Below are 56,378 nucleotides of genomic sequence, written 5' to 3' on the forward strand. Positions count from 1 at the left end.
GGCCGATGTAGCCGAGGCCGCTCCGTGGCCGCTCATCGCCTCCGGCGGCGTGGGCTCGATGGCCGACCTTCGCGCGCTCGAGGACCGCGGCGTGGCTGCCGTCGTGCTCGGGATGGCGCTCTACACCGACGCGCTCGATGCGCGTCTCGTGGCCGAGGAGTTCTCAGAATGAAGTCCCAATCCGCTCCGGTAGTCGTGGAACGCCGCACGAAGGAAACGCAGATCCGCGTCGAGGCAAGGCTGGGCGATGGCACGGCCACCGTCGACACGACGGTGCCGTTCCTCGACCATATGATGGTGGCCCTGGCGAAGTACAGCGGCGTGGACCTGCAAATCACGGCCCGCGGCGACTTGCGGCACCACATCATTGAAGACGTCGCGCTCACTGTTGGACCGGCAATCGCCGGCGCCATTCCGGCAACGGCAGCACGCTACGGCGAACGTACCGTCCCGATGGACGAGGCGCTCGTGCAGGCCGTGCTCGACGTCGGCGGGCGCCCGTACTATGAAGGACCGATCCCCAGCTCGCTGTATGAGCACTGGATGCGCTCGTTCTGTGACGCGGCGCGCTTCACGCTGCACCTGCGCGTGCTGCGCGGCGAAGACCGGCACCACATCGTGGAGGCGGCGTTCAAGGCGCTCGGCTTCGCGATCCGCGAGGCCGCGCGCGAGAGCGGTGCGGTGTTCAGCACCAAGGGCGCCATCGCGCTGGAGGTCGAGTGATGCTGACGCGACGGCTGATCGTATGCCTCGACGTCGATCGCGGGCGGGTCGTGAAGGGCACGCGCTTCGTGGACCTGCGCGATGTCGGAGACCCGGTCGCGCTCGCCGAGCGCTATGAGGCCGAAGGGGCGGACGAAATCGTCTTCCTCGACATCTCGGCGACGCACGAGGCACGCAGCACCACGCTCGACCTGGCGCGCCGAACGGCCGAGCGGCTGTTCATCCCGCTGACGATAGGTGGTGGCATCGATTCCGCCGACGCGATGGCGGCGGCGCTCCGCGCCGGCGCCGACAAGGTCGCGGTCAACAGCGCGGCCGTGCGGCGTCCGGCGCTGATCACCGAGGGCGCCGAACGCTTCGGCTCGCAGTGCGTGGTGGCGAGCATCGATGCCGCGCGGGACGGCGACGCGTGGAAGGTCTTCGTCGCCGGCGGGCGCGTGCCCACGGGGCTCGATGCCGTCGCCTGGGCCGCCGAATGCGCCCGGCGCGGCGCCGGGGAGATTCTCCTCACGAGCATCGACCGCGACGGCGCGCGCGATGGCTACGACCTGGCGCTCACGCGTGCCGTCGCCGCCGCAGTGACCGTGCCGGTCATTGCATCGGGGGGCGCGGGAAGTGCCGCGCACGTACGCGCCGCCTTGACCGACGGCGGTGCCGATGCGGCTTTGGTGGCGGGCATCCTGCACGACGGCAGCACGACGGTCCGCGCGCTGAAGGACGCGATGCGCGAGGCGGCGTTGCCCGTGCGTGGAGTGGCGGCGTGAGCAAAGAACTGCTGACCGCCGCCGAGGCCTTGGCCCGCCACATCGGCGCCGTGGCGCTCGGGCACTACCGCTCGCTGCTCAAGGTCGAGACCAAGCCGGACGGTTCTCCGGTCACGATTGCCGATCGCGAGGCCGAGACGGCTGCGCGCGAATGGCTTGCGCAGCACTATCCGGATGACGGCATCCTCGGCGAGGAGCTCGGCGCGCTCGAGGGCAGCAGCGGTCGCACGTGGGTGATCGATCCGATTGACGGCACCAAGACCTTCGTGCGCGGCGTCCCGCTCTGGGGGTCCTTGGTCGCGTTGGTGCGGGGCGAGGATGTGCTGGCCGGAGCGGCGTTCTTTCCGGCGGTCGACGAGCTGGTCGTCGCGGCGCCGGCGCAGGGCTGTTGGTGGAACGGCCAGCGCGCGCGTGTCAGCAACTGCGCAACGCTCGCCGGTGCCACCGTGCTAATCACCGACGAACGCAGCTTCCACACGGCCGCCAAGCGCGACGGCTGGCGCACGCTGACCGGCGAGGCCTCGCTCGCCCGGACCTGGGGCGACTGCTACGGCTACTTGCTGGTGGCCACCGGACGCGCCGAAGCGATGGTGGATCCGATCGTGAACCCGTGGGACGCCGCGTGCTTCCAACCGATCATCACCGAGGCCGGCGGGGTGTTCACCGACCTTGCGGGACGCGCGACCGCGTTCTCGGGATCGGCGATAGCGACCAACGCCGCGTTAGCGGCTTCGATTCGAGACTACTTCGATGATTGACCTCGACCAGTTGGACTTCCGCAAGGGCGGTGGCTTGGTCCCCGTCGTGGCGCAGGACGTGCGCAGCGGCGCCGTGCTGATGGTGGCCTACGCGGACCGCGAGGCCCTCGAGCGCACGCAGGCGAGCGGCGAACTCCACCTGCGGAGCCGGGCGCGCGGCGCGTGGCACAAAGGCGCGACGAGCGGCAATGTGCTGCGCGTCCGCGCGCTCGTCGCCGATTGCGATGCGGACACAGTCCTCGCACGCGTCGAGCCCGCCGGACCGGCCTGCCACACCGGAAGCACGAGCTGCTTTGGCGCGACGCCACCCGGGGACGCGCTCTCGGCGCTCGATGCGACGATCAGTCAGCGAATGGAGGAGGCCGCGCCGACCGGCGCCGGCTACACGCAGCGCTTGCTCGGGGACCGCAATCTGCGGCTCAAGAAGATCGGCGAGGAAGCCAGCGAGCTCGTCACGGCTTGCGCCGACGGCGACGCCGCGCGCGCAACCGAGGAAGCGGCTGACCTGATCTACCACACGCTGGTCGCGCTGCGGGCGGCGGGCGGTTCGCTGGATGCCGTGCGCGCCGTGCTGGACGCCCGCGCGCACGGCGCGCGCTAGAAGCCCATCAGCCGAAAGCGATTGACCTGCTGCGGATTCCCGATGTACGCGAAGCGGACGTTGCGCATATAGGTGCGCGCGACGCGCTGCACGTCCTCACCGGTCACCGCACGCAGGTCCGAGACGAAGCGCTCGGCGGCGCGGAAGTCGCCGCGGTAGAGTTCGGCGCGGGCGAGAAAGTCCGCTTGTGCGCCTGACGTTTCGTTGTCCACGAAGTACTCCGTCAGGAACTGCTGGATGAGCGGCCGCAGGTTCTCCGTCGGAATGACGAACTGTTGCAGCGCGCGGATCTCGGCGCGCATCAGCCCGAGCGTGGTGTCGGGCCGCGTGGTCGTGACGTAGAGTCCGCCCGAGGTCAGGGCTTCATCGCGGAAGCGCGCCTCGACGGCGTAGGTGAGGTTGCGACGCGAGCGGATCTCGGCGAAGAGCCGTCCTGAGAGAATCGCCGACGCGACGCGCAGGGCCGGGACGTCGGGATGGCCGGCTGGTGGTCCCTCGAACCACCCGAGGACATAGTTGGTCGGGAGGCGCCGCGGCTCGATATGCACCGCCGATCCCGGTCGCGCTGCGCCGGCTGGCGGAGCGGTCCAGGTGTAGTCGCCGCGCGGCAAGGTGCCGAGCGTCGAGGCCACCATCGCCTGCAACTTGGCACGCGGGATGTTGCCGACGATGACCAGCAACATCCGCGAGGTCACCATCTGTTCGCGATGGAACGCGAGCAGGTCGTCTCGCGAGATGCCGCGAATCGACCTTGAGGTGCCGACGGGTGACAGCCCGTACGGATGTCCGGCGAATGCGACGCTGTCGGCCAAGTAGGAGAGCAGGGCGTCCGGCGAATCGCTGCGTTGGTCGAGGATCGCGACACGGTTCTCGCGCACGAACTCGACGTCCGCCGCCGTCAGCGTGGGCCGGAGCAGGCGGTCCGTATAGATGCTCCACGTCGAGTCGAGCCGATCGGTGGTCGTGCGCATCCCGAAGATCGTCCAGTCGTTCTGCGCTCCCACGCCGATCTCACTGCCCGTGCGGGCCATCGCGCGGCGCAGCTGGTCGCCGGGATAGCGCTGCGTTCCGCGCCCCGTGACCTCAAGCAGCATCGGTTCGATGCCGGCGGTACGGGCGCTCACCAGCTGCGTGCCACCGAGCAGGTACAGGTTGGCGACGACGAGGTTGTTGTTTGTCTGGCGGTGAATGATGCGGACGCCAGCGACCTCGAAGCGGATGGTCCCCGTGTCCGGCAGCGCTTGCGCGACGACGACGCTCGGGGCGACCGCAAGCAGCAACAGGGCGAGTGCGCGGCGCATCATCGGCGGGCTCCGAGGTCGGCGAGGTCGGCCTCGCTGAGATTCAGCGCGCGCCGCGCACCCCGCGGCAGCATCACGCCGGTGATGTGCGGGCGGTCCACGATGTAGGTGCGGGCGTAGCGCTGGAGGTCGGCCTCCGTCTGCCGCGCCATCTCGTCGATGTACCGCAGGTGATAGTCGAGCCCGATGACGCTCCACCAGAACCCGATCGTGTGCGAGTTCTCGGTGCTCCGCTCCTGGCCGAAGGCGGTGGTGACGGCGCGATTGGCCTTCACCGCCTCGAGCTCTTCAGCGGCGAAGTACCCAGGCTCGAGCGTCGCGCGAAGTTCGGCGTGCAGTGCGACCAGCGCCTCGCGGAGGCGTTCCGGCGAGGTCTGCCCGCTGACCGTGATGGGCCCGACGTGATTCAGCGTGTAGTAGTTGACGACCACGCCCTGCCAGAGACCGCTCTCCACGAGACGCTCCTGGAATCGTGACGACGGTTGGTTGAGCACATCCGAGTACACGTCGGCGGCGAAGGTGGCCGCTTCATCCTTGGAGGCGCTCGGCCCGTGCCACTGGATCTGCACGGTGACGGCGTTCACGTCTTCCTCGACGATGAGGCCCTGGTTTGCACGAAGCGGGGGCACCGGCGGGATGGGCGCGCGCGCGAAGGGATCCTCGCCGCGCGGCCAGTCCCCGAAGACGCGCTCGGCCAGCGCAAACATCGCGTCGGCCCGTACGTCACCGGAAATGATGACCGCCGAGTTGTTCGGCACGTAGTAGAGATCGCGGATCGTGCGCATTTGCTGCGGCGTGACGTTCTGGATGACGCTGCGGTCGCCGATGGTGTTCTTGCGGCTCCAGAAGTCGCCCCAGAGCTGGCGGCCCATCGCCTCGTCGAGCCGGAACCACGGAGACGACTCGGCGCGGTCGTACTCCCCGAGCACCACCTGCTTCTCACGGTTCAGCTCGTCGGCGCGGAACTGCGCCCCGCGTAGCGCGGCATTGAGGAAGCGCATTCCGCCTTCGACCGAATCAGAGACGACGGTCACGTAGTAGTTGACGAGCTCCTCTCGCGTGGTGGCGTTGAAGAGCGCGCCGAGGTCGGCCGCGCGGTCGAGGAAGGCGTCCGGTTCCGGATAGGTATCGTTGGCCTTGAAGAACATATGCTCGAACAGATGCGCGAGGCCGGCGTACTCGGGCGGCTGCGTGAAGGCGCCGTTCTTGACGACCAACTCGATGGTGGCGAGCGGGACGCCACCGTTCGGCACGACGATGACCTCGAGTCCGTTGGCCAGCACGCAACGCTGGATGGTGCGCTCGAGTTCGGCCCGCTGCGCGGCGACGGGTTCGGCCGAAGCCGCCAACGTCCCCAACAATGCCAGCGTCATCGCGATGGCACGCCATCCACGGCTGGCGGCTCGCCTCGCGCCCGCGTTGATTTCCCGCATCCTATGCATCATACCCCTTCGAGTGGTCGTTCGCAGTCGTCAGCCGAGCTCGCGGCGGCCTTGGCGCCGGCACTCGGCGTCGACCGGCTCCGGCGGGATGTCCCGCTCGCTCCGTACACCACGTTCCGCATCGGCGGTCCCGCCGACGTGCTGTACGATGCCACGACGGCGGAGGAACTCGCCACTGCCGTGACGGCGGCGCGCCGCGCCGGCATCCCGGTCTTCGTCCTCGGACTCGGGGCGAACATCCTCGTCGGCGACCTCGGCGTGCGTGGCCTGGTCGTGCGGAACCGCGCCGACGCCGTGCACATTGGCGTCGACGGACGCGTGTATGCCGAGAGCGGGGCAATCATCGCCGACGTCATCAAGGCGACCGTTGCCGCCGGCTGGTCCGGGCTCGAGCACTATGTCGGCATCCCGAGCTCGGTCGGCGGTGCGGTCTGGCAGAACCTGCACTTCCTGTCGCCGGCGCCTGAGCGCGCGCGCACGATGTTCATCGCCGAGGTCGTCGCCGCAGTCGACTTGCTGTTGCCGACCGGCGAGCGGCAGCGCGTGCGTGGGGATGAGATGCAGTTCGGCTACGACGTCTCTCGCCTGCACGGCAGCGGCGAGATCGCGCTCGGCGTGGAGTTCCAGCTGGCGGCGGGCGATGCCGCCGAGATGCACCGCATCCAGCAGGAGAACCTGGCCTGGCGCGGGGCCCGCCATCCGTGGCTCGAGGTGCACCCCAGCGCGGGCAGCATCTTCAAGAAGATCGAAGGCGTCGGTGCCGGGCGGCTCATCGACCAGTGCGGGCTCAAGGGGTTCCGCATCGGCGACGCGCAGATCTCGCACATCCACGCCAACATTATGGTAAACCTGGGTCAGGCCACGGCGGCGGACGTCCGCAGGCTCATCGTGCACGCGCAGGAGGCCGTGCGCGCCAAGTGCAGTCAGTCGCTGGAACCCGAGATCGGATTCATCGGCGAGTTCAGCGCGACGTAGGGTCGGTGGAATCGGTGGCGGGCAGGCAGGGCACCAGCATCAGCTGCCGTCCGAGGCCGCGCATTGCCCGCGGCACGGGCCCGCCACGCGGGATCTCGCCGCGCTCGACGCGGCGCGAGAGCCCCTGCCGCGTTTCCGTCCACCACGTGGACGTCGTGCGGTCGCGCTCGCCGTCCCAGATGAGCCCGCGCTGGCCGCGCGCAGGGACGCGGCGGATGTACTCCACACGGCTCAGCGCGCCCGTGGCCGGCTGGGCGACGGCGTAGAGCACCGCCGAGGAGCCATCACCGAAGCGGAAGCTGATGCGCCGGCGCGTCGTACCGATCGACGCGGGTTCGAGCACGCGGCAGCGCGTGGAATCCGGCGGCGTCGCCCGCGCCTCGATGAGCGCATCGCGCACGTCGAGGAACTCGCGCAGCGGGTCAGGAAGCGCGCTGAAGGCCGCCGAGTCTGCGGCGGCGGAGTCGGCGAGTTGCTGCTCGTATGGCGTGAGCGCGGCCTCGACCTGCCGTGGACCTTCGCAGGCGACGGCGGCGGCCAGTGCGGCGCCTAGAGCCGCTGCCCGAGTTCGAAGACCCATCGCCATTCTGCAGGATAGTCCAAGGGGCGCGCGACGCCCAGCCCCACCGCCTGGCCGAAGAACCGAAGCGTCAAGGATGCCGAGGATCGCACGCGCCCGGTGGTCTCGGAGCCGAGGAGCTGCACGGTGTTCAGTGCCGTCGGCGTGCTGGCGCGCGTATAGCCCGCCTGCAGCGAGAGCGCGATGCCTGGCGAGATCGGCGGCAGCCAGAGACGAGGCGTGATGCGGGTGGGCATTCCGAGGATGCCGAATCCTCGGAAGACCTGCCCGCGCAGGATGGCCGCCTGATCACCCGCGAACTGCTTGTAGTCGTATCCGGGCAGGTTCTGGTTGCGGCCGAGTTCGAAGAACTGCTGCGGCGGCGCGCCTGGCGTCGTCGCGCCGACGTCCAGTCGCGCCCCCAGGGCAAGCTTGCCGCGATTGACGCGTGCCGTGAACCGCCCTTCGACGCGCTGATACCGCAGCTGACCGTCGCCACGTTCATAGATGAGCCGCGTGCCAAGACCAGGGCGCAGGAACTCCAGCGCCACGTCGGGTCGCCACTCGAAGGTCAGGACGTTGCGGGCATAGCTCCCGTTGCGCACCGGGCGATTCGGACGGAAAGGCCTGCCGAGCCCGACGGGACTCTCGAGATAGTTCTCGACCACGCCGCGGTCCTCGGCGACGCCCGTCTCAAGCCGCACTTGCCCTTCCTGATACCGGCCGAGGAAGCGTTGAACCAGCAGCATCGCCGAGCGGCGATCTACATAGTCGTAGTCGTCGCGCCCGAAGAAGGCGCCCGTCGTCGTACCCGAGTCGTACGGATTGCGAAAGTCGTTCGTGATGTCGAGGGAGCGTCCAGCGCGTAGTTGCGCGATGGTGCGCCCACGACGCTTCTCGACGACCGCCCGTCCGCGCAGGGTCTGCTCGCCCCAGGAATATCCCACGGCGCCGCGGAGTGCGAGTCCCGGCGAGCGATCGCGAAACCGGTACACGGCACCGATGCCCGTGAACACGCCCTGCACCTTGTCCATCCGGATCACATCGAGAAAGCGTTCGGTCTCGATGGAGAAGCGCGGCGGGCCCGTCGCACTCCACTGGTCCGGCGCGATGTCGTTGAAGTCGTCAGCGGACACGATCGCGTTGGCGGTCCCGAGGTCACTGCGCCACTCGGAGTAGGCCGCGAGCGAGTCGGTCGCCTCGACAATGAGGCGGAAGGGCTGCACCCGGAGCGTGTCCTCCGGCGCGCCGACAGCGACGCCCTCGGGTATCGGCAGCAGCGTGCGGTCCCGGTAGCGCGTGAGGATGCGGAAGACCGCGCGGCTCTCGCCGACGGTGTTGGAGGTGGCGTGGGCCTCGAAGCGCTGGTAGGCTGGCAGCCAGAACTCGCCATTCACCTCGGCATTCTCCGCTTCAACGAACGCGATTCCTTGCAGCCGGGCCTCGCGCAGGAGGTCGAAGCGCGGCTTCGGTCCGCCCACGGTGGCGAAGTAGCCGCGAATCCGCACCAGCTGCTTGCGTGTGGCATCGAGGTCCAGCTCGCCGACGAAGACGACGCTGCGATTCGGCACGTCGTCGCGCAAGCCGACTTCAACCCGTACGATGGGAATCTCCCGACCATCCACGCGCATCGTGACGAGGGTGTCGCCGCCCGAGAAGCGATAGTAGGTATCGCGGTCGTCGGCGAGCGGATGGACGGCGTAGAGTGGATCGCCGCCACGGCGATCTCGCCGCCGGCGACTCGCCTCCGACGTATCGCGCCCGAACAGCAGCGCCAGGCGGTTACCGTACAACGAGGGAATTGCCCATCCGACGCGGAAGAAGCCCAGCGTGGCCGGGCTCGTCCCCAGCGACTGCGAGCGATACCCGACGACGCGCTGTTCGTAGCGGCCGGTACGGTCCCATCGGAGCGTGCTCGCGATCTGCTCCAGCTGGACCGACATCTCCATCCGCTCGGAACGGCGGTTGCCGATCGATATTTCCGACTCCAGCCGGGCGTGATAGCCGCCAAGCGCGTCGGGGACGCGGCGATTGATGTCGGCTGCTTGAGCCACGAGGACTCGCAGCGCTTCAGACGCATAGCACGCGGTATCACACGACAGCGCCTGGGCCGGCGCCTGGGCAACCACGACGAACAGCGCGAGAAGGGAGAGCAGGTATCGATGCACGGGTGACTGCAAGTGTAACGCGGGAGCCCAGCGCGCGGATTCACGCGGGCCGCTTGTTTCTACCCCGTCAGGGCCGCATTCTTGCCGCCGTGCCTCCCACTCCGTCGCCAACGCCAGCCAAGTTGCGCCCGATTCCGCTGGCGCTCGGCCCGCTTGTCTTCCTGCTCCTCCGCCTCTGGGCTCCCGGCGGCCTCGACGGTCCCCAGGCGACCGTGCTCGGGGCGGCGGCCTGGATGGCCACCTGGTGGATCAGCGAATGCCTGCCGTTGGCCGTGACCGCGCTGCTGCCCATCGCGCTGTTCCCGATGCTCGGGGCGACGACATCGCGGGAAGCGACCGCACCATTCGCGAACGAGGTCGTCTTCTTGTATTTGGGCGGATTCCTGCTGGCTGAGGCGCTGCAGCACTGGCGCGCCCACGAGCGCATCGCTTTTGGCGTCATCCTGCGGGTGGGTACCGATTCTCGGCGGCTTGTCTTCGGCGTGATGCTGGCCACTGCGTTCATCTCGATGTGGATCTCCAATACCGCGACGGCGGCGATGATGTATCCCATCGCGCTGGCCATCGGCGCGCGTTTCGGAGACGGACCGTCGGCACGCAGCCAGCAGGTGGCGCTGTTGCTCGGCGTCGCGTTTGCCGCGAGCATCGGGGGAATGGCGACGCTCATCGGCACGCCGCCAAACCTGATTCTCGCGGGAGCGGCACGTGAGCTCATCGGGGTGTCGCTGGACTTCTTCACGTTCCTGAAGTTCGGCCTGCCGATTGCCATCATCCTGTTGCCGGTATGCTGGGCGCTGCTGGTCTTCGTGTTTCACCGCGATCGGCTCGTGCTCGGCGCGGAGGGCGTCGAGTCCCTGAAGGCGCAGCGCGACGCGCTTGGATCGATGACCCTGGGAGAGCGCCGGGTCGTCACGATTTTCGTCTGTATGGCGTTGGCCTGGTTCTTCCGCGAACCGAAGGTCATCGGCCCGGTGACCGTGTTCGGACTCACGACGCTGCTGCCGGGACTCACGGACGCTGGCATCGCGATTATTGGCGGTATCTCGCTGTTTCTCACCCCAGGGCGTGATGGCGCCGGGGGGGCGGCGCGACCGCTTCTTACGTGGCGCGAAGCGCGTGGCCTGCCGTGGGACGTGCTCCTGTTGTTCGGCGGCGGCCTCTCGCTCGCCGGGGCGATGGACTCGACGGGGCTCGCCACTCGCATCGGGCTTTGGATGAGCGGCCTTGAAGGCTATCCGCTCCCGGTCGTGCTGATCGGTGTGGCGGTTGTCACGGTGATCATTTCCGAGTTGGCGTCCAACGCCGCCACGGCCTCGATGGGAATGCCCGTGGCGGTGGCGCTCGCCGCGGCGCTTGGCCAACCACCGCTGCTGCTGATGCTCACGATTGGCCTCTCGGCCAGCGCCGGGTACTCGTTGCCGATGGCGACACCCCCGAACGCCATCGTGTTCGGCAGTGGCGCACTCACCGTTCGCGATATGGCGCGGGCAGGCCTCGCATTGGACTTCGTGGCGATCCTCACCGTGGTCGGCACGCTCCTGATATTGTTCTAGCGTGCTCCGCAGCTACTCCTTCATCGCCGACACCGACTCGCTCGAAGCATTGCGCCGCCTGCGCCGTGGGTGGGCGGGCTGGGAAATTGCTGAGGGTGAGTTTCGCGTTCGGTTGCGCGACGGCGGTACGGTACGCGCTCACGTGGACCGAGCTGAGATTGAGCCAGGCTTTGAGGTGTCCTGTCTCGTCGCCGACTTCCTTCCGGAGCAGGGAGAACTCCCGGCGCGCGACTCCGCATTTTCGTCGCACGGCAACGACGTCGTGCTCTTTCGCGGTGTGACCTGGCTCGAGCGCCGCCCCGATATGGGACCGGATCACACGATTCAGTTCAGCGGAATTCCTGGTATCGAGATTCCGGCGACCGCGGAGGCGCGCTGCGACTTCACCGACGCGTTCGCGGTGGCGACAGACGGAGGAGCCGTCGTCGTGCGCCTAGCGCTGCGACCGGGCTGGCTCGAGCTCGTGGAGGACCCTGAGGAAGTATCGAAGTTTTTCGCGCTGCGAGGCTACACTTGAGTGTGATCTTGGTTATGGCGCTATGAAGCGTTGTTGGTGGTGCGGTGATGATGCCTTGTACGTGCGCTATCACGACGTTGAGTGGGGCGTACCGGTCACCGAGGACATCGTTCTGTTTGAAAAGCTCGCGCTTGAGGGTTTTCAAGCAGGGCTCTCGTGGATCACGATTCTCCGCAAGAGAGAGCGTTTTCGTGAGGTCTTTCAGGGATTCTCGCCCGATCGAGTGGCCGCCTTCCGCGAGCGCGACCTCCAGCGCCTGCTGCGCGATCCGGGAATCATTCGGCACCGCGGGAAGATCGAGGCAGTGATTGGCAACGCGCGCGCGTATCGCGAGCTCGTCGCGCGCGAGGGGTCACTCGCGCGTTTCGCCTGGTCCTTCGCTCCGGCGTTGCCGCGTGTTCCGCGTGCTCGCGGCGACATCCCAGCGCAGACGGTGGAGTCCGAGGCGTTTTCCAAAGAGCTGAAGCGCCGGGGATGGCGATTTGTCGGCCCCACAACGGCGTACGCGTTCTTTCAGGCGATGGGACTCGTGAACGACCATCTCGCGGACTGTCACCGCCAATCTGCGGTCGCTACGTTGCGCGCGAGGGTCCTGGCGTCTGGCGTGCGCTAGTGGGTAATCCTAGCTGGTGCCGCCCAGCTGGCGTTCTCCGGTAATCGCCTCGAGAGCGCTGCGCGCGTGGGCGCGCAGTCGCACCTCGCCGAGTCGTAGGGCATCGAGGACCGTCAGAACGCGGTACGTCTCTGGCGCGTGATCTCGTAACTGTGCGGCGCGCGGATGCAGCGGCGTCAGGCTGAAACCGCGCACGGCGCCGTGGGTGTTCGCGGCCGGCCACACCACCACATCCGGCGCATCGACCAGTTCGCTTAGCGGCCCGGCGGAATAGGCGGTCGGCACGCCATTCGCGAGTGGCCCGCGGAGCACGGGAAACGAATATCGAAGACCCCCGAGCGCGAAATCCACGAAGGCCCGCGCGTTGGTCCGGCGCTGCTCCGGTCGCAACAGGCCCGCGATCTCGAGGCGCCCCAGTGCGACGTGCACCTGACTGGCCGAAGCGGCCAGTTCGTCGGCGATTTCGGCCAGCGTGCCGGCCGGCGATAGCAGACGCGCAGCGACAACGACATCAAACGGCCTGGTTTGGATTGGCTTTCGCACGCAGTATTCTATTTTCCAGAATAACGAAAGTCAATGAATGAGAAGCGCTAAGCAGCGCGCCTCTGATCACCTCGATCCGCAGCCCAACTGGCAATCCCGCCCCCAATAAGGACAGCGAAGATGATGCCCAGGAGCCAGAAGTTCGTGTCGTCACCAAGCCACTCCTTAATCCACTTCATCCCGAGCATCTTTACTCCGACAATCCCGAGAACCAAAGCCAGCGAGACCTTCAGGTAGCGGAACTTCTCAATCAGCCCAGCGAGGCCAAAGTACAGGCTGCGCAGGCAAAGAATCGCAAAAACGTTCGACGTGAACACCAGGAACGGGTCGGCCGTGATTGCGAAGATGGCCGGAATCGAGTCCACCGCGAAGATCAGGTCCGTCGTCTCCACCAGAACGAGCGCCACCGCCAACGGCGTCAGGAACTTGCGGCCGTTCATCTCCACCACGAAGTGCTGCTCGTGGTAGCGCTCGGTCACCGGAAAATGGCGTCGCAACCAGCGCACCACGATGCTCTCGACCTCGGCCTCGTGCTCCTCCTCCTTGCGCCAGAGCATTCGCACGGCGGTGATGACAAGGAAGGCGCCGAAGAAGTAGAGGATCCAGTGGTAGCGCGCGACGAGCTGCGCGCCGATGCCGATCATCGCGCCGCGCATCGCCAGCGCGCCGAGGATGCCCCAGAACAGCACCCGATGCTGGTACATCGCCGGGACCTTCAAGTGCTGAAAGATCAGCGCGATGACGAACACGTTGTCCATGCTGAGCGACAACTCGACCACGTACCCGGTCAAGAACTTCACCGCGGCGAGGCGGCCGTCGTTCACTTGCTGGCCCACGGGGTCCACGGCGTTGCCGAGCCCAAGCCAGTGTCCGTCGTACGCGAAGTACACGAACACGGTGAAGCCCAGCGCCATCACGATGGTGCCGGCCGTAAAGAGGAGCGCCTCCCGCAGCGACGGGGCGTGCGGCGTGCGATTGAAGACGCCGAGGTCGAGGGCGAGGACGATGCCGACGAAGAGCAGGAAACCGACCCAGATCCAGATCACGCGCTGCGCTCCGAGGCCACCCAGGCCTTCCAGTCGTCTTCCGCCACGCCGATGCTGAGCTTCCCGCCCCAGCGCGTCAGTGGCTGGGCCAGCACCAAGGGTTCATCGACCAGCAGTTGCAGCCAGCGGTCATCGGAATATCGCGACGCGCCGAGGCCAAGGGCGGCATAGCGCTTGGAGGCTTTGTCGATCAGCGCCGTGACGCCGAACTTCTGCGCGAAGCGCTGCAGCTCACCGCGGCTTGCCGCGCGTTCCGACAGGTCCACGAAGTGCACCTTCACGCGGCGTTCGCTCCAGAAACGGAGCGCGCGGCGCGTGTCTTGGCTCTTGTTGGTCCCGAAGACCTGCACTTCCACAGACACTTCCCCCGATATTCCAAGCGCGGACCACCCGGGTCCGCGCACGCTTGTCGGTGGTAATCTATCCGTTCCCGAGTGCCCGACCAATCGTCGTTTCAACCCGCGTGGTGGCTCCCCGGGCCGCACTTGCCGACGATCTTCGGCAAGCTGGTGCGCCACATCCCACCCGCGCACGACCGCATAGAACGCTGGGCCACCCCCGACGGCGATGACGTGTCGGTCGCCGTGATGGACGCGGCCCGTCCCGGTGCGCCTGTCCTCGCGATCCTCCACGGCCTCGAAGGCGGCGTGCACTCCACCTATGCGCAGGGCCTGATGCACCAGGCGCGCGCGCGTGGCTGGGGGGCCGCGCTGCTCGTCTGGCGATCCTGCGACGGACGCATCCCGCGCGCCCCGCGGATGTACCACTCCGGCGAGACCTCCGATGCGGACGTCTTCCTGCGCCGACTGGCGGCCGAGCGGCCCGGATCCCCTTTGGTGGCCACGGGCGTCTCGCTGGGCGGAAACGTCCTCCTCAAGTGGCTGGGTGAGCAGGGTGACCGCGTCCCGTCCGCGCTCCGCGCGGCGGCGGCCGTTTCGACGCCCTTCGACCTCGGCGCGGGCGCGCGGCACCTAGAGCGGGGATTCTCGCGTGCGTACACGCGGCACTTCGTGCGCAGCCTCAAGCGCAAGGCCGTCGCGGCACTCGACGTGCATCCCCAACTCCCCGTGGACCGCGGCCGACTCGTCGAGGCGAGCACGTTCTTCGAATTCGATGACGCGTTCACGGCACCGGTGCACGGCTTTGCCGGCGCCGACGACTACTACACCAAGGCCAGCTCCCTGCGGTTCCTCAATCGCGTGACCACGCCCTCCCTGCTGCTCTCGGCGATCAACGACCCGTTCTTGCCGGCGCGGGTCCTGGACGAGGTCCGCACGGAGGCGGCGGCGAACCGGGCGCTGACTCCGGAGTTCACGCCCGCAGGCGGTCACGTCGGCTGGGTCAGCGGCAGCCCCTTCGAGCCCGTATACCATATGGAAGCGCGCGTCACGGAGTGGCTTGCTCGCTTTACCTGACCCCGGTCGCCTCGCGCGGCGACTAGCTTTCGCAACACCCGTTCACCCTGCACGAGACGCCGCTTGAGCCACGCCGCCGAGTATCACGACGACATCATCTATCCGAACACGATCGCCTTCATCCTGGTGCACCTGGCACCGTTGGCGGCGTTCTGGAGCGGCGTCACGACGACCTCCGTGATTCTGGCCATCACGCTGTACGTCGTGCGGATGTTCGGCATCACGGCGGGCTACCACCGCTACTTCTCGCACCGGTCCTTCAAGACGTCGCGGCTCGGGCAGTTCCTGTTCGCCCTGCTCGCGATGAGCTCAACGCAGAAGTCGGTGCTGTGGTGGGCCGCACTGCATCGGCACCACCACCGGCATTCTGACGAAGAAGATGACGTGCACTCGCCGCTGCACCGCGGCTTCTTCTACTCGCACGTCGGCTGGATCTTCGACAAGAAGCACGATGCCACGCGCGTCGAGGAGGTCCCCGACCTCGCCAAGTATCCGGAGCTGCGCTTCCTGGACCGGCACCAGCTGCTGCCGGCCATTGGGCTGGCCATCCTGTGCTTCGCCATCGATGGATGGTCGGGCCTGTTCATCGGGTTCTTCGCCAGCACGGCCGTGCTCTATCACGGCACGTTCTTCATCAACTCGCTGGCGCACGTGCACGGCTCGCAGCGCTACGTCACCGGCGACACCTCGCGCAACAACTGGTGGCTCGCGGTCATCACGCTGGGCGAGGGTTGGCACAACAACCACCACGCCTACCAGCGTTCGACGCGACAGGGCTTCCGCTGGTACGAGTTCGATCCCACCTACTACGCCCTCAAGGTGATGTCCTGGCTGGGGCTGGTGTGGGATCTCGGCGAACCGCCGGCAGAGGTGGTGCGCAACGAACGGCGCCTCGGCGCCGCCGTGCTCGAGCGCGTCTCACGCCAGTTGGCGGAGCAGTACGCGCAGACGCGAGCCGAGGCAGTCACGGCCCTGCAGCACGCACGCGACCACTTCCACGCGCATCCCAAGGTGATCGAGCTGCGCGCTCGGCTCGCGGCGGGGCAGGCACGGGCCGAGGAGAGCTGGCACGAGCTCCAGTCGCACTTGCCGCACCTGCCCGCGCTGCCGTCGCTGGCCGAAGTCCGGGCGCGTGTCCTGCAGGCCTACGCCGACTCGCCGTCCACTGACGAGATTGCGGCGCGCGTACGCCAGTTGCTGGCCGAGCGCTGGAGCGCTGAGGTGTTTCCGGAGCTCGGGGTCGCTCCGGCCTGAGCGGGCGCGAACGCTCTGGCGCGGTGGTACGTTGAGCGGGGGGCGGCCTGAGCCGCCCCCCGCTTTCGTTCCGACTTCCCGGAGAACCCAATGCGATTCCGTCCGCTCACGCTCGCCCTCCTCCCGCTCGCGGCTAGCCTCGCCGCGTGCTCCGTCCAGTCCGGCTCGGCTGCCGAACAGCAGGGCGCTGCGATTCCCGCAGGCGCGGCGAATGTGGCCGAGCGCCTGCAGAACAGCCCGCGCCACGCTGAATGGGCGATGATTCCCTCAGCGCCGGGCGCGCGCGATTCCATCGCCGCGTGGATTGTCTACCCCGAGCGGCGCGACAACGCGCCCGTGGTCGTCGTCATCCACGAGATCTTCGGCCTCTCCTCGTGGGTAAAGGGCGTGGCCGACCAGCTGGCGGCGGACGGCTTCATCGCCATCGCGCCGGACCTTCTGTCCCTCGAGCGCGGTGGCGGTACCAGCGACTCGATGCCCTACGATGCCGCGCGGGCGATGATCCAGCGCGTGACGCCGGACAAGATGAACGCGATGGTGGCGGCGGTCGGGCAGTATGGGATGAACCTGCCGGCGGCACGAAAGGTCTACGGGGTGGTGGGCTACTGCTGGGGCGGGTCGGCCTCGTTCAACCACGCCGTGTTCAACGCCCCGGGACTGAAGGCGGCCGTGGTGTACTATGGCTCGTCGCCGAGCGCCGAGGACATCGCCAAGGTGCGGATCCCGGTGCTCGGCCTCTACGGCGAGAACGACCAGCGCGTGAACGCGACCATTGCGCGCGCCGACTCCACGATGAAGGCGACAGGTGCCACCTTCGAGCAGCGCACGTACGAAGGGGCGGGTCACGGATTCCTGCGGGCGCAGGATCAGGCGGCGAACCTCGCGGCGACGCGCCGGGCCTGGCCTGAGACGCTGGCCTGGTTCCGCCGGCACCTCAACTGAGCGGGCGCGGCTAGCTGCGCGGCGCCATCACCAACAGCCCGACCCACTCCGGCCAGTTGCCGCTGAGCTCAAAGACGTCGTCGTAATACGCCAGGCCCTTGTCTTCCAGCGCGGAGACGAGGGCCTGGAGTGCTTCGACGTCGTACACCGGCCCAATCACGACCAAGCCTCCCTCCACGCGAAACTCCTCCGGGGTGAGGTTCAGCCACTGGTCGATGGCGCTGCGGGTGAGCTGCGCTCCCTCGAAGGCCTGCTGCCGGATGAGGAGGGTCGAGGCGTTGTGCGCGAGTGGGATGGGCATAGGCGTGCGTGGGTGACGGGACTGGGGCCTCCTGTAGATTAGAGGGATGGCCACAGCGGTGCACGACGTCGACGTGTGTGTGATTGGTGGCGGGCACGCCGGGGCGGAGGCCGCCACGGCCGCGGCGCGCCGCGGCGCACGCACCGTCCTGCTCACGACGTCGCTCGACACCATCGGCCAGCTCTCCTGCAATCCCGCGATGGGCGGCATCGCCAAGGGGACGGTCATCCGTGAGATCGACGCCCTCGGCGGCGTGATGGGCCGTGCGACTGACCTCGCGACGATCCAGTTCCGGATGCTGAACCGCAGCAAGGGGCCCGCCGTGTGGGCACCGCGCGCGCAGGCAGACCGCGGATTGTACCGGCGCGCGGTCCGGCAGCTGCTCGAGGCGCAGTCAGACCTGCTCTTGGTGCAGGGCAACGCTGAGCGGCTGGTCCTGGGGGCGGATGGTACCGTCGCCGGCGTGCTGACGACCGATGGGCGGCTCATCGCGGCGCGCGCCGTGGTCATCACGACCGGAACGTTCCTGCGCGGGCGGATCCACATCGGGACGGGCGCTGCGGTCTCCGGCGGCCGAGCCGGCGAGGCAGCGACGGTGGCACTCGCCGAACAGTTCGCCGAGCTCGGCGTCCAGACAGAGCGATTCAAGACCGGCACGCCACCGCGCATTGACGGCCGCTCCGTGGACCTGCACCGGATGGAACCGCAGGAGAGCGAGATCGAGGCCTTCGACTACTCGTGGTCGGCGTACTGGGACCGCCCGCGGCGTGAGGGTAGCCTTACGCGGCATCCGGACCAGGTGCGCTGCTTCATCACGTACGTGGAGGACGCGGCCAAGACGGTGGTGCAGGAACGACTGCACGAATCCGCGATGTACGGCGGCGCTATCGGCACGCGCGGGCCCCGGTACTGCCCAAGCATCGAAGACAAGATCGTGCGCTTCCCCGACGCCGAACGGCACCAGCTCTTTCTGGAACCGGAGGGGCTCGACACGCACGAGATGTACGTCAACGGGCTGTCGACCTCGTTGCCGGTGGATGCCCAGCTCGCGTTGCTGCACGCGGTACCCGGAATGGAGCGCGCGGTGATGACGCGTCCGGGCTATGCGATCGAGTACGACTACGTACCGCCGACGCAGCTGCGGCCGACGCTGGAGCTGCGAGCGCTGCCGGGGCTCTTCCTCGCCGGGCAGATCAACGGCACCACCGGGTACGAGGAAGCCGGCGGGCAGGGCGTCGTCGCGGGCTTGAACGCAGCCGCGCACGCGCGTTCCCTCGAGCCGGTGACGATCGGGCGCGACCGCGCCTACATCGGGGTGCTCGTGGACGATCTCGTCACTCGCGGCGTCGACGAACCCTACCGGCTGTTCACCTCGCGATCTGAGTTCCGCCTCACCGTACGCCAGGACAACGCCATTCCGCGGCTGTATCCGCTGGCGGAGCGGCTCGGCCTGCTCGACGCGCGCGAACGCCGTTGCGCAGAGCGTCGGCTGGCGGACGAGACGACGGCCGCGCAGCTGGCAGAGTCGACTCGGGTGACACCCGAGGCCGCGGAGTCCGTGCTGCTGGCCGTGGGCGAGCGTGCACTCAGCCACGCGGTACCGATCGTCGAGGTCGCGAGGCGTCAAAAAGTAGCGCTCCTCGACTTATTCGCTGCGGCCGGCGTCGGTCGGGACCTCGCGCCGGATGCCGTCACCACCGCTGACCTCGAGATCAAGTACGCTGGCTACCTGGCACGCGAGCACGCTGCGGCTGCACGGCTGCAGCGAATGGCGGAGTTGCCGCTCGCCGAGGATCTGTCGTACGAGGCGTTCATCACGGTGAGCGTCGAGGCGCGGCAGAAGCTCTCGCGGCGGCGGCCGGCCACGGTGGCGGAGGCCGCGAGCATTCCGGGGGTGAGCCCGGCGGATCTGCAGAACCTGCTATTCGAGCTCGGGAAGTGGTGACGCGCCTCGCCGCGGCGCTGCTGCTGGCCGGATCGCTGTTGCCGCTCGCCAATTGGATTCCGAGCGGGGAGCGCGATGCGGACTACCTGCCGCGGCTGGGTGACTGGGCACTGGGTTCCGCGCTGTGTGCGATGGTCGGCGTGCTCGTGTGGTTCCTGGTGCGGCGGCGGGGCGCGGACGTCGTGGCGCCGAGTGTGCCGAGGGAGATCGCGAACGAGCAACTGGCGCTGCTGTGGCTGTGCGCAGGGGCGGCGGCGCTGTATGGGGCGGTCGCGCTGCTGGTGTTCTCGGGGCGGCCGCTGCTGATCGACGAGGTGATCTACGTCCTGCAGGCACAGGACCTCGCGGCCGGGCGGCTCACACACGAGATCCCGGGACCGAAGCCGTTCTTCTCGGTGATGCACGAGGTGGACCTCGGCGACCGGGCCTACGGGCAGTATCCGTTCGGTGGCCCTGCGATGCTGGTGCCGGGCGTGCTGCTCGGCGCGACGTGGGTCGTGGGTCCGGTCTTTGGCGCGGTTGCCGCGTGGGCGTTCGGGACCCTGCTGCGCGTGCTCGAGCCCACGGCGACAGCGCGGTGGCGCCTTGCCACGACCGCCCTGTTCGTGGTGGCGCCGTTCGGGGCGTTTATGTTCGGCTCGCATATGAACCACGCGACGACACTGGCGTGGTTGCTGCTCGCGGCCGTGGCCTTGTCGCGCGCGGTGCGCGACGGCGCGAATCCGTGGTGGGGCTTGGCGACCGGCCTCGGGCTCGGCATTGCCGCAACGATCCGTCCGCTGGACGCGGCCGCCTATGCGCTTCCCGCGGCGGCCTGGCTGGCGTGGCGGGCGCGGCGTGGTGGGCGCCCCCTCGCGCTTTTGTTGCTCTCTGGCGTTGGCGTCGCGGCGCCGATGGCGCTGGCGTTCTGGGCCAACGCGGAGACGACGGGGCATCCGTTGCGGTTTGGCTATGACGTGCTGTGGGGCGCCAACCAGAGTCTCGGGTTCCACGACACTCCTTGGGGCGACGCGCACACACCGCAGCGAGGTCTCGAGCTGCTTGGGCTCTACCTGACGCGGCTGAATACATACCTCTTTGAGCTGCCGTTCCCGTCGTTGCTGCTGCCAGCCATCGGACTGTGGCTGCTGCCGCAGCTCCGGGCGATGGATCGGTACCTCGCGGCGGCGGCGGCGCTGGTCGGGGCGGGGTACTGGGCGTACTGGCACGACGGCTTCTATCCCGGCCCGCGCTTCTTGTTCGCGTGGCTCCCGGTGCTGGTGCTCTGGAGCGCGCGCGGCTGTTCGGAGTTGTCCCGCCGCTGCGCGGCGCGTCCGGCGGTGTGGACCGGCGTTCGTGCAAGTCTGTGGACGGCCCTTGCGCTCGCCGTCGTCTCGGTGGCCGTGATTCGGTGGCCGACGTATCGCAACGGAATGGCTTCTATGCGCGTGTCACCACGTGCTGCGTCCGAGGCTGGTGTGGACAGCGCGCTGGTGTTGGTGCAAGAGAGCTGGGGCTCGCAGTTGATGGTGCGCCTGTGGGACCGCGGCATCACCCGGCCAGAGACGGAGTATCTCTACCGCTCGGTGGACTCGTGTGTGCTGGAGGAATCGTTGTCGGCGCTCGAGCAATCCGGGACGCGCGGCGACGAGGCGCGCGCGCTGCTGCTACCACTCGCGGCAGACTCGGCGCGCCTGATCAAGAGTACATTGACGCCGGATCCGAGTGAACGGCAGCTCCCCGGCCTGCCCTACACGGAGGCCTGTGTGCGTCGCATCGCCGAGGCACGGCGCGGCTATTTGCTGTACGCGCCCTGGCGCATCGTGCGGGACGGCAACGTGTATGCCCGATGGCTGCCGGGGCGAGAAGCGGAGATTGCAGCGCACTTCCCGGGCCGGCCGGTGTATTTGCTCCGGCGTGGCGGCATCTCCGTGGAGGCACCGCTCGTCTGGGAGCGCCTTGACGTGCTCGGGCCCGCCGTGACCGCGACGGATCCGCTGACGCCGTAGGCCGTGCGGCGCGTTAAGTGCCGCCGGTGTGGGTGCGCATTAGTATCACTATGTTACTTATTTCATCGGAGGGATGATGTCACGGGTATTCGGGTTGGTTCGCGCGACGGCGCTGCTGGCGGTCGCGGGCGCGGGCGGCGCGCTGCCACTCTCGGCGCAGGTGGTCGGCGCAGGCGCCCCTGCAACGGGACCGGCGTTGATGGTGAGTGCAGAGGCGGAGGTGATGGTCGCACCGGATCGGGCACACGTGGGGATTTCCGTCGAGACGCGTGGGCGGACACCTCAGCTCGCCGGAAGCGAGAACGCCCGGATCCAGGCGGCTGTGATCGATGCAATTCGGCGCCACGGCGTGGCGAGTGCACAGATCCAGACACGCGCGCTGCAGGTGAACCCAGAGCAACAGTATCCGAGGGAAGGCGGACGGCCGACCGTGATTGGGTACATTGCCCGCAATTACGTGAGCGTGGAGATTCGCGACCTGGCAAAGATTGGCGCGATTGTGGACGCGGCGCTCTCGCAGGGTGCCACCAACGTCTCGGGACCGAACTTCGCCCTTGCCAACCCAGATTCGGCGCGGCGCGAGGCCCTCGACGCGGCCGTGCGCAAGGCGCTGGCCGATGCGCAGGTTATGGCTCGGGCGGCAGGGGTGCGCCTCGGGCCGATTCTCGAACTCTCCACCGCGGGTGCGGACGTCCAACCGATTGCCGGAATGCGGATGGAGCGAATGCTGGCGAGTCCGAACGCAGTTTCCAGCGAGACCCAGGTGGAGTCCGGGCTTATCCCCGTCAGCGCGAGCGTCCGGATCAAAGTGGCAATATTGCCGTAGAGGTCGCGGCAGTCCGGCCGTGTTTCACGTGAAACACGGCCCTGACGCTTGCCGTTGGTGTTCCACGTGAAACATCGTGACTAGTATGGACAGGGGTGCGTCGGTATATTCGCCGACTCACCCCGTTTCACTATTTAGACCACACGTGGCAAGAATCATCGCAATCGCGAACCAGAAGGGTGGCGTCGGAAAGACGACGACCGCCGTGAATCTCGCCGCCTCCCTGGCAGCCGCCGAGCAGCGCACGCTCTTGGTTGACGGAGACCCACAGGGCAACGCCTCGAGCGGCATCGGCCTCCCTCGCGACGAGATTCGCGAGACGGTCTATGACGCGCTACTCGACCCGAGTCGAGTCGGCGAAGCGACGCATCGCGCGGTGCAGTTCAAGCATCTCGATGTGCTGCCGGCGACTCCAGACTTAGCGGGAGCGGAGATCGAGCTCGTCGGCGAGGATGAGCGCGAGCTCGCAATGCGCCGAGCGCTCGAGCCCATACGCGATCAGTACGACTACATCCTCATCGACTGTCCGCCGTCCCTTGGGCTCATCACGATCAATATGCTGGCGGCTGCGGACTCGCTGCTGATTCCGCTACAGTGCGAGTACTACGCGCTCGAAGGGCTCTCGCAGTTGCTCAACACGGTGCACCTCGTACAGCAGGGAGTGAATCCGTCCCTGGGAATCGATGGTGTGCTGCTGACGATGTACGACGCGCGACTCAACTTGTCGCGCCAAGTGGCCGCGGACGCCCGAGAGTACTTCGGGTCGAAGGTGTTTCAGTCGGTCATTCCGCGAAACGTTCGCTTGGCCGAGGCGCCGTCGTTCGGCAAGCCAATCATCCTTTACGACGTGGCGTCCGTCGGCGCGCAAGCGTATATGGGAGTCGCACGCGAACTGATTGACAGAAATTCGTAACATCTTGATACACAATGAGTTAGCGCTGTATGTGGCAGGCGTCGCAGAATCAATTGGCCGCTAACTCATCATACACCAAGTACTTAGATAATAATTCACTCTCGCAGGAATTAATGACCACAGACAAGGGACGCCGTTTAGGGCGAGGACTTGAGGCGCTGATTGCTCGAGCGCCCACGCGGGCGCCGGGTGAGAGCGACGCGACGCGCGCGCCAAGCTCGGCGACAGCAGCAACGGCCAGCGCAGTCGGCTCGCCGTATCAGCTGCTTCCGATGACGAAGATTCGTCCCAACCCGCTCCAGCCGCGCAAGGAGTTTCGCGAGCAGGATCTCGCCGACCTCGAGGCATCGCTACGTGTGAGCGGATTGCTGCAACCGATTACCGTACGACCCGCGCCGACGGGGTCTGGCTACGAGCTCATCGCAGGCGAGCGACGTTTCCGCGCCGCGCAACGCCTCAACTGGAAAGAGATTCCCGCTGTGGTGCGCGACGTCGACGATCGCCTGCTGCTTTCGCTGGCGATGGTCGAGAACCTACAGCGCGCCGACCTCAACCCGATCGAAGAGGCCGAAGGCTACGAGCAGTTGATTCGCGACTTCTCGCTGACGCAGCAGGAAGTCGCCGACATCGTCGGTAAGGATCGCTCCACCGTGGCGAACACCTTACGCCTGCTAGCGCTCCCGGCATCAGTGCGCCGCCTCGTCTGGGATGGCGCCTTGAGCGTTGGTCACGCGAGGGCGCTCCTTGGTCTCGGCGATGCGACGCGGATGGCCGATCTCGCGCGCACTGCCGTTGCCGATGGCTTGTCGGTGCGTGATGTCGAGCAACTGGTGCGCGCGGCGGTCCCGGGGAAGCCAGGCAAGAAGTCGGCCGCACCGGCGGATTCGCGCAGTGCAGAGGTACGGCATATCGAGGACCGCCTGCGTCGGCGTCTCGGGACGGACGTTCGTATCGTGCAGGCGGGCAAGAAGTCGAAGGGGGAGTTGCGCATCGCCTTCTACAATGACGAGGATTTTGAACGCCTAATGGAACTGATCCTCGGTCCGGAGTCGAACGAATGAGCCGCACCCTCACGCCCCGGCAGGTCAAGGCGACCGGCGCGCGTGACGCGCACGGCCGCATCTTGGACGCCGACGGCGGGTCATTGTATGTGCATTTGCATCGCGAGTCCGGGCTGGCGCACCGGCACTACGTACTCCGGCCCTGGCAGGTCCGTGCGCTCGCATTCTTCACGTCACGCGTGATGCTGCTGCTCTACGTCGCGGCGATCGTGAGCTGGAGTTGGATGGCCGGCCAGGCTGCGCGTGTGCCTCTGCTCACGAGCGAGATCGCACAGCTGCACGCGGACGCCACGCGACTCGACACGCTCACCGCCACGCTGGCCGAGCTGCAGGCGCGCTACGAGCGCGTGCAGCGAATGCTGAGCGCCGCGACAGCCCAACAGGCGCTGGCGGCAGGTCGCGACACGACGACCGGCCCGCGCCCGACGACCCCGCCTGGACTGGGCGGGCGCTGAGCACGCGCCCCGACCCGACCCCTCTTTGGAGACCGCAGTGGCCATCTTTGCAAAGGACGACAGCACCGCGCGCAGCTCGAGTCGCGCGGGCAACGAAACGACCCTCTCGATCATCTCAGCAGGCACGACGATCAGCGGCGACATCGAATGCGGTGGCGTCCTCAAGGTCGAGGGCCGCATCGACGGGAGCGTGCGCCAGGCGAAGCAGGTGATGCTCGCCAAAGATGGCGCCATCAACGGCGACGTCACCGCGCACGAGATCGTCGTGGGCGGCGTGATTGACGGGAACGTGTCGTCGGGCGACCGTCTTGAGCTGCAGCCGACGGCGGTGGTCAACGGCGACATCACGACGAAGTCGATCATCGTGATGGAAGGCGCGCGCATCAACGGCTCGGTGCGGATGACCGAGCTCGCCCTCGTCAGTCGCGGGGCGGAGGGTCGCGAGCCGCGCGACGCACGGGCAGGCCGTTAGGTACACAGCAACGGCGCAGTATACGGCCAGTTCGCAGCACTGCCTCGCTTGTTCTCCACATAAATTGTGGGTTGTGAACGTCTGAGTGCAGTGCTTATATAAGCCTATAATTCACAGCGAGTTACGTGTGCAGTTAATACGCCACATCGCTTGGACTGTCGTCTTTATCCACAGCCTCGCTCTCCCCATTCTTGGCTGCGGGGGCGCTGCCTCGGATGTCCAAGAAAATCAAGGCTTTCGGGTCGCTTTGCTGACGCCGGGACCGGTCTCCGATCAATCCTGGAACGCCGCGGCCTACGACGGCCTGATGCGCATCCGCGACTCCCTCGGAGCGACCGTCCGTCAGGTGCAGACGCGCACTCCAGCCGAGTTCGAGGAGAACTACCGGCAGTACGGCGCCAGCGGCTATTCGCTCGTGATTGGCCACGGTTTCGAGTTCCAGGAAGCCGCCCAGCGCGTCGCGCCGGCATATCCGCAGTCGATCTTCGCCACGACCGGCGGCACGGGCGTTGGCCCGAATATCGCCGCGATGAGCTTCGCCTTCGACGAACCGTCCTATCTCGCCGGGATGGCGGCCGCGGGCGTCTCGAAGTCCAAGATTCTTGCGGTCATCGGAGGCACGGAGCTCCCGCCGGTGCGGGCGAGCTTCGATGCCTTCGTGGCGGGCGCAAAGGCGATCGATCCGAGCATCCGCGTTCGCACGGCCTTCCTCGGCAACTGGGACGACGCCGGTGCGGGCAAGGAGCAGGCCTTGGCGCTCATCGCGCGCGGGGCCGACGTGATCTTCCAGAACGCCGACGCCGCAGGCCAGGGCATCTTCCAAGCCGTGCGCGAGTCGCGCGGCGTCTGGATCATCGGATCGAACGCAGACCAGAACGCACTGGCGCCGGACGTGACGCTGGGCTCCGTCGTCATCGATATCCCGCACGCGTTCCTGTTGCTCGCCGATGAGGTGAAATCCGGTCGCTTCGCACCGCGGGTCGTGCGCTTCGCGACCGCCTCGGACGTCGTGCGTTGGGTTCCCAACCCGGCGGTCTCCGCGATTCCCCCGTCGCTCGCGTCGCGCATCGACAGCACTCGCGCAGCGTTTGCCGCCGACCGAGGCCCCACGCTGGCAGCACCGCAATGACAGTCTCGCTCAGCGATCTCGCGGCCTACCTCGAGCCGCTACTCCAGATCTCCACGACGCCGGACTATCCGCCGGCGCTCAACGGCGTGCAGGTCGGGCATCGCGGGCCTGTGCGGAAACTGGCGGCGGCGGTTGACGCGTCACAGCGCACGATTGCGATGGCAGCCGCCGCCAATGCCAACGTGCTCCTCGTGCACCACGGCCTGTTCTGGGGTGGCAACCGTCCCCTGACCGGCGCGCACGAAGCGCGCGTGCGCGCCCTCTTCGAGCACGACATCGCGCTGTACTCGGCGCACTTGCCGCTCGATGCGCACACCACGTTCGGCAACTCGCGCCTGTTAGCGTCAACGCTCGGCCTTACGCCGACCGGCGGCTTCGCGGCATACCAGCACATTCACTGCGGCGTTCGTGGCGAGGCAGACCTCGACACTGCGGCGCTGGCCGCGCGCATTCGCGGGTGGGCCGCGCCCCTGGGCCATCACGCCGTCGTGTCCCCCATTCCGGCCGGCCATCGCACCCGGCGCTGGGCCATTTGCTCGGGCTCCGGCGCGCAGCAGGAGACTCTGCGCGAAGCGTATGCCACAGGAGTGGACACGCTCATCGTTGGCGAAGGTCCGCACTGGAGCGCGGTGGAGGCGGAGGAGTCCGGGCTCGTGATCGTCTACGCTGGTCACTATGCGACCGAGACGCTGGGGGTCCGCGCGCTCACCGAACACCTGGGCGCGCACTTCGACCTGCCGTGGGAGTTCGTGCACGCGCCGACCGGGCTGTGAGCGCAGCGGCGCTCGCCCTCCACGACATCCACAAGCGCTTCGGCGAGACGCAGGCGCTGGCCGGTGCGTCGTGCGTGGTGCGCGCCGGCACGGTGCACGCCCTGCTCGGCGAGAACGGCGCAGGCAAGACCACGCTGATGCGCATCGCGTTCGGAATGCTCGCGCCTGATGCCGGACAAGTCGCGTGCGCCGACCGGCGCGGGCCCTTTGTGTCGGAGCGCGAGGCGATTGCGGCGGGCATCGGGATGGTGCACCAGCACTTTATGCTCGTGCCCGCGCTGAGCGTCGCGGAAAACGTTGCGCTCGGCGGCCGCGGCCCCCTCCGCCCTGATTCCGTGGCGGAGCGCGTGCGCACGGTGAGCGAACGAATGGGCCTGCACATCGACCCCGCGGCGACCGTGCGCGACCTTCCGGTAGGTGCGCAGCAGCGCGCTGAGTTGGTACGCGCGCTGGCGCGCGATGCGCGCGTGGTCATCCTCGACGAACCCACCGCCGTGTTGACGCCGAGCGAGAGCGATGAGCTCTATCGGTGGATGCGTCGCTTCGCCGCGGACGGGGGGAGCGTGGTGCTGGTCACGCACAAGGTGCGCGAAGCCTTGGCCGTGGCCGATGACGTCACGGTGCTGCGGCGCGGGCGCACCGTGCTGACCGGTACCGCTGCTGCGCTTGGCGAGGCTGACGTGCTCGAGGCGATCGTCGGTACGGCGATCGCGACGACGGACGAGACGCCCCTGCCGAGTTCAAGTGGCGAGGTCGTGTTCGCGCTGGAAGCGGCGACGGTGGCGGACGACACCGGCGTCGTGCGGTTGCACCCGACCACGCTGACTGTCCGACGCGGTGAAATCCTCGGAGTGCTCGGCGTCGAGGGTGCGGGGCAGCGCGAGCTCCTGCGGCTGCTCGCCGGACGGCTCGCGCCGAGCAGCGGTCGGGTGCACGCGCCGGCGCGCGTGGGCTTCGTGCCTGAAGACCGGCTGCACGACGCCGTCATCCCGGAGTTCACGCTCACCGAGAACCGCGCGCTCGCTGGCGCGGGTGCGCGCCGCGGCTGGTTGGATTGGCACGCGGAGCGCGAGGCAGCGCGGGCCATCATCGATGACTTCGGTGTCCGCACGGCTGGAGAGGGTGCCGCGATGCGCACGCTGTCCGGCGGTAACCAGCAGCGGTTCGTCGTCGGGCGCGAGCGGCAGATTGCTCCCGACGCGCTGGTCGCCGAGAACCCGACGCGCGGGCTCGACGTCCGCGCAACGGCGCAGGTGCTGGCAACGATCCGCGCCGTGGCCCGCGAACAGAACGGCGCCGCCGTCGTGCACTCCAGCGATCTCGACGAGATCGTGTCGTTGACGCAGCGCGTCGTGGTCTGCTTCGGCGGCACGGTGCGCGAGGTCGCGCCTCCCGCGCAACCCGGTGACCGCGAGCCGTACGCGCGCGCGTTGGTGGGAGCGCTGGCGTGACCGAGGCGCTGCTGGCCTTCTGGGACGGCGCCTTCGGCTCGGCTTTCGCCTTCTGGTCGGCGACGCTCGTGCGCGCCACGCCGTTGCTCCTCGTGGGCGTGGCACTGGCGCTGGCCTTTCGCGCGGGCGTGCTCAACATCGGCGCCGAGGGACAGCTGGTCGTCGGTGCGGTCGCGGCGGCCGTGGTCGCGCTCGCGGGCGCGTCGCTGCCAAGCGTGCTGCTTATCCCGGCAATGGTGCTGGCCGGCGCGCTCGGCGGGGCGGTGTGGGCGGGCATCGCCGCGTGGCTGCGGCAGCGCTATGGCGTGCTCGAAGTGATCAGCACGATCATGCTGAATTTCGTCGCGGCGGCGCTCATCAGTTGGGTGGTGCGCGGCCCGTTGCAGGAGCCGACCAAGGTGTACCCGATGTCGCTGACGTTCGCGGAGGCGGCACGCTGGCCGTTCCTGCTGAGCGGACAGCGCCTGCACCTTGGATTCTTGCTCGGCGTGCTCGTTGCGATGCTCGCCTGGTACGTGCTGACGCACGCAGCGGCTGGGTTTCGGGTGCGGGCGGCGGGGGCGGGTCCACGCGCCGCCGAGAGCGCCGGGGGCATCGGCGTGCGGGGCCTCACCTCGCGCGTGTTCGTCCTCAGCGGCGCGATCGCTGGTGTGGCGGGTGCCAGCGAGGTCGGTGGCGTGACGTGGGCGCTGTACGAAGGCATCTCGCCGGGATACGGCTATACCGGCATCGCCGTCGCCTTGCTCGCGCGCCTCGATCCGCGGTGGGTGGTGGTGACGGCGGTGTTTTTCGGCGCGCTCGAGGCTGGCGGCGCGTCGATGCAACGCATCGCCGGAGTGCCGGCCGTCTCCGTCCAGATCGTCACGGCCTGTACGCTGCTGGGCGTGCTGGCCCTCGGCCGCTGGCAGCGCACGCGTCGGTCCGCGGCGAGCGCGTGATGCTCGAACTCGCGCTCGTGCCCTTTCTCGAAGCGGCGGTGCGCACCGCCACGCCGCTGGCCTTCGCCGCGCTCGGCGAGCTCGTCGTGGAGCGTTCCGGCACCATCAATTTGGGGTTGGAGGGAATGATCATCGCCGGTTGCGTCGGCGGAGCGGCGGCGGCGACGTGGGGTGGGGCAGGCGCCGGCTATCTCGGCGCCGCGGCCGCCGGGTTGGCGATGGCGCTGCTCTTCGCGCTGTTCGTGGTGCGCCTCGGCACCGACCAGATCATCACCGGCACGGCGCTGACGGTGCTCGGGCTTGGCGTTTCGGGGACCTGGTTCCACCTCGCACCTGCGTCGCTCGGAGCAGGCACGGCATTTCCGACGACCGGTGCCGTTGCGCTCCCGCTGCTGTCGGAGCTTCCGCTCGTCGGGCGCGTGCTCTTCACGCAGGCCGTGCCGACCTACGCACTGCTCGTCGCCGTGCCCGTGCTCGCGTGGTGGATGGCGCGTACACACGCGGGCTTGGCGTTGCGGGCAGTGGGCGAGTCGCCTGAGGCCACCGCAGCGGCGGGGCTCGCGCCGTCGCGGATTCGCACCGTGGCTATCTGCTTTGGCGGCGTGATGGGCGGACTGTGCGGCGGCACGCTTGTGCTTGCGCAGGTGGGCGCGTTCAACGAGGGAATGAGCGCCGGCCGTGGCTTCATCGCGATCGCGATCGTCGTGCTGGGGCGTTGGACGCCGTGGGGAACGGCCGGCGCCGCGCTGGTGTTCGGTGCGGCCTTCGCGCTGCAGTATCTCGTGCAGTCCCTCGGGCTCGACCTCCCGTATCAGCTGTTTCTCGCGACGCCCTACGTGCTCACGCTGCTCTTGCTGGCGTCGCTGCGCGGGCGGGCGCGGGCCCCCGCGCATCTCGGACGCGCCGACGCAGCCTAGCGCGACGGCGGAAGGTAGGGGCCGCCGAGGTCCCAGTGCCACGCCTCGCGGCGCTCTCCGCTCCGCGGGTCCTTGAGCGGGTGGTACTGCAGGCGTTCCGCGGGAATTCCGACGCGCGCGCCCCACGCGAGGAGTCGCTCGCGATCCGTCGACACCAAGTGCGCCATCGGACGGCCTTTCCAGACGTGCCGGTGCAGCCACAGGCCGCCGTCCATCGCGTGGATCATCCCGTCGCGGCGCTTGGCGAACTCGGTCCACTCCGTGAGCAGGGCGCGGGGGTCCTTGGGCGGCGGAATCTGCGGGGCACGAAACGGCCCGGCGCCGCTCAGCGACAGCTGACGACTCCCTCGGGATCTCCGGGATACGGCGGGGACGGCACGGTGCCCGAGTAGACCGCGCAGGTCAGCGGAAACGACTGCGGGTGGGTCACCTTGGCCGACCATCCCATGTTGTTGGCCGAAATGATCGTGAGCACCACGCCTTTGCTCGTGCTGTACTTCAGCAGGGAGGCGTCGTTCGTGTACGCGGAGTGCTCGTGGAAATAGGCTTCCTGGGCGCTCGCCAGATTGCGGAGGTCGGCGCGCAGCGCGGCGGCGTTTGCCTTCCCCTTCGTGTTCTGGAACTTCGGGACGGCGATGGCCGCGATGATCCCGATGATCACCACGACAATCAGTAGCTCGATGAGCGTGAAGCCGCGTCGAAGTCGTGCTGCGGTCAAGTGAATCTCGAGAGAGGGGAATGGCACATTCGAGCGAACGTCTTAGTGACGCCCGTCACGCTCGAACGTGACGGCCACACCATAATCGATAGGTATCGGCGAATATTGGCAAGGCCCGCGCCGCTACGGGGGGTGTTTGCGCAACCTGTTCAGCTTCAACGCTTTGGGGGTCACCGGGCGGCATCGAGCCGGTAGCGCCTCGCACCGGAGATGTCGACGATTGCCGCATCCTGCAACGGCGTCGCGGTACGCGACACCGCTCTCTCACGCCTTGGCGACCAACCAATTCTCGCCGGCGCCGATGTCCACGACCAGCGGCACCCGGAGCTTGACCGCTGCCGTCATCTCGCGATTGACCAACGCGCGCAGGCGGGGCTCTTCCTCCGGCGGGCACTCGAACACCAGCTCGTCGTGCACCTGCAGCAGCATCCGCGATGCAAGTCGCTCCGCCTCGAGAGCCGCCTGGATGCGAATCATCGCCACCTTGATGAGATCGGCCGCGGATCCTTGGATCGGGGAGTTCTGCGCGAGCCGCTCGCCGAAGGCGCGGGTGTTGAAGTTGCGGTCCTTGATCTCCGGGATGTAGCGCCGCCGTTTGAACAGCGTCTCGACGTACCCGCGCTCCCGGGCATCGGCCACCGAGCCATCGAGCCACTGGCGCACGCCGGCGAAGCGCTCGAAGTACGTCTCGATGAAGGCCTTGGCCTCGGCGTGTTCGATCTTGAGCTGCCGCGAGAGCGCGTGGGCGCCCTGGCCGTAGATCGTGGCGAAGTTGATGGTCTTGGCGCGCGAGCGCATCTCGGAGGTCACGGCCTCGAGGGGCACGCCGAAGATGACACTCGCCGTCTGGCGGTGGATGTCGCCGCCGGCCTCAAACGCCGCGACGAACGCCGGGTCGCCGCTCAGGTGCGCGAGCAGGCGCAGTTCAATCTGGGAGTAGTCAGCCGCCAGCAGCATCCACCCCGCGCGCGGAATGAAGCCGCGCCGGATGTCCTTTCCAAGCTCGCGGCGAATCGGGATGTTCTGGAGATTCGGGTCGTGGGAGGCGAGGCGGCCGGTGCTCGCGACCGTCTGTGCATACGACGTGTGCAGGCGCCCGGTGCGCGGGTTCACCAAGCCCGGCAGCGTGTCGAGGTACGTGCTCTCGAGCTTGGCCAGCTCGCGGTGCTCCATCAGGAGCTGCGGCAGCACGTGCCCTTCGTCGGCGAGCTCTTGTAGCACACTCGCGTCGGTACTCGGCCCCGTCGCCGTCTTCTTCTTGATGGGCAGACCGAGCTTCTCGAAGAGAATCGTCCGCAGCTGCGGGTTGCTGTTGACGTTGAACGTCTCGCCCGCCTCGGCGTGGATCTGCTTCTCGAGCTCAAGGCGCGCCGTCTCAAAGCGCGTCTTGAGCGAGCGGAACCACGGAACATCGATGGTGATGCCGGTCCACTCCATCTCGGCCAGCACGTCAACGAGCGGGAGCTCCACCTCCCGGAGCAACGCCATCGCGTCCTGCTCGGCGAGCCGCGGCAGGAACAGCTCGCGCAAGCGCAGGGCGACGTCGCTGTCGGCGCAGGAGTAGTCGCGCGCCGCGACGATCGGTACCTCGTCGTACGGCATCTGCTGCTTGCCCTTGCCGCAGAGCTCGTCGTAGCCGGTCATCGCGACGCCGAGAAACTCCACGGCGAGCGCATCGATGGCGTGCGAACGACGGCTCGGGTCGAGTACGTAGCTGGCGAGCATCGAGTCGAAGTCCACGCCGCGCAGCGTGATGCCAGCGCGTCGCAGCACCAGCAGGTCGTACTTCACGTTGTGCGCGGTCTTCTTGACCGACGCGTCCTCGAGCAGCGCGCGCAACGGCGCCATCGCGTCGCTGTCCAGGGACGGGAGGTTCACGACCGGCTGCGGCCCCTCGGCAAGCAGGCGCGCGGCGATGCTGGCCGGGGCCGCGCCGGCCTTCGCCTTCACCGGTGCCGGCGCGTCACCGAGCGCGAGGCCGCCCTGCGCAGAGCCCGGCGCACGGTGCGCGAAGGGCAGGTACCAGGCCTTGCCGGGCGCCGTGCCGACGGAGATCGCCACGAGGTTCGCGCGCATCGGGGTGATGATCGGCGGCGCGCCATCGTCGAGCACCGTCTCGGTGTCCACCGCGATGACACCTGCGGCGCGTGCTTCTGCGATTACCGCGGCGACGAGCTCCGGCGTGTCCGCGACGCGGTAATCCAGCGCTACCGGATCCGGCGTTCCCGGCACGGCGGCACGGGCGTTGCGCGCGCTCACCATATGGCCTTCGACGTCCGCCGCCGACTCGGCGGAGCGCTCGAGCGCGGCGCTCGGCGCGGCGCCCGCAGCCTCGGCGTTGACCGCCGCCGCGCGGGCCGCGCTATTGAACTCCAGTTCCACGAAGAGGTCGCGCAGCGCGGCCCAGTCCGGAGTGTCGAGCGTGAGGCTCGTGAGATCCAGCGTGACGGCGAGGTCGCGCTGCAGCGTCACGAGCTGCTTGGAGAGCCGCGCCTCGGCTTCGTGGTTCTTGAGGGCGTTGCGTGCGCGCGTCGGTTCGATCTCCTCCACGTGCGCGAGCATATTCTCGACCGTGCCCCACTTCTCGATCAGGGCGAGCGCGCCTTTGTCGCCGATGCCCTTCACGCCGGGAACGTTGTCGGCAGTGTCGCCGACGAGCGCCAGGTAGTCGATCACGCGCTCTGCGGGGACGCCGAGTCGCTCGTGCGCGTTCTCGACGCCATACCACTTCTCGGTGGTACGTCCTGGCGGACCGTGCCAGGGGTTCAGCACCCACACGCCTGGCTCGACGAGCTGTAGCAAGTCCTTGTCGCCGGAGACGACACAGACCTCGAGGCCCGCCGCCACGCCCTGCGGCGCGAGCGTGGCGATGACGTCGTCCGCCTCGAAGCCGTCGAGTTCGAGCGTCGGGATCCGATAGGCTTCGAGCAGTTGCTGCACGCGCTCGACGCCGGTGTCGAAGTCCTGCTGCTCTTCATCCGGCAGCGCGACGCGGTTGGCCTTGTAGGCCTCAAGCAGTTCCTCGCGCCCGGAGGAACCGGCGTCGCTGACCCAGCCGAGGTAGTCGGGTTTGTGCTTCTCGATCAATCGACGCAGGAACTCGCTGACGCCCTTGGCCATCCCGGTGTTTTCGCCGCGGGCGTTGCGCAGCGGCGCGCCGCCGCCCAGCGCGTGGAACGAGCGGTAGATCAGCGCGTAGCCGTCGATGAGATAGAGTCGCGGGCGTCCGGGAGTACTCATACGCCCAAAACTAGCGCAGGCCGGGCAGGGTCGCGGCGACGGCGACGGCGAGTGTGATGCGCAGGTTGTCGTCGCCAGGGCGGGCGGGCCACTCCGCCGCTGCCGCGACGACGCCAAGTGCCGCCGCGACCCCCGGCGTGACCGCGAGGAGCCAGCGCGCGCCGAGTGCGGTGGCCAGCGCGCAGGCCACCGCACCGGCGATCGTCTTGCCGGTCGCCGGTCGGCGTCGCAGCGCGCGGACCGCGCGTCCCGCGAGCGCGGCCGCGGCATCCCCGACGGCGGCGGCCCAGAGTGCCGCGATCGCTGCGCGTTCCGGGGCCAGCCACGCGACTGACGCCATTCCGAGTGCAAGCCAGGTGGCACCGGTGAGCGCGTGCTCCTCGCGCGCGCGGAGCAGTGGTCCGACCGCCGCGAGAAAGCGGGATTGCACGGATGGGGCGTTTCGCCGCAGGAGCTCAACAATCACGGCGATGGCGACGGCGGCGGACAGTGCGGCTCGTACCTGCTCCGCGGTCAGCGCTCCGTAGGCCCACGCGATCGGCAACGCCGCCGTGGCCGCGTGCAGTGCCTTGCGCGCCACTTCCGCGCGGAGCGTGAGCGCGGCCGGCGCGCTCACCGGAGCTGGCGGCGGAGCTCCACCTCGAAGCGCGCGTCGCTCGTCTGCGTCAGCCGCCAGCGCCCTGCGCCCGTCTGGTCAAAGAACTGCAGCTGCAGGGCGCGATCGCGATACTCCCACAGCTGCTGCCGCGCGCGGCCGAAGTCCGTGACCGTGGGTTCGAAGATCTGGTCCGGTTCGCCGAGCACGATGAAGACCTTCCCGCGGTCGGACATCCATCCGGCGACGCCGTCCTCGCGGAACCGGGCGTTGGCGCGCAGCAGCCGCCCGAAGTACGCGCGGAGGTCTTCGTGCACGGGCGTCGTGGGGATGGAATCCGTCTCGCGCATAAACGCCAGCCACGCCGCGGGGCGCTGCTCCTCTGGCGCTTCGCGCAGGGCCTGCAGGCGTGCGGGGCGCGCGAAGTACCGCAGGAACTGCAGCATATCCTCGAAGCGCGCAATCGGCAGGTCGTCACCGAAGCCCACGTACACGAAGGTGCTCGCGGTGTCGCGACCGCCGCTGCCGATGAACGACAGCTGCGAGACGCCGATGCCGAGGCGCGTCACCGGCACCTGGATCACGCCCGTGGCGATGCCCTCGTGCGGACGGAGCCCGGCGAGCTCGGTCCACATCACCCGCCCACCCTCGGTCCGGGCCACGAGTTCGAGCAGCGTGTCGCCGGGAGACAGGCTTTCGAGATACAGAGGTAGCACGGAATCCTGGCCCAGAGACGCCATGGCCCGCGGGCGCGCAAGGATGAACGGCAGGGAATCGCGCGTCTCGCGCGCGATCACCTTGTTGACCGGCACCGGCGTCGAGAGCGCGCGCTGCTGGAAGTCGGGCACCTGCAACGTCAGCTGCTCGGTCACGCCGCGCTGGCTGCTGACGTCGCGCAGGACCAGCGTCAGGCGATACTCCCCGGGCCGCAGGTCAAAGATTTCCTGGAAGACCACGCTCTCGTCGCCTCGTTCCGTCTCGCGGAAGGAGCCGACGACGACCGTCTCCGTGGTCTCGGTCGTGAAGGCCAGTTGCCCGTCGCGCTCGACCGTGATGCCCACGCTGTAGTTGGCGCGGAAGCGGTTGTCCGTCTCCCGGTTGAAGCGCAGCGCGTTGGGCGAGAAGCCCACGACGAGCGCGACGTGCGTCGTGTCCGGGCTCGCGGCCGGCACGTAGGCTACGCGGCCCACGACCGGAAACGGCACGCCGCGCGCGATGAGTCCCATCTGCCGGTAGATCGGCGTAGGGTCGAAGGAAATGACGCGCTGGTCGCGCTGGACGCCCGGGGCCGAGCTTCCCGCGGCACCGGACGCGCCGCCGCAGGCTGCAATCACGAGGCAGAGGCCGAGCGCCGAGAGGCGTCGCACGGAGGCGGGGTAGTGAGAGGTCATCGCAGGGCGTGGTGTTCCGATAATCTACACCGCGCCCCCGCGCCAAGATCGTGGCATCGGTGCCCGCGGGGCCGTCTTGCACGGACCTGCGCGGATACGTAGCTTCGGCGCCGTGACACGCGATGCCCTCGTCGGATCGACATTGGCCGGGTACACCCTCCTCGACCGAGTCGGCGAAGGGGGGACTGCGACCGTCTACCGCGCCACGCACCCGGAACACGGAACGGTGGCCTTCAAAGTGCTGCGCGAGAAGCTCCGCCAGGACCGCACCGCCGTGGCGCGCTTCACGCGCGAGGCGGGCTTCGGCACGCGGGTGCAGCACCCGAACGTGATCCGCACGATTCAGACGGGCGAGGACGGCGGCATCCCGTTCCTCGTGATCGAGTGGGCGGCGGGCGAGTTGCTGGAGTCGTACGCCAAGCGGCACGCGCCGTTCCCGCCGGACGAGGTCGCGTCGGTCATCAGCCAGATCGCCGGGGCCGTCTATGCCGCGCACGTGGCCGGCATCGTGCATCGCGACCTCAAGCCGGATAACGTGATGTACGATCACGACAGCCGGACGGTCAAATTGCTCGATTTCGGCATCGCGACGGCGACCGACGCGACACCTGACCAGCGCCTGACGCGCGCCGGCTTCTTCGTCGGCACGCTGATGTACGTGGCACCCGAAGCGCTCTCCGGCGAGATCGTCTCGCCCGCTGCGGACCAATACTCGCTGGCCACGATGGCGTACCTGTTCCTCACGGGCACGCTGCCGTACACGGCGCGCAGCCCTCGGGATATGTTCACTCAGCTGCTCTCGCAGCCACCGGTCCCGCTGAACAAGGCCAAGCCCGACATCGTCTTCCGGCCCGAGGTCGAGGCCGTCGTGATGAAGGGGCTCGCCAAGCTGCCGAGCGACCGCTATGCGGATGTCGTCGCCTTTGCCGACGCGCTGGCCGAGGTGCTCACGGATCCGTTCCCCGCGGCGAACGCCGGCGGCAGCCTGCTGTCGAAGATGAAGGGTCTCTTCGGGCGCTGAGTCGGTCAGCCCTGCGCCCGCGGCGCGGGGTCCACCGGCAGCCAACACGTGAACGTGCTGCCGCGGCCCATCACGCTCTCGACCGTGATGTCGCCCTCGAGCAACCGCGCCAAGCGTCGCGTGATGGTGAGGCCGAGCCCGGTGCCGCGGCGCACGGAATCCGAGCGCGACCCCGGATCCACCTGTTCGAACTCGTCGAAGATGCGCTGCTGGTCCTTCTCGGCGATGCCGATTCCGCTGTCCGTCACCTGGAGCGCGACCCACGACCCGCCGGCGGCGAGCAGCGGGCGCTGACGCACGGCGCGCTCTTCGAGGAGGCGCGCCGGATCGGCTACCAGCGTCGCGCGGACGGTGATGCTGCCGGCGGGCGTGTACTTCACCGCGTTGCCCAGCAGGTTGATGAGGACCTGCCGCAGGTGCATCGGGTCCGTGCTGAGCCGCGGCAATGTCGCCGGCACGTGGATGGAGAGCGTGAGACCTTTCTCCGTGATGAGCGGCTCGACCTCGCTGGCGACGTCAATCACGAACGCGCGCAGGGAGAGCGGTTCGCGCTGCACCTCGAGGCGGCCGGCCGAAAGCTTGGCGAGGTCGAGAATCTGGTCCACCAGCGCCTGCAGGTGCTCAGCAGAGGCCTGGATGCGCTCGACTGGGCCGACCATCCGCGGCGCGAGCTCGCCGTATGAGCCGTCGCGGAGCAGGTCGACGTAGCCGACGATGGCGGCCAGCGGGGTGCGCAGCTCGTGCGAGACGTTGGCCAGGAACTCGCTCTTGGCGCGGTTGGCGCGGGCCAACTCGAAGGACAGATGCTCGAGCTCGGCGCTGCGCTCGCGCAGCCGCCGCCGCCGCGCGCGCTCGCTGACGAGCACGACGCCGAGGAGGACGGCGGCAGCCGCCACTGCAAGCCACATCAGCATCGCCACATTGACCGCTACGCCCTCCGAGGGTAGCCTCCCCGAATGGATCCCCGTACCCGACTCCTCGACCTCCTCGCGACGCGCAGCGCGCGCCGCGGCTCCTTCACCCTCGCCTCCGGCCGGCAGTCCGACTTGTACGTCGATTGCCGCCCGACAACGATGCACCCGGAGGGCCTCGCCGCCATCGGTCCGCTCGGCCTGCACGCCATCGGCGAGCGCGGATGGAAGCCCGACTCCGTCGGCGGGCTGACGCTCGGCGCCGACCCCGTGAGCTACGCCATCGCGTACGCCAGCCAACTCGCGGGCATTCCCGTCCGCGCGTTCACGGTGCGGAAGGAAGCCAAAACGCACGGCACGGGCAAGGTGATCGAGGGCGCCTTTGAGTCGGGTGACCGCGTCGTCGTCGTCGAGGACGTGATCACCACCGGCGGCTCCGCGCTGCGCGCAGTCGAGGCCATTCGTGCCGCCGGCGGCCACGTCGTCGGCGTGCTCGCGGTCGTCGACCGCAGCGAAGGCGGGCGCGAAGCGATCGAGGCCGCCGGGCTCGAGGTCGCGTCCCTGGTGACGGCGGCCGAGATCGTCGCGCGGATGTAGCGCCGCCCGCTACACGACGCGCCGATGCAGCGCCGGCCGGCGATCGGCGACGCTCGGCGGCACCGGACGCATTCCGGGGCGCAGCGTCAGCGGCCGTAGCTCGCGCAGCGCGGCCACGTGCGGCCGCACCAGCTCGTCGAGGAAGCGCTCGAGCATCCGCTCTGCGGTGTAGGTCCGCCGGAACTCGCCGGCCGAGATGCCGAGGAAGGTCTGCACGTGGCGCCCGAAGCTCTGTGGCGAGGAGAACTCCAGCGCGTTGGCGACGTCGGCGATGGAGTGTCCGTGGTCCTCGAAGAGCCGGGCGGCGCGCACCAACCGGGCATAGGCCAGGTAGCGCTTCGGCGCGGGGAGCTTGGCCCGGAAGAACCGGCTCATCAGCGTGCTTGGCAGCACCTGCATCCGCAGCGCCAGCGCCTGGACGGTGTCGTTGCGCGCGCTCGCGGCGAACAACGCCTCGAAGAAGAGCCAAGTCTCGTCCGCGACGGGCGCGAGGATCTCGCGTAGCTTTGCCAACGCCAAGCGGTCCGTGGCGCGCATCGCCTCCGCGGAGAGGATGCGCCGCAGCTGGCTCCAGCCCGCCGGCACGCGCACGTCCACCAAGCGCGTGATGCCCGCGTTGCCGATGCGCAGCAGGATTTCCGCGGAGGGCGGCTCGGCGCCGAGCAGCGCGACCGTCGGCACCGTCGGGAACTCGCGTACCACGGCTGCCACGCGGCGGTCGAGCTGCCCGCCGCAGCGCACGACGCCCAGCAGTACGGCCCCGACACGACCGCGCTTGAGGTCCTCGAGTGCGTCCGCCACGCTCTCGCGGTGGATCGTGCGGTAGAGGCCTTCGCCCGCCGCGTCCACGCGGGCGCGCTCGGCGGGATCGAGGACGGTGACGACGGGAGCCTGCAGGGTGGGCAGCGGGGCGCTCATTGAACCTCCGGCGAGGACGGGTGTCGGCCAGCGAACGCGGCCATCCTACCAGGCGCCGGTCACCCTCTCGTCACCGATGCCGCTCCGCGCCGGCGTGCCGCGTCATTGGCGCTTCCGCTAGATTGTCGAGGTGGTCCTGTCGGACGATCGCGTCGCGGTTTCGGCTGCGCCGAGGAAAGTCCGGGCTCCCGGGACACGCTGCCAGGTAACGCCTGGGCACGCGCGCGCTTCGGCGTACCGCGTGACGGACAGTGCAACAGAAAGCAAACCGCCTTCGGGACACCGGAGGTAAGGGTGAAATGGTGGGGTAAGAGCCCACCGCGTCGTCGGTAACGGCGACGGCACGGCAAACCCCAGCGGGAGCAAGGCCAAATAGGCGGCGAGCAGCAGTCCTCTGCGATCAAGACGCCGCGGGTTGGCCGCTAGAGCATCCGTGCGAACGGACGCCGAGAGGAATGATCGTCCGGGGCGGCAACGTCCCGACAGAACCCGGCTTACAGACAGGACCCACGCTGGACCGGCGGGGGCGGTGCCATCGGGCACTCGCCCCCGTCGTGCGTCTTGGGGTATCGTACGCGAATGCGCGTCCTCGTCCTTGCCGCCGTGTGTGTCGTGCTCGCGGGCTGCGCCCCGCGCTCGGGCGGGGCGCCGTCGCGCGGGCCCGCGCCGCCCGCGCGCGCCGGTGTCGCCGCCGACTCGCTCGCCGCGCCCTGGGAGTTCCGCGATCTCGGCCGCCCGCGCACGCAGCAGATCACGACCGCCGCCGTGGTGTACGCCACGGTCGACTCGGTGACGCGCGTCGACAGCGTGGCCACCGACGTCCGCCTCGAGTGGTCCGTCCTGCCGGATCGCGAGCCGCTTCGCGTGGCGGGCTTGGTGCGCGCCTTCGGAATCCGCGGTGCCGGCGACAGCGCCTGGCGCGCGCTGCCCGCCCCCACGCTTCCGACGTCGTTCGTCGCGGCCATCACCGCGTCCGGTGGAGCGCCGGTGCTCGTGAACCCTGATGCCGCAAGCTGCCTTGCCACGGCCGCCGTCGCCGGTGGCTGGCGCGAGACCTGGGTCGGGGCGCCGTCCGCGCTGCGGCCCGGAATGACCTGGTCAGACTCGACGGATTACCCGTTGTGCCGCGATGGCGTCGTCCTCGAGGTGACGTCGGTGCGCCGCTTCACCGCGACGGAGGCCGTGGTGCATCAGGGGCGCGTCGCGGTCTCGGTGACGCGCGAGTCGCGCGTGCGAATGTCCGGCCACGGCGTGCAGTTCGGCGATTCGGTGCGCGTGCGTGCGGAGGGTGAAGGCACGGCGACACTCTTGCTTTCGCGCGATGGCGGCGTCATCGTCGCCGGCAATGGCGAGTCCGAGCTCCGCCTGACGCTCGAAGGGCGCCGGCGCACGCAGCAGCTCGTGCAACACAGCGCCCTCTCGATTTCCGCGCCCTGACGGGTGCGCCGCTCCTGTCAGTCGACGAGGCGCAGCGGCATCAGCAGGCAGAGGTACTTCGCCGAGTCCGACCAGCCCTCGGGCTCGATCGTCGACGCGCGCTCCGGCGCGCGGAAGGTCATCCGCACCTCGTCGGTCGGCATATAGCGCAGGATCTCGAGTAGGTACGCCGCGTTGAAGCCGATGTCGAGCGGATCGCCCTCAAAGCGGATCGGCAGCTCGTCCTGGGCCTCGCCGAGGTCGGGGGTGCTCACGGAGAACTTGAGCATCCCGGCATTGAACGAGAGGCGAATGCGGTGGGTCTGGTCGGACGCGACGACGCTCATTCGCCGCAGGGCGCTGGTGAGCGCCGCACGGTCGACGATGGCGTACTTGTCGTTGTCCTTGGGAATGACCTGTTCGTAGCCGGGATACGGGCCCTCGATGAGGCGCGTGTACACCGACGTGAACGGCGAGCGGAAGCCAAGGTGGTTCTCGCCCTGCGCGACCTCGAGCTCTTCCTCTGCCGGGAAGAGGCGGCGGATCTGCTCAAGCGCCTTTGGCGGAATGATGAGATCCGCCTTCTGCCCCGCCTTCACCGGCACTTCCATCTTCGCCAAGCGATGCCCGTTGGTGGCTACCATCCGCATCGCGTCGCTACGCAGCTCCCAGAGAACGCCATTGAGGATCGGGCGGCTTTCCTCGGTGCTGGCGGCAAAGGCGGTGTGCCCGATGAGCTTCTGCAACTCGCCCGACGGTACGCGCACCGCCTTCTCGAACTGCACGGCGGGGAAGCTCGGGAACTCCGACTTCGGCAGGCCCAGCAGCTTGAACTTCGAACGGCCGCATTCGAGCGTGATGCGCTGGTCGCCGGTGGCCGAGATGCGCACGGGCGAGGGCGGCAGCTCGCGCGCGATCTCGCTGAGCTTGCGTGCGGGAATCGTGATCGCGCCCATCGCCTCGACGTCGGCGGTCACCTCCGTCGAGACCGCGATGTCGAGGTCGGTGCCGGAAATCCGGATGCCCTTGTCCGTGGTCTGCACCAGGAGATTGGCAAGCACCGGCAGCGTCGTCTTGTTGGGCACCGCCGGCGTGACGGCGGCGAGCCCTTCCTGGAGCTTCTCGCGTGTGATCGTGAAGCGCATCTGCGGCAGGCGGAGGAATGTGGAACGGCGCGAAAGCCTTCTGTTGCTATCTACTGAATTATCAAGCAGTAGAAGTAGTAGAAAGCTGTGGATTGTAGACGAACGGCGAAAGTGCTTGTCGTACCGAATCTTCGCCGCGGGCCTTCACGTGCATTGTGCGTGGACGGGGTGTGGACGCCGGGGGGAAACTCGAGCGACCCCAGCCCGCCGTGTTGATGGTGTGGACTCTATGCGGAATGCCGGACGGTTTCCCGCACGCGGTCCACACGCCCCCTGAACTCGGCGCTCTCCTTCATCGTCTCGGCGACGCGCTCCAAGGAGTGGATGACCGTCGAGTGGTCGCGGCCCCCGAAGGCCTGGCCGATCTCGACGAGCTGCAGTCCGAGGATCTCGCGGGCGAGATACATCGCGACCTGACGGGGAATCGTGAGGGTCTTGGTGCGTGTCTTCGACTGGAGACCTTCGACCGTGACCCCCCATTCGGCGGCCACGCGCTGCTGGATGACGCCCATCCGATCCTGGCGTTCCGGGCGGGCGGAGGAGCCGGACTCCTGGCTGCGCAGCTTGTCGCGCAGGGCTTCGCGGGCGAGGTCCACGGTGACGACGCGGTGCTTGAGCGACGCGTACGCCAGCAGCTTGATGATCGAGCCCTCGAGCTCGCGGACGTTGGACTGCACGTGGTCCGCGATGAAGTGCAGGACGTCGTCGGGAATCGTGTGTTCGAGATGGTCCATCTGGGCCTTGCGGCGCAGGATGGCGATGCGGTGCTCGAGGTCCGGCTGCCCGATGTCGGCGACCATTCCCCAGGCGAAACGCGACGCGAGGCGCGCCTCGAGCTTCGAAATCTCGGACGGCGGCCGGTCGGAGGTGAGGACGATCTGCCGGCCCGCTTCGTAGAGGGCGTTGAACGTGTGGAAGAACTCTTCCTGCGTGGAGTTCTTGCCGCCGATGAAATGCACGTCGTCCACCAAGAAGAGGTCCGTCTCGCGATAGCGGCGGCGGAAGTCGTGCATCGCACCCTTGCCGATGGACGTGATGACGTCGTTGGTGAACTGCTCGGTGGTGATGTAGGTGACGCGGGTCAGCGGGTTCTTCCGGACGATCTCCTGGGCGATGGCCTGCATCAGGTGGGTCTTGCCGAGTCCCGTGGGCCCGTAGAAGAAGAGCGGGTTGTAGGTCTTCCCGGGGGCCTGGGCGACGGCCATCGCGGCGGCAGCGGCGAGGTCGTTGGACTTACCGATGACGAAGGTATCGAAGGTATAGCGGTCGTTGAGCGAGGACAGCGTAACGTTGTTTGGCTGTCTTTCTGGCTCGATGGTGCGCTGTTCCTGTCCCTTTTGTGGGACGAACAAGTCCATCTGGCTTCGTTGAAGGCGCTCCTGCTGAACGCGCAGGGCAATCTTGACGGGCTGCCCGACGGCAACCGGTCCGAAGGACTCGAGCAGCGCCGCGTGGCGCTTCTCGTTCCACTCAACCGAGAACTGGTCTGGGGCGTTGAGCGTCAGCTGCTCGCCGGAGAACTCAGCGGCCTGGAGGGGCGCGAGCCAGGTCTCAACTATGTGATCCGAGAGCTCGGTCCGGGCACGATCAAGCAGGCGGGACCAAACGTCAGCGGCCGAGAGGGACATCCGGGATGGGCGCGTGCGAAATGTGGAAATCGGCGGGGAGCGCGAACCTACCCCCCGCCTGTGGATAAGTCAACGCTCGTGTGTCCAAACCAGCGGAACGCTGAGCGCGAACCGTTGACGTAACCCTCAGAGGCAACTACGTTTAGCGGTCTGTCCGCGAAGTGATTTCAGTCATTCTGGAGCAACGATGGGAAAGCCGACGTATCGCCCGCGCAATAAGCGTCGTATCAAGACGCACGGATTCCGCGCGCGCATGGAGACCAAGTGGGGGCGTGAAGTGCTCAGCCGGCGTCGCAAGAAGGGGCGCAAGCGGCTGACGGTGAAGCTCCCGTCGAAGTACGCAGGCGTCTAAGGGATCTGCCGCGTGGCGTCGCCTCAGCGGCTGACGCGCACGGCCGACCTCTTGTTGGTCCGCCGCGAAGGGAAGCGAGTCCGAACCGGATTGCTCGAGGTTCGGGTACTCGCTTCCCTTCTCTCTGTGCAGGAGGGCTCGCCGCGCGCCGCGCACCGCATTGGCATCGTGGTGCCGCGCCACCGCCACAGCGCGGTGGACCGCAACCGCCTCAAGCGTCGCCTGCGCGAGCTCACGCGCGCGCAGTGGCCTGCGTTGCTGGCCGGCCGCGCCCCGCTGGATGTCGCACTCTACGCATTACCAGCGGCGTATGCGGCTGACTTCACACAGCTTCGCGACGACGTCCTGCGCCTGGGACAACGCGCCGCGCAGCACGCGGCAGCGGCCTGACTCCGATGCGCACACTGCTGATCTTGTTCGTGCGTGGTTACCAGGTGGTGCTCTCGCCGCTGCTGCCGGCGGCGTGTCGATACCATCCCACCTGCTCGCACTATGCGATCGAAGCACTCGAGAAGCACGGCGCGCTGCGCGGATCCTGGCTTGCGATAAGGCGCATCGCGCGCTGCCATCCCTTCCGGCCCGGGGGCTTCGATCCCGTGCCAGAACCCACTCCCCCGGACACCCCTTCTCGCCGTGATGGATAAGCGTTTCTTCCTCGCGCTCCTGCTCACCGGTGGCGTCGTCATCGCGACGCCGGTGCTCTTTCCGCGCCCTGCGGTCGCGCCGGCCCCCGTGGCCGAGCCCAGCGCCGGTGAAGTCGCCGCGCCCACCGCCCCCGCGCTGCCGTCGGCCGCGACGCCGGCGGCGAGCCCGGCCGCGGGCGCCGCCGCCGTGACGCCGCAAGCACCGATTGCGACCGTCGCACCGGAGACGCTCGCGGTCACCAACGCGCTGACCACGTTCCGCTTCTCGACCGAAGGTGCGCGACTGCTCACCGCCGACCTGCCGCGCTTCCAGCAGTTGGGCGGGCGCGAGGGCACGGTGCAGCTCTCGCACGGCCGCGAACCGATGTTGCGGTTCCGGCTGATTGCCGGCGGCGACACGGTCGACCTCTCGCGTGTGATGTTTACGGCGTGGCGCGAGGTCGGCGAAGCGGGCGAACGCATCGCCTTTGACGCCGGCGTCGGCTCGGGCGCGCTGCGCATCGAATACACGCTGGTGCCGGACAACTACCTCGCGCAGGTGCGCGTGCGCGCGACCGGACTCCCGCAGCCGGCGTTCCTGCTCACGGATCTGCCGACGGGCTTCGACTCGCAGGAAGCGGACCCCAAGGAAGACGCGCGGCACCTCTCCTATGCGTTCAAGCCGGGCACGAGCGGCTCGGAGCGCGTGGACTTCCGCAAGCCCGATCCCGGCGAGCGCCTGCTGTATCCCGGTCCGCACACTTGGGCGGTAGCCAAGAGCAAGTATTTCATCGTCGGCGTGCTGGCGCTGGACGGCCAGCCGAGCCCGTTCGCTGAGCTGCAGGTCACCGGCGCGCCGCGCGAGAACAAGGTCGCGATGCGGGCGCAGGGGACGCTGGTGTCGCCGATCGCCGATGCCCCGCTGGCCTTTGAGCTCTACGCTGGGCCGCAGGAATGGGAACGGATGGTCGGAATGGGCCGCGAGTTCGAGAAGTCCAATCCCTATGGCGGGTGGATTAGCGGCGTGGTGCAGCCCTTCGCCACGATTGTGATGCGCCTGCTGCTGTGGCTCAAGCGCACCACCGCGCTCGAGTACGGTTGGATCCTCGTGGGCTTCGGCATCGCCATCCGCCTGATGATGTGGCCGCTCAACAGCCGGATGATGCGCACGCAGATGGCGATGCAGCGCGTGGCGCCGCTGGTGCAGGAGGCACAGAACAAGCACAAGGGCGACCCGGAGAAGCAGCGCATCGCTGTAATGAAGGTGTACACGGACAACAACGTGAGTCCGTTCGCGGCGCTCTCGGGCTGCTTGCCGATGCTGATCCCGATGCCGATCCTCATCGCGCTGTTCTTCGTGTTCCAGAACACGATCGAGTTCCGCGGCGTGAGCTTCCTCTGGCTCGCGGACATCTCGCTGAAGGACCCGTACTACCTGCTGCCGCTGGCGATGGGCGCCTCGATGTACGCGCTGTCGTGGCTCGGGATGCGCAACGTGCCGCCGAATCCGCAGGCGAAGATGATGGCGGTGCTGATGCCGGTGATGATGACGGTGCTGCTGCTGAACTTCGCCTCGGGCCTGAACCTGTACTACACGGTGCAGAACCTGGCGGCGCTGCCGCAGCAGTGGCTGATCTCCAATGAGCGCGGCAAGGCCGCGGCGGCGGCACCGGCCGTCAAGCCGACGGGTGGGGGCGGCAAGCTCAAGGCTTGATCGGCGCGGCGCGACAATCGTCGCGCCGGCCACGCCGCCCGGGCGGAGCGCACTGGCGCTGTTGCGCCTGAGCGGTCCGGAGGCGACGGGCATTGCCCATCGCCTCGGCGTTCCGGCGGCCCCGGCGCCGCGCACGGCGACGCGCGTGCGCCTGCACGCCTGCGACGCGCCGTCGGAGCCGCTCGACGACGCGCTCGTCACCTACTTTCCCGCGGCACAGTCGCCGACCGGCGAAGCGCTCGTCGAATTTTCAGTGCACGGCGGTGCGTACGTCATACGCGCGGTGCAAGCGGCGCTCATCGCGGCGGGCGCCACGCCGGCGCGACCAGGCGAGTTCACGGAGCGGGCGCTGCGCCACGGCAAGATCGACCTGCTCCAAGCCGAGGCGATCGCCGATGTGATTGACGCACGCTCGCGCGCGACGCACCACGCGGCGCTGCGGCAGCTTTCTGGTACGCTGACGCGCGCGCTCGCGGACCTCCGCGAGTCGCTGGTGCAGGTCGAGGCGCTGCTGGCCTATGAGATCGACTTCCCCGAGGAAGATGACGGTCCGCAGCCGCGCGCGCGCGTCACTGCCGCCGCGCGCGCCGTGCACGAAGCGCTGGCTCGCCTGGGTGCGACGTTGCCGGCCGCCGAGCTCGGTCGCGAGGGCGTCCCGGTGGTGCTGGCCGGCGCAGCGAACGCCGGGAAGTCATCGCTGTTCAACGCGCTGCTCGGCGACGCGCGCGCCATCGTCAGCGAGATTCCCGGCACCACGCGCGACGCGCTCGAGGCGCTGGTGGACGACGATCCCTACCCGTGGCGGCTCGTGGATACCGCCGGCCTGCGCGACAGCGACGATGCGCTCGAGCGGCTGGGCGTCGAGGTCAGCGCGCGCTGGCTGGCGCGGGCCGGCGTGGTGCTGGTGTGCGCCGAGAGCGACGAGGCCTTGATGCGCACCGAGACCGCGGTCGCGGCACGCACATCCAGCGCGCGCGTGCTCGTGCGCACGAAGGCAGATCGCGACGAGACGCAACGCAGGGATGTTGTATCGGTGAGCGCACTCGACGGCCGTGGGCTCGATGCGCTACGTGCGGCGGTGCGCACGACGATCGCGACGGCACATCCGCCGCCGAGCGAGGACCAGCCCGTGGTGACGCGCGCGCGCCACGCGGTGGCGGTGACCCGCGCGCGCGAGGAAGTCGCGGCGTTCATTGCGGCGTGGGAAGCGGACGCCCTGCCGGCGCCGGTGGCGGGCACCCACCTGCGCGCGGCGATCCTGGCGCTGGACGAACTCACCGGTGCGATCGATGTAGAGGATGTGCTAGAGCGGGTGTTCCGGAGCTTCTGTATAGGGAAGTAAGACGGAAGACGGAAGGGGCGCCGCGCCTCCCTTCTGTCTTGTCGCTTCCGTCTTCGCGCTCCGAGAAAGAACGACGCGCGGCCGGCCCCGGAGCCGGTCGCGCGCGTTCACCTCAGCGGTTCGCCCGTGTGTCTATGCTGTGCGAGCGGCCGCGTCGGCGACAGAAGTGAGTTCGCGGGCCTCGGCCCGCAGCGCCCAGGCGATGCCGTGTTCGGCAATCGCCGCTTCGACCATCTGGGCACCGAGGTAATAGCCGGCGCGCTCCGGCAGGACGTGACGCTGCACGGTGCGTGCCTCGTCGCTCATCCCGCCGGAGAGCCAGCGCAAGCGGAGGCCGAGACCCGCCCGGTCGAGGTCGTCGGCCACCGCGCGCGCCAGCACCGCCTCGAGCTCGCGCACCCGCGCGAACTGGCGTCGCTGGAATCCGAAGTACTCCCAGGGCGCGTGCCCCGGGCTGACCATCTTGGAGGCCTGCACGGCGAGGCCTTCGTTGACGAGGTGCTCGCGGAGCGTCGCGACGCGACCGGTCTCCCAATAGCTATAGAAGCCGCCGGCGGCGCTGACGGCGCGGCGCATCTCGGCGCGGCTCTGCGGCGAGGTGTAGCGCACGCAGTGCGCGAGCTCGTGGGCCAGCCACATCGGGATGAGCTCGGGATCGAGTCCGAGCCCGCGCGTCTGCGGATTGGCGACCGAGGTGAAGTGCTCGAGGCAGACAAACGCGACGCCACGGCCGTTGACGACCAGCTCGCCGGCATTGGCGGCGCCGACGCCGGCCATCAGGACGACGTCGACGGTGGAGTCGATGCGGAGGAGTTCGGTGCAGGTGGCCTCGGCCTGCTTCGCCAGCGCGACGACATCGGTGCGCTCGAGCATCGCGCGCAGGTCGCTGCGATCGGCGCGGACGGTTTCACGCACGACGTCTTGGAAGTGCGGCCCGACCGGTTCGATGACGTAGTTGTGCCAATAGGCCGCGAGCAGGGGGCGGTTGGCCTCGAAGTACCGATGATAGGCTGCGACGGGATCGACGCTCTGGAGCGCGGCGAAGAAATCCGGTAGCAGGTTGATGAGCATTCGGTGGGAGCGAGGCGTGGCGCGGGGCGGCGGTGGGATTCCGAACCCGGGCGAACGATACGTCCGTTCGTGAATCCAGACAAGAGGACGTGTGTGGAAGCAAACACGACGGATGACGAATGACGGATGCTGGCTGTGCGTTGCGTCACGGAATCGGTGCGCCGGGATCAGCGCATCCGTCTTCCGTCATCCGTCATCACCGCGTGCCGAAGAGCCGATCGCCCGCGTCGCCGAGTCCGGGCAGGATGTAGCCGTTGGCGTTGAGCTCGCGGTCGAGCGCCGCGGCGAAGATTGGTACATCCGGATGCGCGCGGCGCAGGCGTTCCACGCCTTCCGGCGCCGCGACGAGGCAGAGGAACTTGATGCGCGTGGCGCCGGCGCGCTTCAGTGACGCGACCGCGCTGGCGGCGCTGCCGCCGGTGGCGAGCATCGGGTCGAGCAGGAAGAAGTCGCGCTCGGCGGCATCGCCGGGGACCTTGAAGTAGTAGTCCACCGGCTCGAGCGTGTCGTGGTCGCGGTAGAGCCCGATGTGTCCGACGCGCGCGGCGGGGACGAGCTTGAGGATGCCCTCGACCATCCCGAGTCCGGCGCGGAGAATGGGGACGAGCGTGAGCTTCTTGCCCGCCACGCGCTGGCAGGTGGTGGTCTCGAGCGGCGTGTCCACTTCGACCGGCGCGAGGGGAAGGTCGATGGTGGCCTCGTAGGCCATCAGCATCGCGATCTCGTCGACGAGTTCCTTGAAGATCTTGGTCGGCGTGGCCTGGTCGCGCAGCAGCGCGAGCTTGTGCTGCACCAGCGGGTGCGAGACGACGGTGAGGCCGGGAAGCGCGGGGGTGGTCGGCATATGCGAGAAGGTAGTAGCTTCGAACGTATGAAAGAATATCAGGCCGTCATCCATCGCCTGACGCGCCACCAGCGCGAGGACGAAGACGCACTCACCGACCTGCTCAACGAGCGGAGCCGCGGCGGCTGGACGCCCGTGATGATGACGCAGGACGGCCAGCGGGTGACGCTGGTGTTCGCGCGCGAATCGACGGAGGGGTAGGTGCGCATCCGCTTCACGGGTGCGGCCCGCGAAGTCACGGGCTCGGCGCATCTGGTGCAGGTCAACGGCCGCAGCATTCTCCTGGACTGCGGTCTCTTCCAGGGCCGCCGCTTCGAGTCGCAGCGGAAGAACCGTGCGCTGCCCTACGCCCCGGACCGGATTGACGCGGTGGTGCTTTCGCACGCGCACATCGACCACGCCGGGCGCCTGCCCTATCTCGTCAAGGAAGGCTATCGCGGGCCGATTCACTGCACGGCGGCGACGCGCGACCTCTGCGAAGTGATGTTGGCCGACTCCGCGCACATCCAGGAAAAGGATGCGGAATTCCTGGCGAAGCGGCAGCGGGAGTACGTCGAACCGCTGTACGCGCTGGCCGATGTGTCGGCGGCGCTGACGCAGTTCCGGCCGCACCGCTATCACGACCGCTTCGAGGTCGTCCCGGGCGTGACCGGCCGCTTCGTGGACGCGGGCCACATCCTCGGCTCGGCATCGGTCGAACTGGAGTGGGAGGAAGACGGTGTGCCGCGTCGCCTCGGCTTCAGCGGAGACGTCGGGCGGGCGGGCCTGCCGATCATCCGGGACCCGGAGCCGCTCGAGCGGCTGGACTGGGTGATACTGGAGTCCACCTACGGCGACCGCGATCACGAGAGCATCGCCAGCGCGCGCGACGAGCTGGCGCGCATCGTGACCGAGACGGCGGCGCGCGGCGGGCGCATCATCATTCCCGCGTTCGCGGTGGGGCGCACGCAGGAACTGCTGTACGACTTCCACGCACTCGCGCGCGCCGGCCGCATTCCGCGCATCCCGATCGTCATCGACAGCCCGCTGGCCAACGAGGCCACGCAGGTCTTCCGGGAGAACCGCGACAGCTTCGACACGTCGGAGCCGCTGGTCCGGAAGCTCAACGGCGACGGCGACTCGCTCTTCGACTTCGACCTCGTGCAGTTCACGCCCGACGTGCGGGACTCGAAGGCGATGATGCACCGCAGCGGCCCGATGGTGGTCATCGCGGCGTCGGGGATGGCGGAGTCGGGCCGCGTCCTGCACCACTTGGCCTACAGCGCGTCGGATCCACGGACGACCATCCTGGTCGTCGGCTTCATGGCCGAACACACGCTGGGGCGCCGGATCGTGGAGCGTCGCCCGATGCTGAAGATCTTCGGTGACGAGGTGGAGCTCCGGGCGCGGGTGGAGACCTTGAACGGCTACAGTGCCCACGCCGACCGGATGGAGCTGCAGCGGTGGCTCGACTCCGCGCGCGAGACCTCGGCGCAGCTTGCCGATGTGTTCTTGGTGCACGGGGAGCCGGCGGCACAGGACGCATTCGCGGCCCAGCTCACGCAACGCGGGTATCGCGTGCAGGCCCCGGAGCCGGGCGCCGATGTCACGCGCTGACGCGCCGCTGCGCATCCTCGACGCGGCCGCCGCACTCGGAGCGGGGCAGGGCGTCGGCGCCCTGTCCATCCAGGCGGTCGCGAAGGCGGCCGGCGTGAGCAAAGCGCTGGTGCTCTATCACTTCCACGACAAAGACACGTTGCTTGCGGCGTTGGTCGCGCGGTTGATCGAACGCGAGGCCGGTGCGTTGACGGCCGCCGCCGCTGCGGCGGACGCGCTTGAGGCGTGGCGGGCGACTGCGGCCGACGACGAGCGCCGCCGCGAGCGCGCGGCGTTGGCGGCACTGCTGCAGGAGGCCGCGTTGCAGGCCCAGGCCCCCGCGTTGGTGGCGCCGCGCGTGGCAGCGGCGGCGGCGCTGGGGCAGGCGATGCTCGCGGCGGCGGGACTGCGCTCGCGCGTTCCCTCGGCATTGCTGGGCAGAGTGCTGCTGCAGCATCTCGACGGCGTGGCGCTATCCGCCCGTGACCGGACGGCGGCGGCGCTGGAGCCGGACCTCGACGCGTTCGCACTGGCGTTGCTGGCCCTGGGCCGCTGATCACCGCGCAGTGCCTCGGCCGCGCGCGGCGGGGTAATTTGTTTCGATGACTGCCCCACGTTGGTCGCTGCGCCGCCGCTGGGCGCTGGCCGTGCTCGCCCTCGGGGCGTTGGCGTGGGTGGCGTCGGCGCTGGCGGTGCTCCACGCGGCCGGCCGCGATGAAGCGCGCGCGGCGCAGGCCATCGTCGTGCTCGGCGCGGCGCAGTATCGCGGCCGCCCCTCGCCGGTGCTGCGCGCGCGGCTCGACCACGCCGTCGGGTTGTACGCACAGGGCATCGCGCCGCGCATCGTGCTCACCGGAGGCGTGGCGGAGGGCGACACGGCGTCGGAGGCGGCGGTGAGCCGCCTCTACGCGCTCCAAGCCGGCGTGCCGGACTCCGCGATCTTGCTCGAGAACGAAGGGCGGACGACAGCGCAGTCGCTGGCGCGCGTGGCGCGCCTGCTGCACGCACGGCGCCTCGATACCGTCGTCGTGGTTTCCGACCCCTTCCACGTGCGTCGCGCCGGATTGGTGGCGCAGCGCGAAGGCTTAGTGGTCTATGCCTCGCCGACACGCACGGACGGCGTGTGGCGGCGGGTCGTGCGCCAGCCGGGCTACTTCTTCGGCGAGACGGTGAAGGCGCCATTGTCCCGCGTCGTAGATTGGTAGGTCGCGTGTCGTCCCACCGTTCACCCGGCCTCCCAATGGACCAGGACCGTCCCAACGCGCTCGCCGCCACGGAAGACTTCGAGTTTGCCGCGCTCGGCGAAGCGCGCAACTATCGTCGCGCGCTGATCCGGGAGTTCGCACCGTATCTCAAGGGCAGTGTCGCCGAGGTGGGCGCGGGTATCGGCCAACTGACGGCGGAACTGGCGACCGTGCCGACGATTACGCGCTTGGTGGCGGTAGAGCCCGACGACCGCTTCGCCGCGCGATTCCGCGCCGACCACCCGGCGCAGGCCTTGGTGCACGGGACGGCCGAGGCGCTGCCGCTCGGTGACGGATGGGACGCGATCGTGAGCGTGAATGTGCTCGAGCACATCGGCGAGGACGTGGCGGAACTCGGCCGCTGGCGCGGCTTGCTGGCGCCGCGACGCGGACACCTCTGTCTGTTCGTGCCGGCGCGACCCGAGCTCTATGCGCCCATCGACAAGGACTTCGGCCACTTCCGGCGCTACACGAAGCCGACGCTGCGCGCGGCGCTGGCGACGGCGGGCTTCGACATCGTGCGCCTCCATTACTTCAACGCCATCGGGTACTTCGCGTGGTGGGCGTCGTTCGTGCTGCTGAAGCAACGGACGTTCAAGCCGGCCTCGGTGCGGCTCTTTGACCGGGCGATTTTCCCGTGGGCGCACGCGCTGGAACGGACGCTGCTGCGCCCGCCGTTCGGGCAGAGCCTGATGGCCATCGCGCGCGCGCGCGCCTAAAGGAGTTCCGTGCTGCAACTGCCGATCGCGACGCACGCGCTGGCCAACGGCCTGCGCGTCGTCCTCTCCGAAGACCACGCGACGCCGATCGTCGCCGTGAACCTCTGGTACCACGTGGGCTCGGCGAACGAACGCGAGGGACGCACGGGCTTCGCGCACCTGTTCGAGCATATGCTCTTCCAGGGCAGCGAGCACGTCGCGGCCAACGAGCACTTCGAGCTGGTGCAGCGCGCCGGCGGCACGCTGAACGGCTCCACGTGGCTGGACCGCACCAACTATTACGAGACGTTGCCCTCGCACCAGCTCGAGCTGGCGCTGTGGCTCGAAGCCGATCGGATGGGTCGGTTGCTGCCGGCGATGACGCAGGAGAAGCTCGACACGCAGCGCGACGTGGTGAAGAACGAACGGCGCTGGTCGGTAGACAACCAACCCTACGGCACGTGGTGGGAGCGCCTTCCGGCGATCTGCTTTCCGCCCTCGCATCCGTACCACCATTCCTTGATCGGTTCGATGGACGACCTCTCGGCGGCCAGCCTCGAGGACGTCGCCGAGTTCTTCCGCACCTACTACACGCCAGACAACGCCGTGCTGAGCATCGCGGGTGACTTCGAGCCGGCGGCGGCGCTGGCGATGGTCGAGCGGCACTTCGGCCCGATCCCGCGTGGCAACGGACATCCGGCACTGCGTCCGATGGACCTGCCGCCGCGCTTTGGCGAGTGGCGGCGCGAGGTGGTCGAGGACGATGTGGTGGCCGCCCGGAGCTTCCTGGCATTCCGCGTGCCGCCCTGCGGCAGCGAGCCCTGGTACGCGCTGAGCTTGCTCGGTGCCGTGCTCGGCAGCGGCGAAGGCGCGCGGTTGCCGCGCGCCTTGGTGCGCGAGGCGCGTCTGGCCAGTGACGCCGGGGCGTTCACGTTTGATCTGACCAAGGGCGCCGACCTGCTCATCTGCGACGTCACGGGCCGCCAAGGCGTTCCGCTCGCGACGCTGCTGGAGGCACTGGTGGCACAGGTGGAGCAGGTGCGGGCGGACGGCGTGTCAGAGGAGGAACGTGCGCGCGCACTGGCGTTGCTGGAATCGGGCTGGCTGCTGCAGCTGCAGTCGGCCGGACACCGGGCCGACAAATTGTCGCAGTTCGCTACTTATTTTGGAGATCCGCAGCGCATCAACACCGAGCTGGCCCGCTACCAAGCGGTGACGACGGCGCAGCTGCACGCCGCGGCGCGGCAGTACCTCGGCGCCGACAACCGCGTCTCGCTGTCGTATGTGCCGCGCGTGAGCGCCGAGGTGGCGGCGTGAGCGCGGGAACGCGTCCGGTACCGGCGGCGGTGCGCCCGTACCAGTTCCCTGAGGTCCATCACGCGACGTTGCCGAACGGCTTGCGACTCGTGGTGGCGCCGATGCACCGCCTGCCGATCGTGACGGCGTTGGCGCTGGTGGACGTCGGCGCGGCGAGTGACCCGGCGGACCGGGACGGCCTCGTGGCGCTCACTGCGCGCACGCTGGACGAGGGCACGGGCGCCCTCGACGGCGCGGAGCTCACGGCGCGCTTTGAAGGAATGGGCACCGCCTTCGAGGCCGGTGCCGACTGGGACTCCACGCTCGCGCGCGTGACGGTGACACCGGCGCGCCTGGACGCGGCGTTCGCGCTCTTTGCCGACGTGCTGCGGGCGCCGAGCTTTCCGGACGAGGACGTCGACCGCAAGCGCGAGGAGCGGCTCGAGGACCTCGCGCAGCAGGTGGCGGAGCCGCGCGGACTGGCCGATATGCGGTTCACGAGTGCGCTCTACGGTGGGGCGCGGTACGGCAGTCCGGCGGGCGGGAGCCCGCGGAGCGTCGGCGGGCTGGGCGCAACGGACGTGCGTGCGTGCCACGCGCGGCACTACGGCCCGGCCACGACGACGCTCATCCTCGTGGGCGACATCAGCGTCGACGTGGCGCTGCGGCTGGCCGAGGCACGTTTCGGCGACTGGCGCACGGAGGCGACCGAGGGGGTGACGCGCGCCGCGACGCCGAGCGTGGAGCGGCAGCGCACCGTCGTCGTGGCCAAGGCGGACGCGCCGCAGTCTGAACTGCGCATCGGTCACGTCGGACTGCCGCGCCGCCACCCCGACCACCTCGCCGTGGTCGTGATGAACGCGATCCTCGGCGGCTTGTTCTCCTCGCGCATCAACCTGAACCTGCGGGAGCGGCACGCCTTCACCTACGGCGCGTCGTCTGGCTTCGACTGGCGTCGCGGTGCCGGCCCGTTCGTGGTAAGCACGGCGGTGAAGACCGACGTCACCGACCGCGCGGTGCAGGAGATCCTGCGCGAGATCGACGCGATGCGCGCCGCGCCGCCGACCGGCGACGAGCTCTCGCTGGCCGTGGATTACCTGGCCGGCGTGTTTCCGCTGCGCTTCGAAAGCACGTCGGCCGTGGCGGGCGCAATCGCCGGCGCGGTGGTGCACGCGCTGCCGGAGGATTGGTTCCGGAGCTATCGCGATCGCGTGCGCGCCGTCTCGGCGGCGGACGTGCACCGCGTCGCACAGGCACACCTCGATCCGGCGCGGCTGTTGGTGCTGGCCGTCGGCGATGCGGCGGCGATCGAAGCGCCCTTGGCCGCACTGGCGCACGGCACGATGCAGGTGGTGCCGGCCACTCACGACTTTGCGGAGCCGCAATGACAACGGAACCCGGCCGACTCGACGGCGCGCGGCAGTGGCAGTATCGGTTTCTCGATGCCCACGTGGACCGCGTGCGATTTCCCGACGGCAGCGAGGGCGAGCAGGTCCTGATCCACCATCCGGGCGCCGCGGCGGTGGTGCCCGTGCTCAGCGACCCCGAGGGGCCGGACCCGCAGCTGCTGCTCATCAAGCAGTACCGCTACGCCATCGGCGGCGCGCTCTGGGAGATCCCGGCCGGCCGGCTGGAGCCCGGGGAGGAGCCGATTCGTTGCGCCGAGCGCGAGCTACTGGAGGAGACGGGCTGCCGC

The 56,378-nt window shown here is 68.8% G+C and carries 59 protein-coding genes and 1 other RNA gene (2 of these 60 running past the window's edge); 41 read left to right on the top strand and 19 right to left on the bottom strand.

Features of this window, described 5'->3' with window-relative positions; translation table 11 throughout:
- The 5 genes in view from KF689_13415 to KF689_13435 are tightly spaced (each overlapping or abutting the next) and all read left to right on the top strand, a layout consistent with a single transcriptional unit that may run on beyond the window.
- Positions 1-172 carry the final stretch of a 1-(5-phosphoribosyl)-5-[(5-phosphoribosylamino)methylideneamino] imidazole-4-carboxamide isomerase gene (locus tag KF689_13415; GenBank protein ID MBX3134375.1) on the top strand. It extends 542 nt beyond the left edge of the window, so 172 of the gene's 714 nt are visible here — the last part of the coding sequence; its start codon lies off the left edge, out of view; its stop codon occupies positions 170-172.
- Positions 169-723 carry an imidazoleglycerol-phosphate dehydratase gene (locus KF689_13420; GenBank protein ID MBX3134376.1) on the top strand — a complete coding sequence of 185 codons (555 nt, stop codon included), beginning with the start codon at positions 169-171 and terminating at the stop codon, positions 721-723. Before KF689_13415 ends, KF689_13420 begins: the two co-directional genes overlap by 4 nt.
- Positions 723-1,487 (top strand): imidazole glycerol phosphate synthase subunit HisF, encoded by a 765-nt coding sequence (hisF, locus tag KF689_13425; protein ID MBX3134377.1) that lies wholly within the window; start codon positions 723-725, stop codon positions 1,485-1,487. Before KF689_13420 ends, hisF begins: the two co-directional genes overlap by 1 nt.
- Entirely contained in the window at positions 1,484-2,245 is a 762-nt protein-coding gene (hisN, locus tag KF689_13430; GenBank protein ID MBX3134378.1) for a histidinol-phosphatase, read from the top strand. Before hisF ends, hisN begins: the two co-directional genes overlap by 4 nt.
- Complete coding sequence (locus tag KF689_13435; GenBank protein MBX3134379.1) at positions 2,238-2,846, top strand: bifunctional phosphoribosyl-AMP cyclohydrolase/phosphoribosyl-ATP diphosphatase HisIE; 609 nt, start codon at positions 2,238-2,240, stop codon at positions 2,844-2,846. The genes hisN and KF689_13435 overlap by 8 nt, the downstream gene beginning before the upstream one ends.
- Here the strand turns inward: KF689_13435 and KF689_13440 are convergent.
- Positions 2,843-4,150: an insulinase family protein gene (locus KF689_13440; GenBank protein ID MBX3134380.1), complete on the bottom strand. Its 1,308-nt coding sequence runs from the start codon at positions 4,148-4,150 to the stop codon at positions 2,843-2,845. The genes KF689_13435 and KF689_13440 overlap by 4 nt on opposite strands.
- Positions 4,147-5,580, bottom strand: a complete 1,434-nt coding sequence (locus KF689_13445) for an insulinase family protein (protein MBX3134381.1) — start codon at positions 5,578-5,580, stop codon at positions 4,147-4,149. Before KF689_13445 ends, KF689_13440 begins: the two co-directional genes overlap by 4 nt.
- A 3-nt stretch (positions 5,581-5,583) precedes the next feature.
- Here KF689_13445 and murB point away from each other — a divergent pair, with 3 nt between their 5' ends.
- Positions 5,584-6,564, top strand: a complete 981-nt coding sequence (gene murB / locus KF689_13450; protein ID MBX3134382.1) for a UDP-N-acetylmuramate dehydrogenase — start codon at positions 5,584-5,586, stop codon at positions 6,562-6,564.
- Here the strand turns inward: murB and KF689_13455 are convergent.
- Together KF689_13455 and KF689_13460 are read right to left on the bottom strand one after the other, a co-directional pair.
- Positions 6,551-7,144: a hypothetical protein gene (locus tag KF689_13455; protein ID MBX3134383.1), complete on the bottom strand. Its 594-nt coding sequence runs from the start codon at positions 7,142-7,144 to the stop codon at positions 6,551-6,553. The genes murB and KF689_13455 overlap by 14 nt on opposite strands.
- Complete coding sequence (locus KF689_13460) at positions 7,114-9,291, bottom strand: hypothetical protein (GenBank protein ID MBX3134384.1); 2,178 nt, start codon at positions 9,289-9,291, stop codon at positions 7,114-7,116. The genes KF689_13455 and KF689_13460 overlap by 31 nt, the downstream gene beginning before the upstream one ends.
- Before the next feature lie 89 nt (positions 9,292-9,380).
- Between KF689_13460 and KF689_13465 the strand changes: the two genes are divergently transcribed.
- Genes KF689_13465 through KF689_13475 form a run of 3 tightly spaced genes read left to right on the top strand, consistent with a single transcriptional unit; the run spans position 9,381 to position 11,974 of the window.
- Positions 9,381-10,844, top strand: a complete 1,464-nt coding sequence (locus KF689_13465) for an SLC13/DASS family transporter (GenBank protein ID MBX3134385.1) — start codon at positions 9,381-9,383, stop codon at positions 10,842-10,844.
- A gap of 1 nt (position 10,845) precedes the next feature.
- The gene (locus KF689_13470; protein ID MBX3134386.1) at positions 10,846-11,361 is read left to right on the top strand and encodes a hypothetical protein; all 516 of its coding nucleotides are present in this window, start codon (positions 10,846-10,848) and stop codon (positions 11,359-11,361) included.
- Between the two features lie 22 nt (positions 11,362-11,383).
- Positions 11,384-11,974 carry a DNA-3-methyladenine glycosylase I gene (locus KF689_13475; protein MBX3134387.1) on the top strand — a complete coding sequence of 197 codons (591 nt, stop codon included), beginning with the start codon at positions 11,384-11,386 and terminating at the stop codon, positions 11,972-11,974.
- A gap of 9 nt (positions 11,975-11,983) precedes the next feature.
- Here the strand turns inward: KF689_13475 and KF689_13480 are convergent, their stop codons facing one another.
- Genes KF689_13480 through KF689_13490 form a run of 3 tightly spaced genes read right to left on the bottom strand, consistent with a single transcriptional unit; the run spans position 11,984 to position 13,919 of the window.
- Positions 11,984-12,517, bottom strand: a complete 534-nt coding sequence (locus KF689_13480; GenBank protein ID MBX3134388.1) for a hypothetical protein — start codon at positions 12,515-12,517, stop codon at positions 11,984-11,986.
- 47 nt (positions 12,518-12,564) lie between these two features.
- Positions 12,565-13,563 (bottom strand): TerC/Alx family metal homeostasis membrane protein, encoded by a 999-nt coding sequence (locus KF689_13485; GenBank protein MBX3134389.1) that lies wholly within the window; start codon positions 13,561-13,563, stop codon positions 12,565-12,567.
- The gene (locus tag KF689_13490; GenBank protein MBX3134390.1) at positions 13,560-13,919 is read right to left on the bottom strand and encodes a hypothetical protein; all 360 of its coding nucleotides are present in this window, start codon (positions 13,917-13,919) and stop codon (positions 13,560-13,562) included. Before KF689_13490 ends, KF689_13485 begins: the two co-directional genes overlap by 4 nt.
- A 78-nt stretch (positions 13,920-13,997) precedes the next feature.
- Between KF689_13490 and KF689_13495 the strand changes: the two genes are divergently transcribed.
- The 3 genes from KF689_13495 (at position 13,998) to KF689_13505 (ending at position 17,174) form a co-directional block, all read left to right on the top strand.
- Positions 13,998-14,978, top strand: a complete 981-nt coding sequence (locus KF689_13495; protein MBX3134391.1) for a hypothetical protein — start codon at positions 13,998-14,000, stop codon at positions 14,976-14,978.
- A gap of 63 nt (positions 14,979-15,041) precedes the next feature.
- On the top strand, positions 15,042-16,232 hold the full coding sequence (locus KF689_13500; GenBank protein MBX3134392.1) for an acyl-CoA desaturase: 1,191 nt from the start codon (positions 15,042-15,044) through the stop codon (positions 16,230-16,232).
- Positions 16,233-16,322: 90 nt separating this feature from the next.
- Positions 16,323-17,174, top strand: a complete 852-nt coding sequence (locus tag KF689_13505) for a dienelactone hydrolase family protein (GenBank protein MBX3134393.1) — start codon at positions 16,323-16,325, stop codon at positions 17,172-17,174.
- A 10-nt stretch (positions 17,175-17,184) separates the two neighbouring features.
- Here KF689_13505 and KF689_13510 read toward each other — a convergent pair whose 3' ends face one another.
- A complete protein-coding gene (locus KF689_13510; GenBank protein MBX3134394.1) occupies positions 17,185-17,475 on the bottom strand; it encodes a hypothetical protein in 291 nt (96 codons plus the stop codon).
- Positions 17,476-17,521: 46 nt separating this feature from the next.
- Between KF689_13510 and mnmG the strand changes: the two genes are divergently transcribed.
- The 12 genes from mnmG (at position 17,522) to KF689_13570 (ending at position 30,343) form a co-directional block, all read left to right on the top strand.
- A complete protein-coding gene (mnmG, locus tag KF689_13515) occupies positions 17,522-19,420 on the top strand; it encodes a tRNA uridine-5-carboxymethylaminomethyl(34) synthesis enzyme MnmG (protein ID MBX3134395.1) in 1,899 nt (632 codons plus the stop codon).
- Complete coding sequence (locus tag KF689_13520) at positions 19,417-21,408, top strand: hypothetical protein (protein ID MBX3134396.1); 1,992 nt, start codon at positions 19,417-19,419, stop codon at positions 21,406-21,408. The genes mnmG and KF689_13520 overlap by 4 nt, the downstream gene beginning before the upstream one ends.
- A 73-nt stretch (positions 21,409-21,481) precedes the next feature.
- Positions 21,482-22,234, top strand: a complete 753-nt coding sequence (locus tag KF689_13525) for an SIMPL domain-containing protein (GenBank protein MBX3134397.1) — start codon at positions 21,482-21,484, stop codon at positions 22,232-22,234.
- A gap of 145 nt (positions 22,235-22,379) precedes the next feature.
- On the top strand, positions 22,380-23,147 hold the full coding sequence (locus KF689_13530; GenBank protein MBX3134398.1) for a ParA family protein: 768 nt from the start codon (positions 22,380-22,382) through the stop codon (positions 23,145-23,147).
- A gap of 29 nt (positions 23,148-23,176) precedes the next feature.
- A complete protein-coding gene (locus KF689_13535; protein MBX3134399.1) occupies positions 23,177-24,208 on the top strand; it encodes a ParB/RepB/Spo0J family partition protein in 1,032 nt (343 codons plus the stop codon).
- Complete coding sequence (locus KF689_13540) at positions 24,205-24,663, top strand: hypothetical protein (protein MBX3134400.1); 459 nt, start codon at positions 24,205-24,207, stop codon at positions 24,661-24,663. The genes KF689_13535 and KF689_13540 overlap by 4 nt, the downstream gene beginning before the upstream one ends.
- A 37-nt stretch (positions 24,664-24,700) precedes the next feature.
- A complete protein-coding gene (locus KF689_13545; protein MBX3134401.1) occupies positions 24,701-25,135 on the top strand; it encodes a polymer-forming cytoskeletal protein in 435 nt (144 codons plus the stop codon).
- A 109-nt stretch (positions 25,136-25,244) separates the two neighbouring features.
- Positions 25,245-26,264, top strand: coding sequence for a BMP family protein (locus KF689_13550; protein MBX3134402.1), 1,020 nt, complete (start codon positions 25,245-25,247; stop codon positions 26,262-26,264).
- A complete protein-coding gene (locus KF689_13555) occupies positions 26,261-27,037 on the top strand; it encodes a Nif3-like dinuclear metal center hexameric protein (protein ID MBX3134403.1) in 777 nt (258 codons plus the stop codon). The genes KF689_13550 and KF689_13555 overlap by 4 nt, the downstream gene beginning before the upstream one ends.
- Complete coding sequence (locus KF689_13560; GenBank protein ID MBX3134404.1) at positions 27,034-28,488, top strand: ATP-binding cassette domain-containing protein; 1,455 nt, start codon at positions 27,034-27,036, stop codon at positions 28,486-28,488. Before KF689_13555 ends, KF689_13560 begins: the two co-directional genes overlap by 4 nt.
- A complete protein-coding gene (locus KF689_13565; protein ID MBX3134405.1) occupies positions 28,485-29,426 on the top strand; it encodes an ABC transporter permease in 942 nt (313 codons plus the stop codon). Before KF689_13560 ends, KF689_13565 begins: the two co-directional genes overlap by 4 nt.
- The gene (locus KF689_13570; protein MBX3134406.1) at positions 29,426-30,343 is read left to right on the top strand and encodes an ABC transporter permease; all 918 of its coding nucleotides are present in this window, start codon (positions 29,426-29,428) and stop codon (positions 30,341-30,343) included. Before KF689_13565 ends, KF689_13570 begins: the two co-directional genes overlap by 1 nt.
- On the opposite strand, the gene KF689_13575 is transcribed toward KF689_13570, so the two are convergent.
- From KF689_13575 to KF689_13595, 5 genes are all read right to left on the bottom strand, one after another.
- A complete protein-coding gene (locus tag KF689_13575; protein ID MBX3134407.1) occupies positions 30,340-30,570 on the bottom strand; it encodes a hypothetical protein in 231 nt (76 codons plus the stop codon). The two genes, KF689_13570 and KF689_13575, sit on opposite strands and share 4 nt — an antisense overlap.
- Before the next feature lie 98 nt (positions 30,571-30,668).
- Complete coding sequence (locus KF689_13580; protein MBX3134408.1) at positions 30,669-31,061, bottom strand: prepilin-type N-terminal cleavage/methylation domain-containing protein; 393 nt, start codon at positions 31,059-31,061, stop codon at positions 30,669-30,671.
- Between the two features lie 264 nt (positions 31,062-31,325).
- Positions 31,326-34,301, bottom strand: a complete 2,976-nt coding sequence (polA, locus tag KF689_13585; GenBank protein ID MBX3134409.1) for a DNA polymerase I — start codon at positions 34,299-34,301, stop codon at positions 31,326-31,328.
- Between the two features lie 10 nt (positions 34,302-34,311).
- Complete coding sequence (locus KF689_13590) at positions 34,312-34,917, bottom strand: hypothetical protein (GenBank protein ID MBX3134410.1); 606 nt, start codon at positions 34,915-34,917, stop codon at positions 34,312-34,314.
- The gene (locus KF689_13595) at positions 34,914-36,287 is read right to left on the bottom strand and encodes a GWxTD domain-containing protein (GenBank protein MBX3134411.1); all 1,374 of its coding nucleotides are present in this window, start codon (positions 36,285-36,287) and stop codon (positions 34,914-34,916) included. Before KF689_13595 ends, KF689_13590 begins: the two co-directional genes overlap by 4 nt.
- A 112-nt stretch (positions 36,288-36,399) precedes the next feature.
- Between KF689_13595 and KF689_13600 the strand changes: the two genes are divergently transcribed.
- Positions 36,400-37,308: a serine/threonine protein kinase gene (locus KF689_13600; protein MBX3134412.1), complete on the top strand. Its 909-nt coding sequence runs from the start codon at positions 36,400-36,402 to the stop codon at positions 37,306-37,308.
- A gap of 5 nt (positions 37,309-37,313) precedes the next feature.
- On the opposite strand, the gene KF689_13605 is transcribed toward KF689_13600, so the two are convergent.
- The gene (locus tag KF689_13605) at positions 37,314-38,228 is read right to left on the bottom strand and encodes a HAMP domain-containing histidine kinase (protein ID MBX3134413.1); all 915 of its coding nucleotides are present in this window, start codon (positions 38,226-38,228) and stop codon (positions 37,314-37,316) included.
- Between the two features lie 36 nt (positions 38,229-38,264).
- On the opposite strand from KF689_13605, the gene pyrE reads away from it, so the two are divergent.
- The gene (pyrE, locus tag KF689_13610; GenBank protein ID MBX3134414.1) at positions 38,265-38,816 is read left to right on the top strand and encodes an orotate phosphoribosyltransferase; all 552 of its coding nucleotides are present in this window, start codon (positions 38,265-38,267) and stop codon (positions 38,814-38,816) included.
- Positions 38,817-38,825: 9 nt separating this feature from the next.
- Here pyrE and KF689_13615 read toward each other — a convergent pair whose 3' ends face one another.
- Positions 38,826-39,734 carry a helix-turn-helix domain-containing protein gene (locus KF689_13615; GenBank protein MBX3134415.1) on the bottom strand — a complete coding sequence of 303 codons (909 nt, stop codon included), beginning with the start codon at positions 39,732-39,734 and terminating at the stop codon, positions 38,826-38,828.
- A 131-nt stretch (positions 39,735-39,865) separates the two neighbouring features.
- Here KF689_13615 and rnpB point away from each other — a divergent pair.
- Positions 39,866-40,247: RNase P RNA component class A (gene rnpB / locus KF689_13620), an RNA gene on the top strand.
- 66 nt (positions 40,248-40,313) lie between these two features.
- Positions 40,314-41,171: a hypothetical protein gene (locus tag KF689_13625; protein ID MBX3134416.1), complete on the top strand. Its 858-nt coding sequence runs from the start codon at positions 40,314-40,316 to the stop codon at positions 41,169-41,171.
- Positions 41,172-41,188: 17 nt separating this feature from the next.
- Here the strand turns inward: KF689_13625 and dnaN are convergent, their stop codons facing one another.
- Positions 41,189-42,295 carry a DNA polymerase III subunit beta gene (dnaN, locus tag KF689_13630; GenBank protein MBX3134417.1) on the bottom strand — a complete coding sequence of 369 codons (1,107 nt, stop codon included), beginning with the start codon at positions 42,293-42,295 and terminating at the stop codon, positions 41,189-41,191.
- 227 nt (positions 42,296-42,522) lie between these two features.
- Positions 42,523-43,923 (bottom strand): chromosomal replication initiator protein DnaA, encoded by a 1,401-nt coding sequence (gene dnaA / locus KF689_13635; GenBank protein ID MBX3134418.1) that lies wholly within the window; start codon positions 43,921-43,923, stop codon positions 42,523-42,525.
- A gap of 187 nt (positions 43,924-44,110) precedes the next feature.
- Here dnaA and rpmH point away from each other — a divergent pair, with 187 nt between their 5' ends.
- The 5 genes from rpmH (at position 44,111) to KF689_13660 (ending at position 47,954) form a co-directional block, all read left to right on the top strand.
- Complete coding sequence (gene rpmH, locus KF689_13640; GenBank protein ID MBX3134419.1) at positions 44,111-44,275, top strand: 50S ribosomal protein L34; 165 nt, start codon at positions 44,111-44,113, stop codon at positions 44,273-44,275.
- A 12-nt stretch (positions 44,276-44,287) separates the two neighbouring features.
- Positions 44,288-44,665 (top strand): ribonuclease P protein component, encoded by a 378-nt coding sequence (gene rnpA, locus KF689_13645; protein ID MBX3134420.1) that lies wholly within the window; start codon positions 44,288-44,290, stop codon positions 44,663-44,665.
- Between the two features lie 5 nt (positions 44,666-44,670).
- Positions 44,671-44,919: a membrane protein insertion efficiency factor YidD gene (yidD, locus tag KF689_13650; protein ID MBX3134421.1), complete on the top strand. Its 249-nt coding sequence runs from the start codon at positions 44,671-44,673 to the stop codon at positions 44,917-44,919.
- Positions 44,912-46,612: a YidC/Oxa1 family insertase periplasmic-domain containing protein gene (locus KF689_13655; protein MBX3134422.1), complete on the top strand. Its 1,701-nt coding sequence runs from the start codon at positions 44,912-44,914 to the stop codon at positions 46,610-46,612. Before yidD ends, KF689_13655 begins: the two co-directional genes overlap by 8 nt.
- 61 nt (positions 46,613-46,673) lie before the next feature.
- Complete coding sequence (locus KF689_13660; protein MBX3134423.1) at positions 46,674-47,954, top strand: tRNA modification GTPase; 1,281 nt, start codon at positions 46,674-46,676, stop codon at positions 47,952-47,954.
- A gap of 132 nt (positions 47,955-48,086) precedes the next feature.
- Here the strand turns inward: KF689_13660 and KF689_13665 are convergent, their stop codons facing one another.
- Together KF689_13665 and upp are read right to left on the bottom strand one after the other, a co-directional pair.
- Positions 48,087-49,025, bottom strand: a complete 939-nt coding sequence (locus KF689_13665) for a hypothetical protein (GenBank protein ID MBX3134424.1) — start codon at positions 49,023-49,025, stop codon at positions 48,087-48,089.
- A 196-nt stretch (positions 49,026-49,221) separates the two neighbouring features.
- Positions 49,222-49,869, bottom strand: a complete 648-nt coding sequence (upp, locus tag KF689_13670; protein ID MBX3134425.1) for a uracil phosphoribosyltransferase — start codon at positions 49,867-49,869, stop codon at positions 49,222-49,224.
- Positions 49,870-49,896: 27 nt separating this feature from the next.
- Here upp and KF689_13675 point away from each other — a divergent pair, with 27 nt between their 5' ends.
- The 8 genes in view from KF689_13675 to KF689_13710 are tightly spaced (at most 46 nt apart) and all read left to right on the top strand, a layout consistent with a single transcriptional unit that may run on beyond the window.
- Entirely contained in the window at positions 49,897-50,070 is a 174-nt protein-coding gene (locus tag KF689_13675; protein ID MBX3134426.1) for a hypothetical protein, read from the top strand.
- Positions 50,071-51,465 (top strand): MBL fold metallo-hydrolase, encoded by a 1,395-nt coding sequence (locus KF689_13680; protein ID MBX3134427.1) that lies wholly within the window; start codon positions 50,071-50,073, stop codon positions 51,463-51,465.
- On the top strand, positions 51,452-52,000 hold the full coding sequence (locus KF689_13685; GenBank protein ID MBX3134428.1) for a TetR family transcriptional regulator: 549 nt from the start codon (positions 51,452-51,454) through the stop codon (positions 51,998-52,000). The genes KF689_13680 and KF689_13685 overlap by 14 nt, the downstream gene beginning before the upstream one ends.
- A gap of 46 nt (positions 52,001-52,046) precedes the next feature.
- Positions 52,047-52,649: a YdcF family protein gene (locus KF689_13690; GenBank protein ID MBX3134429.1), complete on the top strand. Its 603-nt coding sequence runs from the start codon at positions 52,047-52,049 to the stop codon at positions 52,647-52,649.
- A gap of 5 nt (positions 52,650-52,654) precedes the next feature.
- The gene (locus KF689_13695) at positions 52,655-53,407 is read left to right on the top strand and encodes a class I SAM-dependent methyltransferase (protein MBX3134430.1); all 753 of its coding nucleotides are present in this window, start codon (positions 52,655-52,657) and stop codon (positions 53,405-53,407) included.
- 9 nt (positions 53,408-53,416) lie between these two features.
- A complete protein-coding gene (locus KF689_13700; GenBank protein MBX3134431.1) occupies positions 53,417-54,703 on the top strand; it encodes an insulinase family protein in 1,287 nt (428 codons plus the stop codon).
- Entirely contained in the window at positions 54,700-56,070 is a 1,371-nt protein-coding gene (locus KF689_13705) for an insulinase family protein (protein ID MBX3134432.1), read from the top strand. The genes KF689_13700 and KF689_13705 overlap by 4 nt, the downstream gene beginning before the upstream one ends.
- Positions 56,067-56,378, top strand: partial view of an NUDIX hydrolase gene (locus KF689_13710; GenBank protein ID MBX3134433.1) — the 5' portion only. The gene runs 249 nt beyond the window's last position; only the first 312 of its 561 coding nucleotides appear in the window; its start codon is at positions 56,067-56,069; the stop codon falls past the right edge of the window. The genes KF689_13705 and KF689_13710 overlap by 4 nt, the downstream gene beginning before the upstream one ends.

This window comes from Gemmatimonadaceae bacterium, from assembly GCA_019637355.1.
GTDB lineage: Bacteria > Gemmatimonadota > Gemmatimonadetes > Gemmatimonadales > Gemmatimonadaceae > Pseudogemmatithrix.

What these genes read in the sequence shown, in the direction of transcription:
- pyrE (MBX3134414.1), top strand. Translation starts at nt 38,265, where the DNA reads ATGGATCCCCGTACCCGACTCCTCGACCTCCTCGCGACGCGCAGCGCG.
- murB (MBX3134382.1), top strand. Translation starts at nt 5,584, where the DNA reads ATGCATCATACCCCTTCGAGTGGTCGTTCGCAGTCGTCAGCCGAGCTC.
- KF689_13445 (MBX3134381.1), bottom strand. Translation starts at nt 5,580, where the DNA reads ATGCGGGAAATCAACGCGGGCGCGAGGCGAGCCGCCAGCCGTGGATGG.
- KF689_13525 (MBX3134397.1), top strand. Translation starts at nt 21,482, where the DNA reads ATGATGTCACGGGTATTCGGGTTGGTTCGCGCGACGGCGCTGCTGGCG.
- KF689_13505 (MBX3134393.1), top strand. Translation starts at nt 16,323, where the DNA reads ATGCGATTCCGTCCGCTCACGCTCGCCCTCCTCCCGCTCGCGGCTAGC.
- KF689_13475 (MBX3134387.1), top strand. Translation starts at nt 11,384, where the DNA reads ATGAAGCGTTGTTGGTGGTGCGGTGATGATGCCTTGTACGTGCGCTAT.
- dnaA (MBX3134418.1), bottom strand. Translation starts at nt 43,923, where the DNA reads ATGTCCCTCTCGGCCGCTGACGTTTGGTCCCGCCTGCTTGATCGTGCC.
- rpmH (MBX3134419.1), top strand. Translation starts at nt 44,111, where the DNA reads ATGGGAAAGCCGACGTATCGCCCGCGCAATAAGCGTCGTATCAAGACG.
- mnmG (MBX3134395.1), top strand. Translation starts at nt 17,522, where the DNA reads ATGGCCACAGCGGTGCACGACGTCGACGTGTGTGTGATTGGTGGCGGG.
- KF689_13570 (MBX3134406.1), top strand. Translation starts at nt 29,426, where the DNA reads ATGCTCGAACTCGCGCTCGTGCCCTTTCTCGAAGCGGCGGTGCGCACC.
- KF689_13440 (MBX3134380.1), bottom strand. Translation starts at nt 4,150, where the DNA reads ATGATGCGCCGCGCACTCGCCCTGTTGCTGCTTGCGGTCGCCCCGAGC.
- KF689_13595 (MBX3134411.1), bottom strand. Translation starts at nt 36,287, where the DNA reads ATGACCTCTCACTACCCCGCCTCCGTGCGACGCCTCTCGGCGCTCGGC.
- KF689_13555 (MBX3134403.1), top strand. Translation starts at nt 26,261, where the DNA reads ATGACAGTCTCGCTCAGCGATCTCGCGGCCTACCTCGAGCCGCTACTC.
- KF689_13455 (MBX3134383.1), bottom strand. Translation starts at nt 7,144, where the DNA reads ATGGGTCTTCGAACTCGGGCAGCGGCTCTAGGCGCCGCACTGGCCGCC.
- KF689_13435 (MBX3134379.1), top strand. Translation starts at nt 2,238, where the DNA reads ATGATTGACCTCGACCAGTTGGACTTCCGCAAGGGCGGTGGCTTGGTC.
- KF689_13420 (MBX3134376.1), top strand. Translation starts at nt 169, where the DNA reads ATGAAGTCCCAATCCGCTCCGGTAGTCGTGGAACGCCGCACGAAGGAA.
- KF689_13690 (MBX3134429.1), top strand. Translation starts at nt 52,047, where the DNA reads ATGACTGCCCCACGTTGGTCGCTGCGCCGCCGCTGGGCGCTGGCCGTG.
- upp (MBX3134425.1), bottom strand. Translation starts at nt 49,869, where the DNA reads ATGCCGACCACCCCCGCGCTTCCCGGCCTCACCGTCGTCTCGCACCCG.
- polA (MBX3134409.1), bottom strand. Translation starts at nt 34,301, where the DNA reads ATGAGTACTCCCGGACGCCCGCGACTCTATCTCATCGACGGCTACGCG.
- KF689_13510 (MBX3134394.1), bottom strand. Translation starts at nt 17,475, where the DNA reads ATGCCCATCCCACTCGCGCACAACGCCTCGACCCTCCTCATCCGGCAG.
- KF689_13535 (MBX3134399.1), top strand. Translation starts at nt 23,177, where the DNA reads ATGTGGCAGGCGTCGCAGAATCAATTGGCCGCTAACTCATCATACACC.
- KF689_13655 (MBX3134422.1), top strand. Translation starts at nt 44,912, where the DNA reads ATGGATAAGCGTTTCTTCCTCGCGCTCCTGCTCACCGGTGGCGTCGTC.
- KF689_13665 (MBX3134424.1), bottom strand. Translation starts at nt 49,025, where the DNA reads ATGCTCATCAACCTGCTACCGGATTTCTTCGCCGCGCTCCAGAGCGTC.
- KF689_13540 (MBX3134400.1), top strand. Translation starts at nt 24,205, where the DNA reads ATGAGCCGCACCCTCACGCCCCGGCAGGTCAAGGCGACCGGCGCGCGT.
- dnaN (MBX3134417.1), bottom strand. Translation starts at nt 42,295, where the DNA reads ATGCGCTTCACGATCACACGCGAGAAGCTCCAGGAAGGGCTCGCCGCC.
- KF689_13615 (MBX3134415.1), bottom strand. Translation starts at nt 39,734, where the DNA reads ATGAGCGCCCCGCTGCCCACCCTGCAGGCTCCCGTCGTCACCGTCCTC.
- KF689_13685 (MBX3134428.1), top strand. Translation starts at nt 51,452, where the DNA reads ATGTCACGCGCTGACGCGCCGCTGCGCATCCTCGACGCGGCCGCCGCA.
- KF689_13575 (MBX3134407.1), bottom strand. Translation starts at nt 30,570, where the DNA reads ATGATCCACGCGATGGACGGCGGCCTGTGGCTGCACCGGCACGTCTGG.
- KF689_13625 (MBX3134416.1), top strand. Translation starts at nt 40,314, where the DNA reads ATGCGCGTCCTCGTCCTTGCCGCCGTGTGTGTCGTGCTCGCGGGCTGC.
- yidD (MBX3134421.1), top strand. Translation starts at nt 44,671, where the DNA reads ATGCGCACACTGCTGATCTTGTTCGTGCGTGGTTACCAGGTGGTGCTC.
- KF689_13675 (MBX3134426.1), top strand. Translation starts at nt 49,897, where the DNA reads ATGAAAGAATATCAGGCCGTCATCCATCGCCTGACGCGCCACCAGCGC.
- hisF (MBX3134377.1), top strand. Translation starts at nt 723, where the DNA reads ATGCTGACGCGACGGCTGATCGTATGCCTCGACGTCGATCGCGGGCGG.